Source organism: Mitsuaria chitosanitabida ATCC BAA-476 = NBRC 102408 (assembly GCF_001598255.1).
In the GTDB taxonomy this organism is placed as follows: domain Bacteria; phylum Pseudomonadota; class Gammaproteobacteria; order Burkholderiales; family Burkholderiaceae_C; genus Roseateles; species Roseateles chitosanitabidus.
Genome location: NZ_BCYP01000018.1, coordinates 224777 through 282447, shown reverse-complemented (window position 1 = coordinate 282447; position 57671 = coordinate 224777). Strand labels below are relative to the sequence as shown.

Sequence of the window (57671 nt, the reverse complement as noted above, 5' to 3'; positions counted from 1 at the left end):
CGCGGATCAGCCGGGCGGTGACGCCCAGCGAGATCGGGTCCAGGCCCGCGAAAGGCTCGTCGTAGAGCACCAGGTCGGGGTCCAGCGCGATCGCGCGGGCCAGCGCCACGCGGCGGGCCATGCCGCCCGACACCTCGTTGGGCATCAGGTCGCGGGCGCCGCGCAGGCCGACCGCGTTGAGCTTCATCAGGACGAGGTCGCGGATCATGGCTTCCGACAACTGGGTGTGCTCGCGCATCGGGAAGGCGACGTTCTCGAACACGCTCAGGTCGGTGAACAGCGCGCCGAACTGGAACAGCATGCCCATCCGGCGGCGCTGCGCGTACAGATCGGTCTGATTCATCGGGGCCAGATCCTGGCCGTCGAACAGCACCTGGCCCGATTGCGGGCGCAGCTGGCGAGTCAGCAGGCGCAGCAGCGTGGTCTTGCCGCCGCCGGACGAACCGATCAGCGCCATCACCTTGCCGCGCGGCAACGACACATTGACATCCTTGAGGATGACGCGATCGCCATAGCCGACGGTGACATCCCTGACTTCAATCAGCGGACGCGCCTTGTTTGATGAATTTGAGTCGGTGAATGCCATTTCCGATGGGTCAATCCGGGACGAACCGGGCGGCTGGCGTCCGGGACCCGGGATCATAGGGTAAAGCCCGAATTGATGCCGGAGGCCACCTGGGGCGGGATGGCGATTCGCGACAGTCGCGTGACCGGCCTTGACGGACGTGACGCAGTTCACGTTCCGACGCCCCTGGCGGGACGGGCGGATTCAGAGGCGCGACGAGCGGGCTCGCCTTCCAAGGGCGACTGCCGATAATTTGTTCATAAGGAGATCTCCATGTCTGGGAACCATTCGACGCCGGCACGCCGGACCCTCGCCCGCGGCTTCACGCTGATCGAACTGATGATCGTCGTGGCCATCATCGCGCTGCTGGCCGCGGTCGCCTTGCCGGCCTATCGGGACTATGCGATCCGTGGCTCCCTGACGGACGCGGCCAGCGGCCTGACGGCCGCCCGCGCGGACATGGAGGCCTACTACCAGAACTTCCGCACCTACGCGGCCAACGGCAACGCCTCGCCGCCCTGCCTGACGGCGCAGACCGTCGGCAAGTTCACCATCCAGTGCGCCGCGCCGGGCGCCGCCGCGTACACGATCCAGGCGACGTCGACCGACAACACCCTCAAGCTCTTCGTGTTCTCCATCGACCAGGGCGACAACCGCGTGACCGTGTCCTCGCCCACCGGCTGGGGCAGCGCCAACTGCCCGCGCTGGGTGATGCGCAAGGAACCATGCTGAAGCCCCCGCACCGCGCCGGGCGCGGATTCACCCTGATCGAGCTGCTGATCGTCGTGGCGATCATCGGCTTGACGACCGCGCTGGCCGCGCCGGCGCTGCGCACCTGGAGCGCCAATGCCCAGACGCGCAGCGCGGGCAGCAACATGGCGTCCGCGCTGCGGATGGCGCAGGCGGAGGCCGTCAAGAGCTACCAGCCGGTGGCGTTCTACCGGACCGCCCAGAACACCTGTACCGGCCTGGAGCAGCCGTCGGCCACAGGGGCCTACTGGGTGGTTCGCCTCGTCCCCAATGTCGCGCTCACGATTCCGAACGCCACGACCAAGCCGGCGATGTGCGGAAAGATCTCGGAGCAGAGCGACACGGTCACCGTCGCGGGACCGACGGCGGTGTGCTTCGGTCCGAACGGCCGACCAGTCGCGCTGACCAACGGCGCGGCGGGCACCGGCGGCACCGCCGCCTGCGGCGTGCCCAACAACGGCCAGATCATCTACACGGTCGATACCAGCATGAGCGTCGCCAGCAGCGGGCTGAAGCGACTGTCCGTCTGGGTCACCATGGGCGGCGGCGTGCGTCTGTGCGACCGCGAGCGCCTGCAATCGGACAGCGCGCCGGACGGCTGCCCCGCGAGCTGAGGTCATCATGCGCAAGCCTTCTTTCCCCCTCTCCCCCGCGAAGCGTCGTCGCGCGCGCGGCATGACGCTGATCGAACTGCTGGTGGCGATGCTGGTGATGACCATCGGCATGGTCGGCCTGATGACACTGATGGCGCGGGCCTCTCAGGCCACCGCCGGCACCGAGGACACGCAGCGGGCCGCCCTGCTGGCCGGCGACATGGCCAACGACATGTGGTCGTACAGCACGATCAACCCGCCGACCGTCGCCGCCTGGCAGGCCCGCGTGGCCAATGCCTCCCAGTCCGGACTGCCGCGCGCGGTCGGCGCCATCGTCTATACCGGCCAGGTGGCCCGCATCACGGTGTCCTGGACCACCCCGACCGGCGCCTCGCGCCAGTACTTCACCGACGTGCGCCTGAATTGATCATGACGACGCCCCGCTCCCTTTCGCTGTCCGGTCGCCAGCGCGGCTTCACGCTGATCGAGCTGCTGGTCTCGATGACCATCGGCCTGGTCCTGATCGCCGCGTTGGGCGTGATCATCAACCGCTTCGAGGTCTTCAAGCGCCGCAGCGCCGCGACGTCGGACCTGACGCTCAACACGGGCTACCTGGCCTACGATCTGGACCGCCAGCTCCGCAGCGCCGGCTCGGGCCTTTACCAGATCTCCGGCGCCTTCGGATGCCAGATCTTCGCGTCGGCCAATGGCGCCGCGATCCTGCCGTCCCCGACCGCCTTCCCCGCCCCGTTCGCGGCCGTGAACACGGCGGTGCGCGCGACCCCGCTGCTGGTCTATCCCGGCGCAGGCGCCAACGGCTCGGACGTCATCCAGATCATGACCGCCTCGGCGGGCATGAGCGAAGCGCCCATCCAGGTGAACGCCAACAGCGCCACCGCCAACACCATCCAGGTGATCAACTCGCTGGGCGTGCGCGGCGGCGACCTGATGCTGCTCACCGAGGCCGCGCCGCGACCGAACTGCATGGTGGTCCAGGCCGCCAACGGCTACGTCGGCGGCACTTCCCAGGTGATCAACCTGGCCGGGAACTACTACTCCTCCTCGATCGGATCGCTCAGCATCCTCTCCTTCGGCGTCGGCAGTACGACCACCTTCGTGTCCAACCTGGGCAACGAGCAGGGCAACACGCCGCGCTTCCAGTTGCTCGGCGTGAACGCCGCGCAGCAGCTGGTGGCCTACGACCTGCTGCGCCTGAACAACATGCCCAACTCGGCCACGACGCCGGTGCCGCTGGCCGATGGCGTGGTGGACCTGCGCGTGCGCTACGGCATCGACGGACTGCAGAACGGTTCGATCAGCAACTGGGTCGTGCCGGGCTCCAACGGCTTCACCGTGGCGGCGATGAGCGGTGCCAACAGCGGCGCGCAAACCTTGATCAAGCAGATCATCGCGTTGCGCGTGGCCGTGCTGCTGCGCAGCGACCGGATCGAGAAGGAAGTGTCCAACCCGGGCTCCTACACGCTGTTCCAGTCGCTCCCCGCGGCGGCGCAGGTGACGGTGCCGACGGCCGACACCAACCGCAGCTACAAGGTGGTGGAGTTCACCGTCCCGCTGCGCAACGCCATCCTGACCGCGACCAACCGTCCGGTCATCCCTTGACCCCCGAGGACGCCATGCGCCCCACCTCCGCTCCCTTCCGAACCGCGCGCCGTCAGCGCGGCGTGATCATGGTCATCGCGCTGATCACGCTCTCGGTGCTGCTGATCGGCGCCGCGATCGCGATGCGGTCGATGAACGCCTCGCTGACCAGCGTGGGCAACTTCGGCTTCAAGCGCGACATGGCCAACCGGGCCGAGCTCGGCATCCGCGCCGCCACCACCGCGCTGACCACGGGCGCGCTGGCGTCCACCGGCGCCCGGCAGGCGACGAACGCCGCGCTCAACTACAGCGCCGCGCTGCTGCCCAGCGACGCTTCCGGCATCCCGACGGCGATGCTGGACCTGACCAGTGCGTCCAACATCAACGGCAAGGGCGCCGCGGGCAACGAGATCACCGTGCCGGCCGAAGGCCTGCGCATCGTCTACATGATCGACCGCTTCTGCTCGAACGAGGGCGCCTTCTCGTCGGCCAACTGCCTGACCACCGGCGCGCTGACGCTGGGCGGCTCCGACATCGAGGCCATCAAGCAGCCGCCGCAGCCGACCTACCGGATCACGGTGCGCGTCACCGGTCCCCGCGACGCGTACTCGTTCTTCCAGTCCACGTACACGACCCAGAACTGATCGAGGTCCCCGATGTCCACTCCCTCCCTCAAGCCCCTGGGCACCCTGGCGGCGCTGCTGGCCGTCGCCGCCGGCGCGCAGGCGCAGACCGCGCTGGCCGACAAACCGGTGTTCGCCTCCGTGTCCGTGCCGGGCAACCTGGCGCTCGCCCTGTCGGTGGAGTACCCCACCGCCGTGGGCAACGCCCACATCGACGCCAACTACCTCCAGGCGTCGACCTATCTGGGTTACTTCGACCCCGACAAGTGCTACGACTACCGGCTGGCCACCACCGGCGGATCCACGCCCATCCCCTTCGACCACTTCGCGCCGACGGCCAAGGCGACCGCCCACGGCTGCGTCGGCAAGTGGAGCGGCAACTTCCTGAACTGGGCCACGATGCAGACCATCGACCCGTTCCGGTGGGCGCTGACCGGCGGCTACCGCGTGGGCGACTACACCTACGCGACCATCCTGGAGAAGGCCTATGCCAGTGGCCAGGGGAGCACCGGCAACTTCCCCGACCGCACCGCCAGCACGAACGCGACCGTGATCGCGGCCGCGACCCCGCTGAACTGGACCACGCTGAAGCTGCGCGTGCAGGGCCTGGGCGCGAAGCTGCGCTTCACCAACACCGGCAACAACAACGGCAGTTCCATCACGGCCTTCGACCCGAGTGCCGGCCCCTGGGCCAGCAACGGCACCTATGAACTGAGCGTGCGCGCTCGTGTCTGCGACAAGACCCTGGGCACGGACTACCTGGAAGCCAACTGCAAGGCCTACGGCTCGAACTACAAGCCCGAGGGCCTGATCCAGCAGTACGCCAACCAGATCCGCTTCAGCGCCTTCGGCTACCTGAACGACGGCTCGCTGACCCGCGATGGCGGCGTGCTGCGGGCGCGCCAGACCTTCGTCGGACCGACGCAGCCGGTCCCCGGCGGCACCGACACGGCCAACGTCCGCGCCGAGTGGGACGGCACGACCGGCATCATGGTCACCAACCCGTCGCCCACCGACGCGAGCGACTCCACCAGCTACTTCGGCACGAGCATCACCAACAGCGGGGTGATGAACTACCTGAACAAGTTCGGCTCCATCTCCGGCACCTACAAGACCTATGACCCGGTGGGCGAGCTCTACTACACGGTGCTGCGCTACTACCGCAACCTGGGCAACGTGTCCGCGTACACGACCCCCCCATCCACCTCGTCGGCCAAGGCCACGCAGGCGGACGGCTTCCCGGTGATCAGCACCTGGGACGACCCGATCCAGTACTCGTGCCAGAAGAACTTCATCCTGGGCATCGGTGACGTCAACACCCACGCCGACCGCGACCTGCCCGGCGCGACCGGCGCGTCCGAGCCGAGCAAGCCCACCGAGGTCACCAACGACACGACGCTGAACGCGACGACCTTCACCAACTACGTCGGCACCATGTCCGGCCTCAGCGGCCTGGCGGCGACCTCGCCCTACAACGGCTGCTGCTCCAACAACGGCGCGCTGATGGCGGGCATGGCCTACTGGGCCAACTCCACCGACATCCGCCCCGACATCGACACCAAGTCCTCCGGCATGCAGACCGTCCAGACCTACTGGGTGGACGTGATGGAACTGCAGACCTACAAGAACAACAACCAGTACTACCTGGCGACGAAGTACGGCGGCGCCCAGCTGCCCTCCGACTTCAACCCGCTGACCCGGACCGCCGACCTGTCGCAGAGCTGGTGGCATACCGGCGACTCGTCGGACACCGTCGGTGGCCAGCTGCGCCCCGACACCTACTTCACCGCCGGCAAGCCCGACCTGATGGTGAGCGGCCTGACCAAGGCCTTCACCAGCATCGCCTCGCGCATGAAGGCGTACTCGACGGCCTTCGCCACCGCCTCGCGCAACGTCAGCGGCACCGGCGTCGCCAACTACGCCGCGCAGTTCGACGCCGCGAGCTGGTCGGGCGACGTGGTCGCGCGGACCCTGTCCTTCGACACCGTCAGCGGCAGCACCACCAGCACCGACATCTGGCGCTTCTCCGACAAGCTGGCCACCCAGGCGTCCGGCACCGGCTGGAACACCGGCCGGTACATGGTGACCTACAACACCACGACCAACACGCCGGTGCCCTTCCGCCTGGCCAGCATCAGCTCCACGCAGTCCTCGGCGCTGGACACGTCCTATCGCAGCACGGCCGATGCATCGGATTACCTGAACTACCTGCGCGGCGACCGCAGCCAGGAGCAGAACTCGACGGTCTCCGGCAGCTCCAAGGCCTATCGCACGCGGACCTCGCTGGTCGGCGACATCGTGAACGCCAAGGTCGCGGTCGTGGGCCCGCCCGCGTTCGGCCTGTCCGACGCGAGCAACCCCGGCTACTCCACGTACAAGGCGGCCAAGGCCTCGCGCACCACGGTGGTCGTGGCCCCGACCAACGCCGGCGTGGTGCACGTCATCGACGGCTCGCTGACGGGCTCCACCGCGGGCAACGAGCTGTTCGCCTACGTCCCTGGCGGCGTCTACACCGGTCCGAACAACACGCCGTCGGTCGACGGCGCGCAGTGGGTCGGCAATCCGGCCTTCGACCATCATTACCTGGTGGACGGCCCGATCACGTCCATGGACGTGGACTTCGGCAAGACGGTCGGCGGCAGCGGCACCGACTGGCGCTCGATCGTCGTCGCCGGCATGGGCAAGGGCGGCAAGCGCATCTACGCGCTGGACCTGACCGACACGAGCGGCATCACCACCGAGGCCGTCGCCGCGACCAAGGTCCTCTGGGAGTTCACCGACGCGGACATGGGCTACCAGTACGGCGAGCCGCTCGTGGCCAGGACCGCGCAGTACGGCTGGGTCGTGATGGTGCCCAGCGGCTACAACAACGCCTCCGGCAAGAACCACCTGTACATCCTGAACGCCCGCACCGGCGCGCTGCTGCAGCGCATCGACACGCCCGTCGGCACCTCGCAGCAGTCCGACGACGGCACGCCGAGCGCGCCCAGCGGCATGAACTCGCTGTCGGCCTACTACCCGGACGTCACCTCCGCGCTGGCCGAATCGGTCTACGGCAGTGACCTGCGCGGCGGCGTGTGGCGCTTCGACCTGCGCGCGGGCAGCGGCGCCTATCCGACGCCGGTCAAGGTCGCGATGGCGATGGACGCCACCGGCGCGGTGGAGCCCATCACGACGCATGTCTCGGTCATCATCCAGCCGGGCACCAACCGCCGCTATCTGGCATTCGGCACCGGCAAGCTGCTGGCCGCCAGCGACCTGAACAATACGCAGATCCAGCGCATGTATGCCGTCATCGACGGTGGCTCCGGCGCCTTCAACAACCAGGCGGACCTGCCGTCCGGCGTCACCTTCCCCATCACGCCCAGCTATCTGCAGCAACTGGTCGACCCGACTCAACCGGTCACGCTGGACTTCTCGCAGCAGATGGGCTGGTACATGAACGTGTCCTCCGGCTACCGCATCATCAACGACCCGACCTACTACGGTGGAACGGTGGCGTTCGCGGCCACGCTGCCCAACAACAGCAACGCCTGCAACCCGACCGGCAGCAGCCTGGTGTACGCCCTGGACCTGGGCACCGGCGCGACCCAGTTCGCCAACAACGCCGCCTACCTGTCGCCCGGCTTCGCGGTCACCGACCTGAAGTTCGTCACCACCGACAAGAGCGTGGTGCTGAGCATCGGCGGGTCGTCCGACAGCACGAACACCGGCAACAACAACGGTGGCTCGGGTGGCTCCGGCGGCAGCGGCGGTTCGGGTGGCTCGGGTGGCTCCGGCGGCTCCGGCCTCCTGCAGGTCTGCTCCGGCTCCGGCTACTCCGTGTCGGGCGCCAACGCGACCGCCTGCCTGAAGGACGGCGCCAATCAAGGCAACCGCATCCTCAACTGGCGCGAGGTCCCGCTGCGCAACTCGACGGGCGGCACGCTCTGATCGCCCCTCGCAGAAGCGACGAAGCCCGGCTCCGGCCGGGCTTTTTCATTGCCGCGATCCGCGTCGGCAGGTGTCAACGCTCGGGGTGCCCAAGCGGCGGCCTTCGCCGGGACGCGCGTCGCCTCGGGGCAGATGCCAACGAGAAAGGCCCGCCGGCTTGCGCCGACGGGCCTTCTTCATTCAAGCGGCGCCGCGTCCGGCGTCGAATCGATCCGGACCGATCAGCGCGGCAGCGCGCTGTCGCCCATCAGGAACTCGTCGATCGAGCGGGCGGCCTGGCGGCCCTCGCGGATGGCCCAGACCACCAGCGACTGGCCGCGGCGCATGTCGCCGGCGGCGAACACCTTGGCGGCGTTGGTCTTGTAGCCGCCGGTGAACTCGGTCGACGCCTTGGCGTTGCCGCGCGCATCCTTGGTCACGCCGAAAGCGTCGACGATGGAGGCGACCGGGCTGGTGAAGCCCATGGCCAGCAGCACCAGGTCGGCCTTGAGCACCTGCTCGCTGCCCGGGACCTCGGTCATCTTGCCGCCCACCCACTCCAGGCGCACCGTCTTCACGCCGACGACCTTGCCCTTGTCCTTGCCCTCGCCGCCGATGAACTCCTTGGTGGCGATCGCGAACTCGCGCTCGCAGCCCTCTTCATGGCTGGACGAGGTGCGCAGCTTGATCGGCCAGTAGGGCCAGGTCAGCGGGCGGTCCTCGACTTCGGGGGGCTGCGGCAGCAACTCGAACTGGGTGACGCTCTTGGCGCCGTGGCGGTTGCTGGTGCCGACGCAGTCGCTGCCGGTGTCGCCGCCGCCGATCACGATGACGTGCTTGCCGTCGGCGCGGATCTGGCTCTTGAGCTTGTCGCCCGCGTTGAGCTTGTTCTGCTGCGGCAGGAACTCCATCGCGAAGTGCACGCCCGTCAGCTCGCGGCCGGGGACCGGCAGGTCGCGCGACTGCTCGGCGCCGCCGGCCAGCAGGACGGCGTCGAACTGCTGCGTCAGCTCATCGGCCGTGACCACGTCCTTGGCCCAGTTCGTGACCTTGGAGCCCTCGGGCAGGTGCGCGACCATCACGCCGGTGCGGAACACCACGCCTTCCGCTTCCATCTGCTGGACGCGGCGGTCGATGTGGCTCTTCTCCATCTTGAAGTCGGGGATGCCGTAGCGCAGCAGGCCGCCGACACGATCGTTCTTCTCGAAGACCGTCACGTCGTGACCGACGCGCGCCAGCTGTTGCGCCGCCGCCAGGCCGGCCGGGCCGGAGCCCACGACCGCGACCTTCTTGCCGGTCCTCGCCGCGGCCACGCGCGGCTGCACCCAGCCCTCGGCCCAGGCGCGGTCGATGATCGCGTGCTCGATGGACTTGATGCCGACGGCGTCGTCGTTGACGTTCAGGACGCAGGCCGCCTCACAAGGCGCGGGGCAGATGCGGCCGGTGAACTCGGGGAAGTTGTTGGTCGAGTGCAGGACGGCGATCGCGCTCTTCCAGTCCGTCTCGCCGCCCCGGTACACCAGGTCGTTGAAGTCCGGAATGATGTTGTTGACCGGGCAGCCGCTGTTGCAGAACGGCGTGCCGCAGTCCATGCAGCGCGCGCCCTGTTGCTTGGCCTGATCGGTGTTCAGGCCGATGACGAATTCCTTGTAGTTCTTCAGACGGGCCTCGACGGGCTCATAGCCCTCTTCCAGACGCTCGTACTCCATGAAGCCGGTGACTTTTCCCATGTCGGCTTGCTCCTAGATCGTGTTGATGCGGGGACGTGCGGGGACGGCGCGGATCAGGCCTTGGCCTTGGCGGCGGGCGCCTTGGCGTGGGCGATCGTGGCGGCGGTCTCCTTGGCGGCGTTGATCTCGCCCAGCGCGCGGCGGTATTCCGTGGGGAAGACCTTCACGAACTTGGCGCGCGACTCGGCCCAGTGGTCCAGGATGTCGCGGGCGCGCTGGCTGCCGGTCCAGCGATGGTGGTCCTCGATCAGCTTTCTGAGGATGGCCTCGTCGGTGCGGGACTCGGCGTCGCCGGCGACGCGGTGCCAGATGGCCTTGTCGACGGTGGCTTCCTGCTCGTGCGCGGGCAGCAGCTTGTCCAGCGTGACCATGCTGGTGTTGCAGCGCTTGGCGAACTGGCCGTCCTCGTCGTACACGTAGGCGATGCCGCCGCTCATGCCAGCGGCGAAGTTGCGGCCGGTCTTGCCCAGCACCGCGACCGTGCCGCCGGTCATGTACTCGCAGCCGTGGTCGCCGGTGCCCTCGACGACCGCCGTCGCGCCGGACAGGCGCACGGCGAAGCGCTCGCCGGCGACGCCGCGGAAGAAGGCCTCGCCCTGGGTCGCGCCGTACAGCACCGTGTTGCCGACGATGATGTTCTTGGTCGCGTCACCGCGGAAGTCGATGGACGGACGCACCACCACGCGGCCGCCGGACAGGCCCTTGCCGGTGTAGTCGTTGGCGTCGCCGATCAGGTAGAAGGTGATGCCCGAGGCCAGGAAGGCGCCGAAGCTCTGGCCGCCCGTGCCCTCCATCTGGATGAAGATGGTGTGGTCCGGCAGGCCGTCGGGGTTGCGGCGCACCAGCTCGCCCGACAGCATCGCGCCCACCGTGCGACGCACGTTGGTCACCTCCTGCATGAACTGCACCTTCTCGCCGCGTTCGAAGGCGGGCAGGCACTTCTCGATCAGCTTGACGTCCAGCGCGCGCTCCAGGCCGTGGTCCTGGTGGTCGTTGTGCAGGCGCGCGACCTCGGCCGGCAGCTCCGGACGGTGGAAGACGCGGCTGAAGTCCAGGCCCTTGGCCTTCCAGTGGCTGATGCCCTTCCGGGTGTCGAGCAGGTCGGCGCGGCCGATCAGTTCGTCGAACTTGCGGATGCCCAGCTGCGCCATGATCTGGCGCGCCTCTTCCGCGACGAAGAAGAAGTAGTTGACGACGTGCTCTGGCTTGCCGCTGAACTTCCTGCGCAGGGTCGGGTCCTGCGTGGCCACGCCCACCGGGCAGGTGTTGAGGTGGCACTTGCGCATCATGATGCAGCCCTCGACCACCAAAGGCGCGGTCGCGAAGCCGAACTCATCCGCGCCCAGCAGCGCGCCGATGACGACGTCGCGGCCGGTCTTCATCTGACCGTCGGCCTGCACGCGCACGCGGCCGCGCAGGCGGTTCAGCACCAGCGTCTGCTGGGCCTCGGCCAGGCCGAGCTCCCACGGGGTCCCCGCATGCTTGATCGACGACCAGGGCGAGGCGCCCGTGCCGCCGTCATGGCCGGCGACCACGATGTGGTCGGCCTTGGCCTTGGCCACGCCCGCGGCGATCGTGCCGACGCCGACTTCCGACACCAGCTTCACCGACACGTCGGCGCGCGGGTTGACGTTCTTCAGGTCGTGGATCAGCTGGGCCAGGTCCTCGATCGAATAGATGTCGTGGTGAGGGGGCGGCGAGATCAGGCCCACGCCCGGCACCGAGTGGCGCAGGAAGCCGATGTACTCGGTGACCTTGCCGCCGGGCAGCTGGCCGCCCTCGCCGGGCTTGGCGCCCTGGGCCATCTTGATCTGGATCTGGTCGGCGCTGACCAGGTACTCGGCCGTGACGCCGAAGCGGCCCGACGCGACCTGCTTGATGCGCGAGCGCATCGAGTCGCCCTCGTTGAGCTCGTAGTCGACCTCGATCACGTCCTTGCCGACGACGTCCGAGACCTTCGTCCCCTGGACGATCTTGATGCCCTTGAGCTCGTTGCGATAGCGGGCCGGATCCTCGCCGCCCTCGCCGGTGTTGCTCTTGCCGCCGATGCGGTTCATCGCCACGGCCAGCGTCGCGTGGGCCTCGGTCGAGATCGAGCCCAGCGACATGGCGCCGGTGGCGAAGCGCTTGACGATCTCGGCGGCCGGCTCGACTTCCTCGACCGGGATCGCCTTGCTCGGATCGAACTTGAACTCGAACAGCCCGCGCAGCGTCATGTGGCGCTTGCTCTGGTCGTTGATGAGCTGGGCGTATTCCTTGTACGTGTCGAACTTGCCCGAGCGCGTGCTGTGCTGCAGCTTGGCGATCGCGTCGGGGGTCCACATGTGTTCCTCGCCGCGGGCGCGCCAGGCGTACTCGCCGCCGGCGTCCAGCATGTGCTCCAGCACCGGGTCGTCGCCGAAGGCGGCGCGGTGCAGGCGCAGCGCCTCTTCCGCGACCTCGAACACGCCGATGCCGCCGACCTGCGTCGGCGTGCCGCGGAAGTACTGGGCGACGAAGTCCGACTTCAGGCCGATGGCCTCGAAGATCTGCGCGCCGCAGTAGGACATGTAGGTCGAGATGCCCATCTTGGACATGATCTTCGACAGACCCTTGCCCACCGCCTTGATGTAGTTGTAGATGGCCTTGTCGGCGGACAGCGCACCGGGCAGTTCCGCGCCCAGCGACTGGATGGTCTCCAGCGCCAGGTAGGGGTGGACCGCCTCGGCGCCGAAGCCGGCCAGCACGGCGAAGTGATGCACCTCGCGCGCGGTGCCGGTCTCGACCACCAGGCCGGCGGTCGTGCGCAGGCCCTCGCGCACCAGGTGGTGGTGCACGGCCGACAGCGCCAGCAGCGCCGGGATCGCCACGCGGTTCGCGCTCAGATGGCGGTCCGTGATGATGACGATGTTGTGGCCGCTCTTGATCGCGTCCACGGTCTCGGCGCACAGCGAGGCCAGCTGGGCCTCGACGCCCTCGCGGCCCCAGTCCAGCGGATAGGTGATGTCCAGCTCATAGGGCTTGAACTTGCCGTTGGTGTGGGGCTCGATCGCGCGCAGGCGGGCCATCGCGTCGAAGTCCAGCACCGGCTGCGTCACTTCCAGACGCATCGGCGGGTTGACCGCGTTGATGTCCAGCGGGTTCGGCTTCGGGCCGATGAAGCTGTTCAGCGACATCACGATCGCCTCGCGGATCGGGTCGATCGGCGGGTTGGTGACCTGCGCGAACAGCTGCTTGAAGTAGTTGTAGAGCGGCTTGTTCTTGTCGGACAGCACGGCCAGCGGGCTGTCGTTGCCCATGGAGCCGATGCCTTCCTCCCCGTTGGCCGCCATCGGCGCGAGCAGGAACTTGATGTCCTCCTGCGTGAAGCCGAAGGCCTGCTGACGGTCCAGCAGCGAGGCGGCGAACACCGGGGTCTTGGCCTCCGGCGCGGGGATCTCGTCCAGCTTGACGCGGACGTTCTCGATCCACTGGCGGTACGGACGCGCGTTGGCGTACTGGGTCTTCAGTTCCTCGTCATCGATGATGCGGCCCTGCTCCAGGTCGATCAGGAACATCTTGCCGGGCTGCAGGCGCCACTTCTTGACGACGCGCGACTCGGGGATGGGGAGCACGCCGGACTCGGAGGCCAGCACGACCAGGTCGTCGTCGGTGACCCAGTAGCGGGCGGGGCGCAGGCCGTTGCGGTCCAGCGCGGCGCAGACCTGGCGGCCATCGGTGAAGACCATCGCGGCCGGGCCGTCCCACGGCTCCATCATCGCGGCGTGGTACTCGTAGAAGGCGCGGCGGCGCTCGTCCATCAGCTCGTGCTGTTCCCAGGCCTCCGGGATCATCATCATCGCGGCGTGCGCGAGCGGGTAGCCCGACATCGTCAGCAGCTCGATGGCGTTGTCGAAGGTGGCCGTATCGGACTGGTGCTCGAAGCTGATCGGGTACAGCTTCTTCAGGTCGTCGCCCAGCACGGGCGACTTCATGACGCCCTCCCGGGCCCGCATCCAGTTGAAGTTGCCCTTGACCGTGTTGATCTCGCCGTTGTGGGCGACCATGCGGTACGGGTGGGCCAGCGGCCACTCGGGGAAGGTGTTGGTCGAGAAGCGCTGGTGCACCAGCGCGATCGCGCTGACGACGCGGGGGTCGGCCAGATCGCGGTAGTACTTGCCGACCTGGTCGGCCAGCAGCAGGCCCTTGTAGATGACGGTGCGGCAGCTCATCGAGGGCACGTAGTACTCGCGGCTGTGCGTCAGCTTGAGCGCCTGGATGGCGCTGGAGGCCGTCTTGCGGATCACGTACAGCTTCCGCTCGAGCGCGTCGGGGACGATGATGTCCGGGCCGCGGCCGATGAAGATCTGGCGGATGATCGGTTCCTTCTCGCGCACGGCGGGCGACATCGGCATGTCGCGGTCCACCGGCACGTCGCGCCAGCCCAGCAGGACCTGGCCCTCGGCCTTGATCGCGCGGGCGAGCTCCTGCTCGCAGGCCAGACGCGACGCGTGCTCCTTGGGCAGGAAGATCATGCCCACGCCGTACTCGCCGGGCGGGGGCAGCGTGATGCCCTGCCTGGACATCTCCTCACGATAGAACTCGTCCGGGATCTGGATCAGGATGCCGGCGCCGTCGCCCATCAACTTGTCCGCCCCCACCGCGCCGCGGTGATCCAGGTTCTCCAGGATCTTCAGACCCTGCTGGACGATGTGGTGCGCCTTCTGGCCCTTGATGTGGGCGACGAAGCCCAGGCCGCAGGCGTCCTTCTCGTTCTTGCCGTCGTACAGACCATGGGCGGCCAGCTCGCGGATCTCATTCGCGGACGGGGACTGCGCTTGCGCGGGGCGGGAATCTTGAGCTGCCGACATCGGTGGCCTCCTGAACTCACGGAAAACGAAACCCGCGCAGGTTAAGGCCCGTGCCGGACGGGCACAAGCAGAACTAAATAGGGTCAGTCTCGAATTAGAGGATGCGTGGCGATCCGGTATCGATTAATTGGGGACAGAGTAAATCACACCGGATCCACGGGCTTGGGCTTACGCGGACGGCCACGCGGACGCGGGCTCAGAGGGCGTTCACTGACCTCGCCCAGCAATTGCAGGAAGCGTGCCGAGCCGAGCGGCCAGCCCTTGAGCGCGGAGTCGATCAGGCGTTGGCGTTCCGACTCGGATTCCCCCTCCTCCAGCCAGCGACGCCAGGCCAGTTCCCGTTCGAAGGGGGTGTTGCCCAGCGCCCAGAATCCGGGCGGATCGCTGATCAGCGGGTCGCGCCGCCGCCCGAGATGGTGCGCGGCGGAGGACCAGAGGTAGTCGCCCGCCTCGACGCCCAGCCCAGCGCGGAGCGGATTGAGCTCGATGCTGCGCATCACCGTGAGCAGATGGGACTCGGCCTCCAGCGGCGCGGCGCGGAAGCGGCCTTCCCAGAGCGTCCCCACCCGACCGTGGCGCTGGTTGAAGGCGCCGACATAGCGCCGCCCCAGCGCCTGCATCATGCGGCTCAGGCCGTCGTCCGACGTCGGCGTCGCCAGCAGGTGCAGGTGGTTGGGCATCACCACGTAGGCGTGGATGGCCACCTTGTGGGTGGCCGCGCTCTCCTGCAACGCGGCCAGCAGCGCGCGACGGTCCTCGTCGTCCAGGACGATGGGCTGCAGGTTGTGCCCGCGGTGGATCAGGTGGTGCAGATGGCCGGCGAGCGCCAGCCGGGGGAGTCGTGCCATGTGGGGTCGCCCATGAGTCTGACCCCAATTATGCGATGAGCTTCTTCCCCGTCAGCCGCTCGTGTTCCTTGAGCGCGAACCGGTCGGTCATCCCGGCGATGTAGTCGGCGCAGGCACGCGCGTGGTCCTTGCCATCCGCGAAGTCCGGCGGCAGCTTGGCCGGATCGCCCAGGTAGAGCTGGAAGAGCTCCCGCAGCACCTGCTCGGCCCGGTCGCGTTGGGCCTGCACGACCGGATGCCGGTACAGGTTGGCGAACAGGAAGCGCTTGAGTTCGGTGCTGGCCTGGCGCATCTCGGGGCTGAAGCGCACCAGCGGACCGGCCTGGCGGGCCTCGTCCGCGTCTCGCGGTGAGGCGGCCTCGATCGCGACGCGGGTCGCGTCGATGATGTCGTAGACCTGCTGCGACAGCATGCGGCGGATGGTCTCGGCCAGCAGGCGCTTGCCGGTGAGTTGCGGATAGGCGGTCAGGCTGTCGCGCAGATAGCGGTGGACCAGCGGAACCTGCTCCAGTTGCTCCAGCGTCACCAGGCCGGAGCGCACGCCGTCGTCGACGTCATGGGCGTTGTAGGCGACCTCGTCCGCCAGGTTGCAGAGCTGCGCCTCGAGGCTGGGCTGGCCGCCGACCAGGAAGCGCGCGGCGACGCCGCCGGGTTCGCGCTCCTCGATGCGCTGGGCGTCGCGCTTGGTGCAGTGCTTGAGGATGCCCTCGCGGCTCTCGAAGCTCAGGTTCAGGCCATCGAAGGCCGGATAGCGCTGCTCCAGCTTGTCCACGACCCGCAGCGACTGCAGGTTGTGCTCGAAGCCGCCGTGCGCCTTCATGCAGTCGTCCAGCACGTCCTGACCGGCGTGACCGAAGGGCGTGTGACCCAGGTCGTGGGCGAGCGCGATGGTCTCGATGAGGTCCTCGTCCAGCCCCAGGCTGCGCCCGATCGAGCGCCCCAGCTGCGCGACCTCCAGCGAATGCGTCAGGCGCGTGCGGAACAGGTCGCCCTCGTGGTTGAGGAAGACCTGCGTCTTGTAGACCAGGCGCCGGAAGGCGGTGCTGTGGACGATGCGGTCGCGGTCGCGCTGGTACTCGCTGCGCGTGGGCGCGGGCGCCTCGAAGAAGCGGCGACCGCGGCTGCGCGCGGGATCGGAGGCATAGGGCGCGCGCAGCATCGTCATCGTCGGTTCAGGCCTTCAGGGTTGGCGCTCGGTGTGAGCGGCGATCACCTCGGCCACCATCGCATCGGGCGCTCCCCGCATGCCGGCCCGGCCGAGGCCCTCGATGACGACGAACCGGATCTCGCCGCCCTCGTTCTTCTTGTCGACCCGCATCAGCTCCAGCCAGCGCTCGATCGGCATCCGCGGCGCCTTCACGGGCAGCCGCGCACGTTCGAGCAGTCGCGTCATGCGGTCGACGAAACCGGCCGGCACCAGACCCAGCCGCGCGGAGAGCTCGGACGCGAGCACCATGCCGCAGCCCACGCCCTCGCCGTGCAACCAGGCGCCATAGCCCAGGCCGGTCTCGATCGCATGGCCGAAGGTGTGGCCGAAGTTGAGGATGGCGCGCAGGCCACTCTCGCGTTCGTCCTGGCCGACGACCCAGGCCTTGATCTCGCAGCTGCGCTTCACCGCGTAAGCCAGCGCTGACTTGTCTCGTGCCAACAGCGCGTCAAGGTGGGCCTCGATCCAGTCGAGGAAGGCGACGTCGGCGATCGGACCGTACTTGATGATCTCGGCCAGACCGGCGGAGAGCTCGCGATCGGGCAGCGTGTCCAGGGTGTCGAGGTCGGCGACGACCCGCATCGGCTGGTAGAACGCGCCGACCATGTTCTTGCCGCGCGGATGATTGATCGCGGTCTTGCCGCCGACCGACGAATCGACCTGCGCCAGCAGCGTCGTCGGCACCTGCACGAACGGGACGCCGCGCATGTAGATCGCGGCCGCGAAGCCGGTCAGGTCACCGATCACGCCGCCGCCCAGCGCGTAGAGCACGGTCTTGCGGTCGGCCGCGCCGGCCAGCAGATGGTCGATGACGCGGTCCAGCGATTCCCAGGACTTGTGCTGCTCGCCGTCGGGCAGCACGACCGATTCGACGTTCGCGTAGTGCGTGGACAGTTGGCGCGTCAGGCGCTCCAGGTACAGCGGCGCGACCAGGTCGTTGGTGACGATGAGCGCCGTCCTGGCGCGTGGCAGGCCGGCCCAGGTGCTCGATTGGTCGAGCAGGCCGGCGCCGATCAGGATGTCGTAGCTGCGGTCGCCCAGGTCGATGGGCACGACCGTGGGGGACGCACCGGTGGGCGTGGCGTCAGGAAGCGGAGCGGTCATGCCCCGGAGTGTACGGGGCCTCCGTCGCGCCGACGGTCGCCGCGACCCGTGCGGGGTCGATGAGGCCGGCCAGCTCGAGCTGCATCAGGATCATGTTCGCGAGGCCATGCACCGAGGGCCGGCTCGACTCGAGCACGAAGTGCGCGCAGCGTCGATACAGCGGATCACGCTGGGCATAGAGCTCGCGGAGCTTGGCCAGCGGATTGGCGACCTGCAGCAGCGGACGCTGCGTGTCGTGGCGCAGGCGCCGGAAGAGTTCGTCCGGCGAGGAGCGCAGGTACACGACCGTCGAATGCTCCTTGAGCCGATCGCGGTTGATGTCCCGCAGCACGGCGCCACCGCCGGTGGCCAGGATCATTTCCTCGCCCTGGCGGCCGCGGTCGAGCAGCTCCGAAATGACCTGCGATTCGAGGTCCCGAAACGACGCTTCGCCCTCACGGGCGAAGTAGTCCTTGATCGACTCGCCGCCGAGGCGGCGTTCGATCTCGGTGTCGGAGTCGATGAAAGGGGCGTTCAACTGCCTGGCCAGCAGTCTCCCGACGGTGGACTTGCCACCGCCGGGCATGCCGACCAGCGCGATCACCAGCGGGCGACGCGGCGCCCCTTCCATCGCCAACCTGACGTCGCTCAATCGGCGTTCTTGCAGAAGTTGCCGTCGGCGATCACGCGGCGGCGACCGTACGGGCTGGTGACGAACGCCGGCGAACCCAAGGCCGAGATCGCTGCCGCCGGAACAGGCAGCACGCCGCTGATGGTGGCAGGGGGGCTCACCACGCCACCCGCGGTGGCGCTGATCGTGAAGGCCACCCAGCTTGCGACGTTGCGCGGGTACTCGAGCGTGATGACGGCCTGGCCGTTCGCATCGGTACGGGTCGAGCCGCTCATCGTGATCGATGCGTCGGACTTGCGCGGGTCGAGCTGACCGTTGGTGTTCTGGTCCTCGGTGCCGTCGATCAGGCCGTTGCGGTTGATGTCTTCCGCGTAGCAGATCGGCTCGGACGAGATGGGCTGCGTGTTGCCCGTCGTATCCCGGTCATAGAACTGGATCCAGTTGGGGCTGACGAAGTTGTAGTAACCCTTGAAGTAGCCGGGCAGGTCGATCACCGGCGTGATCTGCACGTCCGCCTTGGGCTGGCCCGCCGCATCGACGACCAGCACGACGAACTGCTTGCGATAGGTCAGCGAGTTCGTGGTGGTGTCGATCAGCTCGTTCGTGCCGATCGTCACCGACACCGGGTCGGACACGACCGTCAGCGTCGTCAGGACCGAGTTCGGGCAAGCGCCGGCCGCGAAGTCGTTGTAGTCCCAGCAGGCACGGATGGTCACGCCGCTGGTCGGACTGGCGCGGTTGGCCGGCGTGTAGGTCGTCGACGCGATACCGGCGGTATCGGCGTAGACGATCTGCGTACCGGCGCTGAGCGTGCCACCGATGCTGTTCGCGTCACCGTTCAGGTCGAAGCGCACGCGCACGTTCTGCACCGGCGCGTTGCCCGTGGCCAGGAACATCGCACGGACCACGACCTGGTTGTTCGTGGAGCCGGTATTGACGCTCACCACCGACGGGGTGGCCTGCACCGAGGCCGACACCACGGCGGGGGTGGCCGTCGGGACCGTCGACGTGCTGCTGGGGACGGTCACCGTCGTCACGGCCGACACGCCGCCGGCGGTGGCGGTGATGTCGATCGGACCTGCCGTCGCGGGCGCGGTGTAGGTGTACGAGAACGCGCCGTTGGCATCCGTCTGACCGCTCGCCGGCGTCAGGCCCGAGGCCGTCACCGAGATCGGCACGAAGGTCATCGGGTTCTGGTTGACGTCCGTCAGGCGGTAGTCGATGCGGTTGCCGGCGGAACCGGCCGTCGGCTGCTGCGGCACCGCGGTGCCGGTCAGCTTGGCGCCCAGGACCTGGAAGGTCGCGGTGCGCGTCAGCGTGCCGCTGGTGGCCGTCACGGTGATCAGGCGGTTCGACTTGTCGGCGCCGCTGGTGACCGTGGCGATCGACTGGCCCGACGCGTTGGTCGTGCCGTTCAGAACGGCCACGGTCGCGCTGTTGTTCACCGAGAAGCTCACCGGGATGCCGGTGATCACGTTGCGCTGCGCGTCGACGGCGGTCACGGTGGCCGTGACCTTGTCACCGCCCGTGTTGCCGATGCTGAGCTTGTCCAGCACCAGCGTCATGTCGTTGGCCAGGGGCGTGGACGAGACCGGCGTGATCACGTTCAGCGTGATCGAGCGCGTGACGGTGCCGCTGGTCGCGGTGACCGTCAGCGTACGGTTCGTGTTGTTGCTGCCGATGGAGACCGTCGCGTTCAGTTGACCCGAGGTCGCGTCGGTGGAGCCACCGGCGGAGACGAAGGCCGTGCCGGCGGGGTCGGCGATCGCCAGGGTCACGGGCGAGCCGCCCACCGCGCTGCGGCTGGCGTCCAGCGAGGTGATGGTCACCGTCGCCGTGGCGCTGCCGTCGTTGGGCAGCGAACTGCGGTTGGTGGTCATCGACAGGTCGGCGACCTTGCCGCCGGTCACGCTGTCGACGACGTCGAAGGACGCCTTCTGCGTGATGGTCGACTTGCCGTCGGTCGCGGCGACCGTGACGGTGATGGTGCGGTTGGTGTGGTCGGAGCCCAGACCCACGGTGGCGTGCAGCACGCCGCTGGTGTCGGTCTGCGTGCCCCCGGGGGTGATGATCGCGTTCGAGTCGACGGCGAAGGCCACCGGGACGCTGCCCACGGTCGCGCCATTGGCGTCGGTGGAGGTCACCTTGACGTCGACCGTGGTCGCGCCGGTGTTGGTCACCGTCTTCTTGTCCAGTTCGACCACGAGCTTGGCCACCGCGGTCGGCGTGGTCGGCGTCGAGCCGCCACCACCCACGGCGGGCGTGCCCGCCGCGCCGCCGCCGCCGCCGCAGGCGGTCAGCGTCGCGGCCAGGAAGGCCCCCATCGACGCGGTGCTGATCCACCGCGCGTACTTCGCGAATATCGTCATGTCTTGCTACTCCAGCCACACCGCGCCTTCAGGCGCGGTCTCTCCCTATCGTTGCGGATTGTTCGCCGCGGCCGACGCCGCTCAGCGGGTCGTCACACGGTCGCTGACCACCTTCGGCGTGATGAAGATCAGCAGTTCCGTTTTAGCCGTGCTGCGTGTCCTGTTCTTGAACAGGTTGCCCAACAGCGGAATGTCGCCCAGGTACGGAACCTTGTTCTCGCTGTCCAGGTCTTCTTGTGTATAGATGCCGCCGATCACGACGGTGCCGCCGTTCTCGACCAGCACCAGCGTCTGCACATGCTTGTTGTTGATCGCGTAACCCTGCGGGGTCAGCGTGCCGCGGCTGTCCTTGTTGACGTCCACGGTCAGGATGACGTTGCCTTCAGGCGTGATCTGCGGGGTCACTTCCAGCTTCAGCACAGCCTTCTTGAAGCTGATGGACGTGGCACCGCTGGACGTGGCCTGCTGGTAGGGGATCTCCTCGCCCTGCTCGATCAGCGCCTTGGTCTGGTCGGCCGTCACGACGCGCGGGCTGGACACCACCTTGCCGCGGCCATCGGCCTCCAGCGCGGAGATCTCCAGGTTCAGGAAACGGTTGGCCGTGGCGCTGAACAGCGACAGCGCGAAGTTGGCCGCCGATTGCTGACCGAACACGTCGCTCGAGACGTTGGCCGGCAGGTTCACGAACTGCGAGTCGGCGTAGTTGTAGGTCGACTGCTGATTGGTCTGCGAGCCGACGGCCGAGTAGTTGCCACCCACGGTCACGTAGTTGCTGCCGCCCACGCTGTAGCCCGGGATGCCGCCTTGACGACCGCGCAGGTCGGAGGCGCCCAGCTTGACGCCCAGCGCCTTGCCGAACTTGTCGTCGGCCTCGACGATGCGGGCCTCGATCAGCACCTGGCGCACCGGCACGTCGATCTTGGCGATCAACGCCTGGATCTCCTCCAGCTTGGACGGGATGTCGGACACGAACAGCTGGTTCGTGCGGGTCTCCCAGATCACGCTACCGCGAGAGGACAGGATGCGCGAGGTCTGCGGGCTGGAGGCGCCGCCCGGGTTGTTCTGCCCGGTCAGGCCCTTCGCGACTTCCTCGGCCTTCGTGTAGTTCATCTGGAAGGACTGCGTGCGCAGCGGCTCCAGCTGGGTGATCTGCTGCTTGGCCTCGAGCTCCGCCTTCTCCTTGGCGGCCAGTTCTTCCTTCGGCGCGATCCACAGCACGTTGCCGGACTTGCGCATGCCCAGACCCTTGGCCTGCAGGATGATGTCCAGCGCCTGATCCCAGGGCACGTCCTTCAGACGCAGCGTCACGTTGCCGGACACCGTGTCGCTGGTGACGACGTTGAAGTTGGTGAAGTCGGCGATGACCTGCAGCAGCGCGCGGACATCGATGTTCTGGAAGTTCAGGCTGAGCTTGTCACCGTTGTAGCCGGGACCTTGCGTCAGCTTGTTCGGGTCGACCTTCTGCGGGCGCACTTCCAGCACGAACTGGTTGTCGCTCTGGTAGGCGCTGTGCTCCCAGTCGCCCTTGGGCACCACGACCAGGCGCACACGGTCGCCGTTCTGCGAGGCGGTCACCGTCTGCACGGGCGTGCCGAAGTCGGTCACGTCCAGCTTGCGACGCAGACGCTCGGGCAGCGTGCTGCGCAGGAACTCGACGACCAGCGTCTTGCCCTGCTGCTGGATGTCCACGCCGACCTGGCTGCTGGGCAGGTTCACGACCACGCGACCCGCGCCATCGCTGCCGCGGCGGAAGTCGATGTCCTGCAGCGACTGCGCGTCGGCGTTCTGGCTGGGCGCGAAGTGCAGCGGCTCGGTCGTGGCGACGCCGGCGGGCGTGGCGGCCGCGGTGTTCGTCGCGGCGGCCGGAGCCGGATCCAGGAAGACCAGCAGCGAGTTGTCCTGCAGCTGCGCGCGGTAGGTGCTGGCCTGGCGAAGGTTCAGCACGACGCGGGTGCGGTCGCCGGCCTGCGCGACGTTGGCCGAACGCATGTTGCCGGTGTTGATCTCGACCGCGCTGCGGCCCAGTCCGTTGCCGACGCCGGGCAGGTCCAGCGCGATGCGCGGAGGCACCTGCACCGCGAAGCCGCGCGGCACTTCCTTCAGCGGCTGCGCCAGCTCGATGCGGACGACGTCGCTGCCGGACTGCTGGGTCGAGGTGATCGACCGGATCGTGTTCTGTGCCCAGGCCTGCACGGGCATCAACGCGGCCAGCGCCATCGCGCAGGCCAGGGTGCGCCAGCGCTTCGCGCGGCTGCCGACTTCAGTCATAGCAGAGCTCATCGGGGCGTTCTTCACAAGGTTATTCATCGTCCCTGCTCCTGAAGCTGGAGAGTACTGGTGCGTTCAATCCATTCGCCCGCAGCGTCCTGGACGACTTCTCGCAACGAGATTTCGGTTTCGGTGATCTTGGTGATGCGGCCGAAGTTCTGGCCGAGGTATTCCCCGACCCGGGCCTGGTACAGCAGGTTGTCGACCCGCAGCAGCGCGTACGGACGTCCGTCGCGCGTGACGCTGCCGACCATCGCCATGCTGTCCAGCGGATAGGCCTCCAGCGGCTCGCGGCGGCGCTTCATCTCCGCCGCCAGCAGCGAACTGGGCTGGGCCGCCTCGCGCTTGAGCGCGACGGTCAGCTTCTGCGTGCTGAAGGGGTCGACCACCGCGGTCGCCTCGTACGGCGCCGGCTGGAACTTCTTGGGCGGCGTCAGCGGACGGACCGTGGGCCGCGTCTGCTGGCGCTGCTCCTCCATCCATTGCTGCAGCTCGTCGTTGCTGCCCGAGCACCCCGCCAAGGCGAGGCCGCACAGCGTCAGCGCCGCCAGGCGCCGTCCGCCGCGTCGAAGATCGCTGCTGCGCATCATTTCTTCTTCTCCGCGGCCGCGGCGGCCTTCTTCTGCTCCTCGACCTCGGTCGGGTCGAGATAGCGATAGGTCCGGGCGATCGCTTCCATCGTCAGCGTCGCGTTCGAATCCGTCCGGGGCGGCGTGTTCTGGTTGGGCGACACGTTCGGGTAGGCGATGTTCAGGTCGTGCAGCGTGACGATCCGCGACAGGTTGGACACGTCGGCGGTGAAGGAACCGATGTCGTGGTAGCGGCCCGTGACCTTGATCGAGATCGGCTGCTCGGCGTAGTAGTCGCGCATCGCGACCTGGCCGGGGCGGAAGAGCTCGAACTGCAGGCCACGACCCAGGCCGGCCTGGTTGATGTCCGACAGCAGCGCGTCCATCTCGGCCTTGCCCGGCAGCTGCTTCTCGAGCTGCAGCACGTATTCCTCGACCTGGCTCTTCTGCTTGCGCAGCTCGGGCAGGTTGACCGCCTGCGTGAGCTTGTTGCCGTAGTCTTCCTTGAGGTGGGGTTCCTTGTCGCGCTCGGCGTCCAGCGCCGACTGCTCGTCCGACAGCACGGCCAGCCAGCCCAGGCCGACGGTCGCCAGCGCCAGCGCGACGAAGGACAGGTACTTCGGGGCCGGCGGCCATTGGCCCGGCTCCTTCATGTTCAGGTCCTGGAACTGGCTGGAGAAGTCAGCGAACCAGGCGTTGAGGTCCAGGTTTTTCAGATTGGCCATGGGGTCCTCACGACTTCTTCGCGGGCTTGGCGCCCGAGGGCGCGCTGGCGGCGCCCGCCGCGGCGTCCGGCGTGGCGCTCTTGATGGCCACCTTGATCGCGAAGTCGAACAGTCGGCGCGGGTCCTTGGCGTTCACCGGCGCGACCTTGATCTCGACGAGCTCGGGGTTCTCGACCCATTCGGCGTGGCTGAGGTTGCGCAGCATCTCCGACACGCGCTCGTTCGAGGCCGCGATGCCGTTGATCACCACCGCCTTGGCGGTCTGGCGCACGGCCTGCAGGTACACGCCTTCCGGCGTGAAGCGGGCCAGCTCATTGAGCAGGTGCACGGGGGTGTTGCGGTCGCTCTGCAGGTCCTCGACGGCGCGTTGACGAGCGCGCAGCGCATCGATCTCGGATCGCAGCGTGGCGATGTCCTTGATCTGCGCGTCGAGCTTGCCGATCTCGGCCTTGAGGAAGTCGTTGCGCTCGACCTGCGCGGCCGTCATCTGCTGCAGCAGCAGGTAGATGACGCCCGAGATCAGCAGACCCACGACGAAGGACATTCCCAGGCCGACGAAGTACGCGGCCTTGCGGCGCTTGCGCTTCTCCTCGCGGTGCGGGAGCAGGTTGATCAGAATCACTGAAAGAACCTCCGCATGGCGAGGCCGCAGGCGGTGAGATAGGCGGGAGCTTCACGGCGCAGCTTGGATTCGCGCACCGCGGGACCCAGGGCCATGTTCTCGAACGGGTTGACCACCATGCAGGCGAAGCCGGTGAGCTCGGTCACCCGCTCCTTGAGGCCGGGCAGCGTGGCGGTGCCGCCGGCGAGCATCACGTAGTGCACCTTGTGGTGGGGCGTGCTGGTGAAGAAGTACTGCAGCGCGCGGCCGATCTCCTGCGACAGCGAATCCACGAAGGGGTTCAGCACCTGCGTGTCGTAGTCGTCGGGCAGCTCGCCGCCCAGCTTCTTCTGTTCGGCTTCCTCGAAGGAGAAACCGTACTGGCGCGAGATCAGCTGCGTGAGCTGCGAGCCGCCGAAGGCCTGGTCGCGGTCGTACAGCATCTCGTCGTCGCGCAGCACCTTCAGCGAGGTCGTGTCGGCGCCGATCTCGAACAGCGCGACCAGCGCATCCTTGCCCTCGTTCGGCAGGGTCTCGACCAGGCGGCCCACGGCCATGCGCGAGGCGTGCGACTCGATGTCCAGCACCACGGGCCGCAGGCCGGCGGCCTCGGCCAGCGCCTGACGGTCCTGCACGCGGTCCTTGCGGGACGCGGCGATCAGCACCTCGACGTCGCCCACGGACGTGGGGCTCGGGCCGATCACGCAGAAGTCCAGCGACACCTCGTCCAGCGAGAACGGGATGTATTGATTGGCCTCGGCCTCGACCTGCAGCTCGAGCTCTTCTTCACGAAGGCCCGCGGGCAGCATGATCTTCTTGGTGATCACCGCCGATTGCGGCATCGCCAGCGCGGCCTGCCGCGTGCGACTGCCGCTGCGGGTGACCACGCGCCGGACCGCGTCCGCGACCTCGTCGAATTTCTCGATCTGGCCGTCGGTAATCCAGCCTTTTTCAAATGGCTCGGTGGCGAAACGTTCCAGAACGTATTCGCCGCTCGAGTTTTGACTCAACTCCACAAGCTTGACGCTGGACGATGAGATGTCCAGGCCAATCATGGGTGGATGCGTGCGCCCACGCAGTACGTCCAACAGCCCCATGATGCGTTCCCCCAACGCGCCGCTCTGCGCCGGTTTGTTAATAAGTTACTTGAATGCTATCAGCAAAGCCTTTGTCGCCCCAAGGGAAACCGGTCACAGCACGTAACGCCGCGTTGCGTAACATACACGCCACCGACGGGTGGTAATGCGACGCCAAAAGCACCCGAAAGCAGGCAGTTTCCCCTTGGGTATCCCACTCGATTCGGTCGTTTATCGCCCGATTTCCAGCCGTTTTCCGCCTTTCCGGGGAGGGGCGCCATCCGGGTTTCCCCAGTATGTCGGCCACCTTTCGGCGGACTGAAGGGATCCTTTCCCGGCACGTGGCAAGCGTCCGTAACCGGGGACGGCAAGCGGCCGCTGTGGCGGCGTGCCGGCTTCCTATAATCGCCGCTCGCGGCCGGAATCGTCACCCGTACAGGCCCTGATAGGGGGCGGCCGGGCACGCAAGATTGCACACATCTGGCCCATGCCCTCGAAGAAACCACCCGCAGAGCCCTCCGAACCCTCCTTCGACGCCCCGTCCGACAGCGGCTCCGGCGGCTCGTCCGACGCCAAGCGCGGCAAGCCGGCCAAGGCCGGCAAGACCAAGGCGCCCCGGCCCCGCCGGCACTGGTTCGTCCGCGCGCTGGGCTGGCTCCTCGGCCTGGTGCTGGCGGGCGTTGGCGCGGTGGTTCTGCTGGTCGGCATGGCGCTGGCGATGGCCTATCCGCAGCTGCCCGACATCAGCGGACTGACCGACTACCGGCCCAAGCTGCCGCTGCGGGTGATGTCCAGCGAAGGCCAGCTGCTGGCCGAGTACGGCGAGGAACGCCGCAGCTACTCGGACATCCGCGAGATCCCCAAGGTGATGCAGGACGCCATCCTGGCCATCGAGGACGCCCGCTTCTATCAGCACGGCGGCGTGGACTACCTGGGCGTGATCCGCGCCGGCCTGGCCAACTTCGGCGAGGCCAAGAGCCAGGGCGCGTCGACGATCACCATGCAGGTGGCGCGCAACTTCTATCTCTCCACCGAGAAGACCTTCACCCGCAAGATCTACGAGATCCTGCTGGCGCTGAAGATCGAGCGGGCCCTGCCCAAGGAGAAGATCCTCGAGATCTACATGAACCAGATCTTCCTGGGCCATCGCGCCTACGGCTTCGCGGCCGCGAGCGAGGTCTACTTCGGCAAGCCGCTCAAGGACATCAGCGTCGCCGAGGCGGCGATGCTCGCCGGGTTGCCGAAAGCACCATCTGCTTACAACCCGATCAACAATCCGCGCCGCGCAACGTTGCGCCAGCAATACATCATCGACCGGATGCTGGAGATGGGCTTCATCACGCCCGAGCAGCATGCCGCCGCCAAGGCCGAGAAGTTGCGTGTGCGCCCGCCCCAGGAAGCGGCCAGTCATGCCGAGTTCGTCGCCGAGCTGGCGCGCCAGCTGATCTTCAGCCAGTACGGGGACGAGGCCTATACCCGCGGGCTGAATGTCTACCTGACGCTGCACGCCGACGAGCAGGAGCGCGCCTACCGCGCCCTGCGCCGCGGGATCATGGACTACGAGCGCCGCCAGGTGTACCGCGGCCCCGAGGCCTACGTGGACCTGCCCGCCGATCCGAAGGAGCTGGACACCCGCGTGGCCGAGGCGCTGTCCGACCATCCGGCCAACGACGAGCTGCTGGCCGCCGTGGTGCTGGAGGCGGATCCGAAGAAGGTGGTCGCGGCGCTGCAGAGCGGCGAATCGGTGACCATCGTCGGCGACGGCCTCAAGCCCGCGACCTCGGGGCTGTCCGACAAGGGCAATCCCAAGACGCGCATCCGCCGCGGCGCGGTGATCCGCGTGATCAAGCTGACGAAGAACAACAAGGACGAGTGGACCATCACCCAGTTGCCCGAGGTCGAGGGCGCGATGGTGGCGCTCAGCCCGAAGGACGGCAGTGTCCGGGCCCTGGTCGGTGGCTTCGACTACAACAAGAACAAGTTCAACCACGTGACCCAGGCCTGGCGTCAGCCGGGCTCGAGCTTCAAGCCCTTCATCTACTCCGCCGCGCTGGAGAAGGGCTTCAACGGCGCGACCGTGGTCAACGACGGTCCGCTGTTCTTCGACGCCACGACCACCGGCAGCCAGCCTTGGGAACCCAAGAACTACGACGGCAAGTTCGAGGGCCCGATGCCGCTGCGCAAGGCGCTGGCCAAGTCCAAGAACATGGTCTCGATCCGGGTGCTGCAGTCCATCGGCGTGCGCTACGGCCAGGAGTGGGTCACCCGCTTCGGCTTCGACGCCGACAAGCATCCCGCCTATCTGACGATGGCGCTGGGCGCGGGCTCGGTCACGCCGATGCAGATGGCGCAGGCCTACTCGGTCTTCGCCAACGGCGGTTACCGCGTCGCGCCGCAGCTGGTGCAGCGCATCACCGATCACTCGGGGCGCGTGCTCTATCAGCAGCAGCCCAAACCCTTTGAGGACTCGCAGCGCGCGATCGAGCCGCGCAACGCCTTCCTGATGGACAGCCTGCTGCAGGAAGTGGCGCGCAGCGGCACGGCGGCGCGCACGCAGGCGATGCTCAAGCGGCCCGACATCTACGGCAAGACCGGCACGACCAACGATTCGATGGACGCCTGGTTCGCGGGCTTCCAGCCGGAGCTGGTCTCCATCGTCTGGATCGGCTACGACCAGCCGCGCAAGCTGGGCGACCGCGAGACGGGCGGCGGCCTGGCGCTGCCGGTCTGGGTGGAGTTCATGCAGTACGCGTTGCGCAACACGCCGGTGCAGGAGATCCAGCCGCCCGAAGGCGTGGTGAACATCGGCGGCGAGTGGTTCTACGACGAGTACGCGGGCAACAACGGCGTCAAGGCGCTCAGCAACGACGAGAACATGCCCGCGACGGGCACCGAGGAAGAGAAGAAGAGCATCTTGGATCTCTTCAAGCGGTAGGGCAGTCCTGATCGGGGGGAGAGCCCGCATGGCCCCCTCGCCCGCTTGCGGGAGAGGGCTGGGGAGAGGGTCTTCAGCCCTCGCTGATCACCAGCGCCTTCGCCCCGTGATGCGAGACCTCCTCGGACAGCCGAGCGAAGAACTCCTTGCCGTCCTTGGTATCCACCCACCGCCCCTCGCTGAACTTGAAGTGGTAACCGCCCCGGCGCGACGCCAGCCACAGCTCATGCAGCGGCGGCTGCGTGTTCACGACGATCTTGCTGCGATCCGGAAACTCCAGCTCCAGCAGCCCACCGGTGCGGTGCTGATCGACGTCGATCACATCGCCATCGAGCCAGGCATCGATCTGGGTTTCGATGCTGGCCAGCACGGCGTCGGTGCGGGCGTCGTAGTCGGCGTCGGTCAGAGGCGTCGGGATCATGTGCAGGCGGGGACGGACTCGCTAGACTGCGAGCCCATGAAGAACGTGAAGACGCGAAGTGTAGGCGCTGCCCCCGCGATGACCAGCCGGCGCGGTGCCAAGGCCATGACGGGCCTGATGTTGTGCGCGGTGCTGGCGCTGAGCGCCTGCGGCCAGAAGCGACCGCTGCAACTGCCGCAGAAGACCCCGGCCGCGAAAACCACCCCGTCGGCGGCTCCGGCCGCGAGCGCGGCCAGCGCCGCCTCCTGACGGCCGATCGCCTGACCGGCGCGCGCGGTGCGCGACCGGCCGGGCGCGGTCAGATCCGGCCTTCCTCGACCGCGTGGCAGGCCACGCGGATACCCACGCCCGGGAGCTCGAGCAGCGCCGGGCGCTCCGCGCCGCAGCGCGCGTTCGCGTGCGGGCAACGGGGGTGGAAGCTGCAGCCGCTCGGCGGATTCAGCGGGTTGGGCACCTCGCCCTGCACCGGCGTGCGGGAACGCCCGGTCATCCGGATGTCCGGGATCGCGTCGAGCAGCATGCGCGTGTACGGATGCCGCGGCGTCGCGAACAGCGCGCGCTTGTCAGCCTGCTCGACCAGCCGCCCCAGGTACATCACGCCGACCTGGTCCGCGACATGCCGCACCACCGCCAGGTTGTGCGAGATGAAGAGATAGGTCAGCCCCCGATCGCGCTGCAGGTCCTTCATGATGTTGAGGACCTGCGCCTGCACCGACACGTCCAGCGCGGAGGTCGGCTCGTCGCAGACGAGGAACTCCGGCTGAGTCGCCAGCGCGCGCGCGATGGAGATGCGCTGGCGCTGGCCGCCGGAGAACTGGTGCGGGAACTTCTCCGCGTCCGCCGGCGAGAGCCCCACCGACTGCAGCAGCTCGCCGACACGGCGCTTGAGCTCACCCACGTCGCGCACCAGCGCGTGCTCGCGCAGCGGCTCGGCGACGATGTCCTGAACCTTCCAGCGCGGGTTCAGGCTCGCATACGGATCCTGGAAGATCATCTGCATGCGGCGGCGCAGGGTCAGCGCGTGCGGCCCCTTGAGCGTGGTCGCGATGTCCTCGCCGTCCACGCGCACCTCGCCGCGGGTCGGCTCGTAGAGGCCGACCAGCAGGCGCGCCACGGTGCTCTTGCCGCAACCGGACTCCCCCACCAGCGCCAGCGTGCGCCCGCGTTCGATCGTGAAGCTGACGCCGTCGACCGCATGGACGAACTGGCGCGGCTTGCGCTCCACCACGCGGTTCAGCCAGGGCGCCGACACATCGAAGGTCTTGGCCAGATCCCGCACCTCGACCAGCGGAGTGCCAGGTCTTGCCATCACGTGGTCGTCGCCGGTCACATCCGTCTTCTCGCTCAGCACCGTCATGCGACGTCTCCCTGCATGGCGGCTCGCGCGCCGTGATGATCACCGCCGCCCGCCGGCCCGACCATCGACGTACTCGCCTCGTTCACCTCGCTCGCATGCAGCCAACAGGCCGCGGTGGTCGCGGGCGCCGGCATCAGCTCGGGTCGCCGCACGTGGCACAGGTCGAAGGCCTTCGGGCACCGCGGATGGAAGGCGCATCCCGGCGGGATCGCATTGAGCCGCGGCATGGCGCCGTCGATCTGCACCAGTCGCTCGCGGTCCTCGTCCATCGACGGGATCGAACCCATCAGGCCCACCGTGTAGGGATGGCCCGGGCGATGGATCACTTCGTGGACCGGACCGATCTCCGCGACGCGCCCGGCATACATCACCGCCACGCGATCACAGGTCTCCGCGATCACGCCCATGTCGTGCGTGACCAGCATCACCGCCGCGCCCTGCTCCCGACAGACGCGCTTGAGCAGCGCGATGATCTGCGCCTGGATGGACACGTCCAGCGCCGTCGTCGGCTCGTCGGCCACGATCAGCTTGGGATCCGCCGCCAGCGCCAGCGCGATCACCACGCGCTGCCGCATGCCGCCGGAGAACTGGTGCGGGTACTGATCCACGCGCGCCTCGGGCGCGGGAATGCCCGTGGCGGCCAGCAGCTCGATGGCGCGGGCCCGGGCCTGCTTCGCGCTCAGGCCCAGGTGGGTGGTGATGGTCTCGACCAGTTGGCGGCCCACCGTGTAGAGCGGGTTCAACGAGGTCAGCGGGTCCTGGAAGATCGCGCCGATCTGCCGGCCGCGCACGCGGCGCATCTGGTCGGGCGGCAGGTTGTCGATGCGGCGACCCTCGAGCAGGATCTCGCCGCCGGCGATGCGGCCGGGCGGCTCGAGCAGGCCGATGATGGCCGCGCCGGTCAGCGACTTGCCGGCGCCGGATTCACCGACGACACCGAGCACCTCGCCGGGCGCGATGTCGAAGGAGATGTCGTCCAGCGCCAGCAGCGTGCCGTGGCGGGTCGGGAATTCCACGCGCAGGTGGCGGACTTCAAGCAGGGGGGCGGTCATGGGAGTCGTCCTCAACGCAGGCGCGGATTGAGCGCGTCGCGCAGCCAGTCGCCCAGCAGGTTCACCGAGAGCGCGATCATCACCAGCATCACACTGGGCCAGATGGTGATCCACCATTCGCCGGAGAACAGGAAGTCGTTGCCGATGCGGATCAGCGTCCCCAACGACGGGCTGGTCGGCGGCACGCCGACGCCGAGGAAGGACAGCGTGGCCTCGGTGAGGATGGCCGAGGCCACCTGCAGCGTCGCCAGCACCATCACCGGACCGGTCACGTTGGGCAGCACGTGGCGCCACATGATGGCCAGCGGCTTGACGCCGATGACGCGCGCGGCCTGCACGTACTCCTTGTGGCGCTCGACCAGTGTCGAGCCCCGCACCGTGCGCGCGTACTGCACCCAGCCGGTCAGCGAGATCGCCAGGATCAGCACCGCGAAGGCCAGCGTGTCATGGGCGTTCTTGAAGACCGCGCGGCCGATGCCGTCGATCAGCAGCGCGATCAGGATGGAGGGGAAGGACAGCATCACATCGCAGATGCGCATGATGAAGGCGTCCACCTTGCCGCCGACGAAGCCGGCCAGCAGACCCAGCCCCACGCCGATCACCATCGACAGGATCACCGAGGCCACGCCCACCAGCAGCGAGATGCGCGCGCCATACATGATCGCGGACAGCAGGTCGCGGCCCTGGTCGTCGGTACCCAGCAGGTACTTGGTCGATCCGCCGTCGATCCAGGCCGGCGGCAGGCGCGAATCCATCAGCTCGAGCGCCGAGAGGTCGAAGGGATCGTGCGGCGCGATCCAGGTCGCGAAGACCGCGCACACCAGACACACCAGGGCGACGAAGGCCGCGATCATCGCCAGCGGCGAACGGGTGAAGGAATGCCAGACGTCGCCGTCGAGGAAGCGCCGCAGCGCGCCCGGCGCCTTCTGGCCGGTCGAAGCGGTCGGTACGGTGGAACTCATGCGGCGGATTCTCCGGTCGGGATCATGCGGCTGTCTGAAAGGATGGCGGAAGCGAGGCCGGCGGGCCGGCGACACGGGGGAATGCGAGGAAACACGGGAGGCGACGACGGCGCGGCGATCGGGCGCCTCAATGCGGCGCGAGCGGCAGCCCCTGCTCGACCAGCGCCGCGAACAGCGCCGACCCGAGCGGCAGCACCTCGTCGTTGAAGTCGTAGCGCGGCTGGTGCAGACCGCAGGGACCGCCCTGCCCCAGGCGCAGATACGCGCCCGGGCGCGCCTGCAGCATGAAGGCGAAGTCCTCGGAGCCCATGCTGGGCGGCAGCTTGTCGTCGACGTTCTCCGCGCCGACCAGCCACTGCGACACGCACACCGCGAAATCGGCCTGGGCCGCGCTGTTGATGGTGGCCGGGTAGAGCCGCTGGTAATCGACCTTGGCACTCGCGCCGAAGCCCAGCGCGACGGACTCGACCAGGCGCGTCATCCGCTCCTCGAGCAGTTGCTGCACCTCGGGCTTGAAGCTGCGCACGGTGCCGGTGAGTTGCGCGAGCTCGGGAATGACGCTGAAGGCGCTCGGCTCGCCGGCCTGCATCGAGCACAGGCTCACCACCGCCTGATCGATCGGCGCGATGTTGCGCGAGACCAGGCTCTGAACGGCCGTGATCACATGCCCGGCGATCAGCACCGGGTCGACGCTCAGGTGCGGATGCGCGCCATGACCCCCTCGTCCCTGGATGCTGATCTGCACCCGGTCGGCCGCGGCCATCATCGCGCCTCGGTTCAGGCCGATCTTGCCCGGCGGCAGGTGCGGCCAGTTGTGCATCGCGTAGATGGACTCGACCGGGAAGCGATCGAACAGGCCGTCGGCGATCATCTCGCGCGCGCCGCCGTAGCCCTCTTCGCCGGGCTGGAAGACCAGCACCGCGGTGCCGGAGAAGCGCCGCGTCTGCGCCAGGTAGCGGGCGGCGCCCACCAGCATCGCGCAATGGCCGTCGTGGCCGCAGGCATGCATCAGTCCCGGGGTGGACGAGCGCCACGCGAAGTCGTTCTGCTCGCGCAGCGGCAGCGCATCCATGTCGGCGCGCAGGCCGATCAGGCGCGGTGGCGTGCCGGGCGTGGCCTGGCCATGGATGAGGGCGACGACACCGGTGCGGCCCAGGCCCTGGTGGAGCTCATCGACGCCGCAGGCCTTGAGCGCCTGCACGATGCGTGCGGCGGTGCGGTGCTCCTCGAAGCCGAGCTCGGGCATCGCGTGCAGCTCGCGGCGCAGCGCGACCAGTTCACCGCGAGCGTCGAAGAGGCGCTGATAGGTGCCGGTCGCGGCGCTGCTGACGACGGGGGTCGCGCTCATGTCAGTGCGCTCCGCCCCGCACGCGCAGGCGAGGATCGACGGCGAAGTACAGCAGGTCCACCACGAGGTTGATCACCACGAAGATCAGCGAGATCAGGCAGAGATAGGCCGCCATCACCGGGATGTCGGCGAACTGCACCGCCTGGATGAACAGCAGGCCCATGCCGGGCCATTGAAACACGGTCTCGGTGATGATCGCAAAGGCAATCAGCGATCCCAGCTGCAGGCCGGTGATGGTGATCACGGGCACCAGCGTGTTCTTGAGCGCATGACCGAAGTAGATGGTCCGGTCGGTGAGGCCACGGGCACGGGCGAACTTGATGTAATCGGCGCGCAGGACCTCGAGCATCTCCGAGCGCACGATGCGCATGATCAGCGTCAGCTGGTAGATGGCCAGCGTCGTCGCCGGCAAGAGCAGATGCCGCAGGCCGTCGCCGGTCAGGAGGCCGGAGCTCCACTCGCCGAACATCACGACCTCGCCGCGACCGTAGCTGGGCAGCCACGCGAGCTGCACCGCGAAGAACAGGATCAGAAGGATGCCGATCAGGAAAGTGGGCAAGGCCACGCCCAGCAGCGACAGCGTCATCAGGATCTGCGTGCCGATCGAGCCCCGCCGCAGCGCGGCATAGACGCCGAGCGGAATGCCGAAGACCAGCGCGATCAGCGCGGCCACGGCGGACAACTCCAAGGTGGCGGGGAAGCGCTCGGCGATCAGCGAGGACACCTTGCGCCCCTGCTTGAGGCTGACGCCGAACTCGCCCTGCGCGGCATTGCCGGCGAAGTGCGCGAACTGGACGATGAAGGATTGGTCCAGGCCCAGATCCTTGCGCAGCTGCTCGCGCTGCTCGGGCGTGGCGTCCTGGCCGAGCAGGTTGTTGACCGGATCACCGACGTACTGGAACAGCATGAAGGCGATGAAGGCCACCGTCAGCATGACGATGAGGGCCTGCGCCAGGCGGCGAAGAATGAAAACCAGCATGAGGGAAGGCCCTCCGGCGGCGGGCCGGGCTTGTGGCCCTGGCACGACCTGACCCCGGGGGCTGGACGCTTCGGAAGCGACCATCATCCGGGACGCGCTCCCGGCGGGCAAGTGGGGTAGCCCTTAACGGCACCTGAACCTCGCTTCGCCCCACCCTGCGGCGGACATCGACGAAATCGCAGCTCAGGTCGAGAATCGGCGGAGACTCGAAATGAAAAAGGCCGCCCGAAGGCGGCCTCTCGGCGTCGAGTCGCGGGCCACCCGAGGCCCGCGATCGCCGCGCGATCAGAAGCGGTGACGCAGACCGACCATCGTGCCGGTGCGGCTGGTCTCGCCGTTGGCAAAGGCGACGGCGCCCTTGTGCTTGGTGTAGTCCAGTTCGACGTAGGCGTCGGTACGCTTGGAGAAGGCGTAGTCGGCGACGACGGCGAAGTAGTGGCCCTTGCTCTTGGTGTTGGCCAGCGCCGCGCTGTAGTGGGTCTGTTGGGCGTACCAGTAATGCGCACCCAGGTTCCACTGCGGCGTGAACTGGTAGGTGAAGCCGGCGGACACCATGTCGCGCTTCTTCACGTCGTTCGCGGCGGTGTTCAGCACCGTGCCCAGCAGACCGGCCGTGTAGGCCGTGCCGAGCAGGCCGCCCGCGTCGAACTTGTTGGTCGCCCAGGACAGGTTCACGTACAGGGGACCGTCGGTGTAGGCGCCACCGGCGGTGAAGCCCTTGACCTTCTTGCCCAGGGTGTCCGTCACCTGCAGGGCGGCACCGCCCAGGGAGAACGCGCCTTCGGCGTAGCGCAGCAGGCCGCCGACCGACTTGTTCTGGGAGTTGCCCTCGCCAGCGGAGACCTGGATCTCACCGCGCACGGGGCCGGTCTCGAACAGGTACTTGACCATGTTGTCCTGGCGCGCGCCCATGGACAGGCCGATCTCGGGTTTGTAGGCCTCGATGTAGGGCGAGTACTTGAAGGAGGCGTAGGTCGACGTGTAGATGTCGAACAGGATGTTGTACTGGCGACCCAGCGTGATCCGACCGAAGTCGCTCGACTGGATACCGACCCAGGACTGGCGCCAGAAGTCGGCGGCCGCGACCGTGCCGGTGTCGGAGTTCAGGCGGTGTTCCAGGTTGGCGATCGCCTTCAGGCCACCACCGAGGTCCTCGGTCACGTTGATGCCCAGACGGCTCTGGGACATGCCACCGGGCACGACCTGGTACTTCGAAGAGCCAGCGTTGGCGTTGCTGGTCGCACGCAAACCCACGTCCATGATGCCGTAGAGCTGCACGCTCGACTGGGCCCAAGCGGCACTCGTGCTGGCTGCCAGGATGCCCAGAGCCAAGGCGGCTTTCTTCATGTGATGTCTCCTTTGTTTGATGTTTGGTCGCCGTGGTCGATTCTGAGCGAACGCTACAAAGGGAGACGCTTTGTGTTGCACATCGCCCACGCGAGCTAACCCTGTCAAGTTCGTGACGACACGTCAGAGGGAAAACCCGCAATCACTATCAACAAAATCAACAACAGTCCGTTGCGACGACAGTGGTGAATCAACGAGCGCAATACCTGACCCTGATCGGCGCGATGGCGTCGGGGGAAACACGCAGGACGGGGTCTCGGTTTGAAAATCCTCCGGAGAACGCAGAGCGCCCAGATGCGTATGACCGGGCGCCCATGCATTCCGGCAGATGCGGCGCGCTCTCGGATGGTGGAGTGAAGTGCTCGCCATCCGTCATCCAACGGCGGACCGCGCAAGAACGCAGGGACGAAAAAAAGCCGCCCCGAAGGGCGGCTTTCGATGCGCGATGCGCGTAGATCCGCAGGGGATCAGAAGCTGTGCTTGATACCGACGTCCAGGCCGCCCGACTTGCCGCCGGAGAAGGCTTGCACGGCGTTGTCAGCCACGCTGAACTTGGTACGGCCGTCGTTCTTGATGTACGAAGCGGTCGTGTACAGCGCGGTGCGCTTCGACAGGTTGTGCTGGTAGCCGATCGTGAAGACCTTGGCGTCGCCGGCAGTAGCGGCAGCCGCGTCAGCAGCGCTGTTCGTGCTGGCCTTGCTGAACTGAGCGGTCACCGAACCGGCGGCCGTCACGGGCACCACGGCGCCGATCGTGTAGATGTTCTGCTTGAACTGCGACAGCTTCAGCTGGCTCCACAGAGCCGAGACCTTGACGACCTTGAAGTCGTACGAACCGCCCAGCGACAGCTGCTTGAACTTGGTGTTCTGCGTGTCGGTGGTCTGGTAGCCGGCGGCGACGTTCAGGTCGTCCACCTTGTAGCCCAGGCGGCCGCCGTACATCTTCTTGCCTTGAGCGCCTTCGCCAGCGGCGACGTCGAACGAGCCGTAGACACCGCCCAGATCGCTCGGCAGGAAGTACTGAACCAGGTTGTCAGCACGGTTGTTGGTGTCGTACAGAGCCGACGTCAGACCGAAGGTCGAGTACGAACGGGTCACGTCGCCCAGACCGGTGGTGCTGTAGACGTCGAAGTCGTCAACGACCAGACGGGTCGAGGTCTTGCCACGGCCCAGACGGACTTCACCGAAGTCGCCCATCAGGCTCACGGAAGCGCGACGGCCCCAGAAGCGGCTGCTGTCGGCGGTGCCGGTGTCGGCAGACAGAGCGCCTTCCAGCCAGAAGCCGGCCTTCAGGCCGCCACCCAGGTCTTCAACGCCACGGACGCCGATGCGGCTCGAGCTGCTGCCGTCCTTGGCCAGTTGCTTGGTGTCTTGACCGTGGGCCTTGGTGTAACGGGCAGCCACGTCGATCACGCCGAACAGCGTCACGGACGATTGAGCGGAAGCGGCACCAGCGAAACCAGCCAGCACAGCCAGCGCGACGAGAGATTTCTTCATTAGAGACTCCTAGATCTTCAATGAGGTTGCGGATACGTCCGCAAACCAAGCTCCTGCAATGAAGCTGTGGCGTATTGCAACAGGTCCGATCCCGCCTGACCAGCAAGCACCCCGTAAAAGTCCTGATTTCGTTGGATCGAAGCAACGCGTATGAGGTTAAGAACTTGTGTCATCACGCATTCGCACAATGGACCGCTCGGCCGAGTCCGGCCGCTTGACGCGAGGCTCCTAAACTCCCGGTAATCGGCCTTCCCGGCCTCGTCATGCGCCCCAGATGAATGCCCAACCTCAGCGCCCGGCGCGCTCCCCGACCCGCGCGGACGCGTGGATTTCCACACTGGATCACAGCCTGCGCACGCTCGCGGGCGTCGCGCCGATGGCGCGGCCGGTGCCCGCGGCGCCCATCACCGACGACGCGTTGGACGAGCCGCAACGCAAGCTGTCCGCCGCGCTGATGCGCGTGAACCACGTCGGCGAGATCTGCGCCCAGGCACTCTATCGGGCCCAGGCGCTGACCACCCGCGACGACGAATTGCGCCAGCATCTGGAGCACGCCGCCCAGGAAGAGATCGACCACTTGGCTTGGACCGCGCAACGACTCCGCGACCTGAACGATCGTCCCAGCCTGCTGAATCCGCTGTGGTACGGCGGCGCTTTCGCGATCGGAACGATCGCCGGGCTGGTGGGCGACAAGGTCAGCCTCGGCTTCGTCGTCGAGACCGAGCGCCAAGTGGAAGCACACCTCGCCAGCCACCTCGAGCGACTGCCCGAAGGCGATCGCAGCTCAAGGGCGATCGTCGCCCAGATGAAGGACGAGGAGGCCCGTCATGCCGAGGACGCGCGGAACCGCGGCGCCGTCGAGCTGCCATCGCCCGTCAAGGGGCTGATGCGGCTCGCGGCCAAGGTCATGACCCGTACCGCTCACCATATATAGAAAGAGCGGTTGGAATCCGGGGCGGTGCGATGCCACCCCGAAGATCGGACCATCGGCCGATCAGGCCTCCACGATCTCCACCGAGGTGGTGATCTCGGCCGTCTTGGCCAGCATGATGCTGGCCGAGCAGTACTTCTCGTGCGACAGCGCGACCGCGCGCTCGACCGCGCCCTGCGGCAGCCCCTTGCCGGTGACGACGAAGTGCATGTGGATCTTGGTGAAGACCTTGGGATCCACCTCGGCGCGGTCCGCGCTCATCTTCACCTGGCAACCGCGCACATCGTGGCGCCCCCGCTTGAGGATCAGCACGACGTCATAGGCGGTGCAGCCGCCGGTGCCCGCGAGCACCGTCTCCATCGGGCGCGGTGCCAGGTTGCGGCCGCCGCCGTCAGGCGCGCCGTCCATGTTGATCATGTGGCCGCTGCCGGTCTCGGCGACGAAACCCATGCCGTCGGCGCCCATCCAGTTGATCGTGCATTCCATCGCTCGTTCCTTCCGGTCAGCCAGTCTGACCCCGTTTTTTCGCCACAAGACCGGCACGCCGGTCGACTCTGGCGGTGATTTTGCGCATTTAGAGGCCCGACTCCAGGGCCGGGCGCTCGAAAAATATTGCAGCGCAACATGCTCCGCCCTAGAATTCTAGGCATGCGATAGCGCTATCCCTCTCTGTAGGGTCTGCATCGCGCCGATTGTCTCCTCCACCGCCTCCATGGTGGATTCAGCCCGAGGCCACAAGCCTCGGGCCTTTTTTTGCCCGGATCGCGCCCAGCGCGCGAACGCAAGCGTCGCTCCTCCAATCACGAACGCGGGGCCGCACCCGGCCCACGCCACGGCGACCGCCGCCGGACACCCGCCCCGTATCATCGACCGCCCAGGTCCCGTCATCCAGGCGGGCCGGATTCGGAGGGAATTCCATGGCCGGCACCCGCCGCGCACCGCGCAAGACCACTTCGCAGCGCCCTTCGGCGCGCCCCGCAGCCGCTCACCCCGCGTTATTGCCCGCGGACCAGAGTTACCTGCAGCGAATTCTGAACGCCAAGGTCTACGAGGTCGCGCAGGAAACCTCCCTGGACGCCGCCCGCAATCTCTCCAAGCGCATCGGCAATAAGGTCTGGCTCAAACGCGAGGATCAACAACCGGTATTCAGCTTCAAACTGCGCGGCGCCTATAACAAGATGGCGAATCTGAGCGCGGAGCAACTCGCGCGCGGCGTGATTTGCGCGTCCGCCGGAAACCATGCCCAGGGCGTGGCGCTGTCGGCGAAGAAACTCGGATGCCGGGCCGTCATCGTGATGCCGGTGACCACGCCCAAGCTCAAGATCGACGCCGTCCAGGCCCTGGGCGGCGAGGTGGTGCTGGCCGGCGAGTCCTTCACCGACGCCTACGAACAGGCGCTGGTCCTCGAGCGCGACCAGGGCCTGAGCTTCGTCCATCCCTTCGACGATCCGGATGTGATCGCCGGCCAGGGCACGATCGCGATGGAGCTGCTGCGCCAGCATCCCGGCCCGATCGACGCCATCTTCGTCGCCATCGGCGGCGGCGGCCTGATCTCGGGGATCGCGGCCTACATCAAGGCGGTGCGGCCGGAGATCAAGATCATCGGCGTGCAGACCCGGGACTCGGACGCGATGGTGCGCTCGGTGCGCTCCGGCAAGCGCGTGGCGCTGAGCGACGTGGGGCTGTTCTCCGACGGCACCGCCGTCAAGCTGGTCGGCGAGGAGACCTTCCGCATCTGCCGCGAGCTGGTCGACGACTATGTGCTGGTCGACACCGACGCCGTCTGCGCGGCGATCAAGGACGTCTTCGTCGACACCCGGAGCATCCTGGAACCCGCGGGCGGCCTGGGCGTCGCGGCGGTCAAGCAGTACGCGGCCGAGCACGGCCTGAAGGGCCAGACCTTCATCGCCATCACCTGCGGCGCCAACATGAACTTCGACCGCCTGCGCTTCGTCGCGGAGCGGGCCGAGGTCGGCGAGCAGCGCGAGGCCCTGTTCGCCGTCACCATCCCCGAGGAGCGCGGCAGCTTCCGCCGCTTCTGCGAGCTGGTCGGCGGCCGCAGCGTGACCGAGTTCAACTACCGCATCTCCGACCGGGACGAGGCCCATGTCTTCGTCGGCGTCTCCATCGGCAAGCGCGACGAGGCGGAGAAACTTGCCCGCGGCTTCGAGAAGCACCGCTTCCCGACCGTCGACCTGACCGACGACGAACTGGCCAAGCAGCACGTGCGGCACATGGTCGGCGGCCGGACCGAACTGGCGGAGAACGAGCGCTTGTTCCGCTTCATCTTCCCGGAGCGACCCGGCGCGCTGATGCGCTTCCTGTCGAGCATGAGCCCCGACTGGAACATCAGCCTCTTCCATTACCGCAACCAGGGCGCGGACTACGGTCGCATCCTGGTCGGCATCCAGGTTCCGAAGGGCGACGGGAAAGCCTTCAAGAACTTCCTGGATCAGCTGAACTACCCGTACACTGAAGAGACAGACAACCCGGTCTACCGCCTCTTCCTGCGCTGAGACCCGGTCTGGGCGCGAGGCTCGCCGGGCGAGTCTCGCGCGACGTTACAGCTCGACACCAACATCTGCCCCAGGGACGAGGGGCAGACAGCGTGCGCCGGGGCAATTGCCGATGGCCGCCGCGCGGCGCGGACCGAGAATGGCGCTCCCCATGTCCATCCATCAGTCCCTCATCTCGCCGACCGCCAACCCGGAGCTGGAGCGCGCCCTGCGCCAGCGCCTGGAGCGGCGCTGCGCGATCGCGGGCCGGCTGGGCGAGCTGGAGCCGCTGGCGGTCCGCCTCGGTCTGATCCAGAGCACCCTGACGCCCAAGTTCCGCGATCCGACCCTGGTGCTGTTCGCCGCCGACCATGGTCTGGCCGTCGACGGCATCGCGCTGCCCAACGGCCGCACCACGCGGGAGCAGGCGCTGCTCGCGCTGCAGCACCGGCTGCCGGCCACCGTGTTCGCGCGCAGCCAGGGCATGCATGTCACCGTCGTCGATTGCGGGATCGCCGAACCGCTCAGCCCGCAGCAACGGCTGCTCGCGCGCAAGATCGCGCACGGCACCCGCAACTCGCGGGCCGGTCCGGCGATGACGCTGGAGCAGGCCCATGCGGGCGTGCGGGTCGGCATGGAGATTTCCGACAACCTCGCAGGCAACGTGATCGCCTGCGCCGGGCTGGGCCAGGGCTCGCTGGAGGCCGCGGCCCTGGTGCTGTCCCGGCTGATGGACATGCCGGTGCAGGACTTCATCGTGTCCGGTCCGGACATGCCGCACGAGGACCTCGCCCACCTGATGCTGGTCCTGCAGGGGGCCCAGGCGCGTCACCGCGAGGTGCAGGAGCCGATGGCCGTGCTCGCCGCCTTCGGCGGTTTCGAGCTGGCGGTGATGGTCGGCGCGATGCTGGTGGCGGCGTCCAAGCGGCAGCTGATCCTGGTCGACGGTCTGCCCGCCTGCGCAGCGCTGAAGGTCGCGTCGATGATCGCGCCCCCGGTCACCGACTACGCTGTCTTCTGCCGCAGCACCACGCATCGCGGCCTCGACGAGGCGCTGGCCTTGTTCCACGCGGCCGCGCTGCTGGAGCTGGGCATGGAATGTGGCGACGGCACCGGCGCGACGGTGGCTTGGCCCCTGATCCGCTGCGCGGCGGCGCTGCTGACGGAAGTCCAGGACATTCCCGACGGCCCCGTCCACAGCCGGCCCTCGGACCTGCGCGAGACCGGATCGGGCGGCACGCCCTCCACGCACCCCGGCGCGCTGACGACCGGAGCGGGCCGGTCGGGCTTCGGCTCCAAGTACTGAGCCGTCCCTCAACGACAAGGGGCGGTCAAACCGCCCCTGTTCTCTTCCCGTGATGTTCCCGATGTCGCGACGGCTCGCGGCAGGATCGCGTCACTTCAACGGATTCGCGCTGCCATCGCCCGGGGGCGGCGCCACCGGCAGGGAGCCGCCGACCTGGGTCGGCACCACCATGTTCTCGCTGCCCGGCGCCAGCTGCGGGGGACCCGACGGGCCGCCGAAGCCGGGGGGCTGGGACATGGGGCCGCCACTCATGCCGACCGCGGGTTGGCCCGGCGTCGGCGCGCCGGCGGCGCCCGGTGCCAGGCTGAGCCGCACGGACACCGCGCCATCGGCGCCCAGGCCCACGTCACGGCGGTTGATCTCCACGAGCTTCAGGTCGCCGTCGACGACCTGGCCGATGCGCACCGACTTCGGCAGCGCGCCAGCCACCGCGATCAGCGCGACGCCCTCGCCCGGATGCTGGCCGGCGGCCGTCGGCGCGACCACGCCCAGCAGTTGGTAGCGGGCCGAGGCGCTCTCCACCGGCGCCGTCTGGGCCTGCGCGCTGGCGAACAGGCGGGTCCAGTCGGCGGGCGCGGAATCGGTGGTCGCGGCGCGCGCGTTCGCGGGCGCCTGCGGGCCCTTGACGCTCAGCGTCAGCACCCAATACGCGAGGCTGGCCGCCAGCAGCGCCCAGACGACGAAGCTTAACCATCGTGCATGCATCCGCCGATTATGATGCAGCGCGATGGGCCGCCGAGGGCGGCTCCGCGAGGATTCCACACATGCGCCGGACTCATTCTTCTGGCCGCGCCCAGCGCGGTTTCACGCTGATCGAACTGATCGTCGCCATCACCATCGTCGCGGTCATGGGCGCGGTGGTCGTCCCGGCGGTGATGAACCACGTGTCCGAGGCGCGCCGCACGGCCGCTCGGTCCGACGTGAACACCTTGATGCAGGCCCTCAAGCTTTACAAGATGGACAACGGGCGCTACCCGACCGGCGAGCAAGGCCTGGCCGCGCTGGTCAACAAGCCCACCAGCGGGCCCGCCGCGGCCAACTGGAAGGTCTATGTCGAGAAGCTGCCCAAGGATCCCTGGGGCAACCCCTACCAGTACGACAACCCCGGCCTGAAGGGCGAGGTCGACGTCTACAGCCTGGGCGCCGACGGCAAGCCGGGCGGCGAAGGCAGCGACGCCGACATCGGCTCCTGGGAATAAGCCCCGGCATCCGGGCCTCCGCTCTTCCCGCCGATCCGACCGATCGAACCCGCCGTGCGCGCGCGCCTGACCGGCCGTCCACGCGAGCGCCGACGCGCTCGCGCCGCGCGTGGCTTCACGCTGATCGAGCTGATCGTGGCGATCACCATCGTCGCGATCGCGAGCGCCACCGTGGCGCTGGCGATCCGTGATCGCGCCGACACCGAACTCGAGCGCGAGGCCCTGCACCTGGCCACCGTGCTCGAGACCGCCCGGGCCGAGGCCCGCGCGGCCTCGCTGGACGTGCGCTGGATCCCCGACACGGGCGCCGAAGGCGGCCGCGCTCGCATGACCGGTCTCCCGCCCGCGCTCGTCAAGCGCCTCGGCCTGGAACAACCCTGGCTGGGCGAGACCCCCATCGTCGAGATCCAGGGACCGTCCGCCAACGGCCGCAGCATCAAGCTCGGCCCCGAGCCGCTGATCGGCGCGCAACGCGTCACCCTGATCCGCGGCGACCACCGCATCAGCCTGGCCACCGACGGCCTGCGGCCCTTCGCCGTGGTCAAGGGGGCGGCGTCATGACGCGGCTCGCGCGGCGCGAGGCCGGCTTCACGCTGATCGAAGTGCTGGTCGCGCTCACCATCGTGGCGCTGTGCCTGGCCGCCGGCCTGCGCGCGGCGGGCGCGATGACCTCGAACGCCGATCGCCTCGCCACCAACTCGCTGGCGCAGTGGTGCGCGGAGAACGAGCTCACCGAGATGCGCCTGACCAAGCTCTTCCCGGGCGTCGGCGAGAGCAGCTTCAGCTGCACGCAGCTGGGCCGCAACTTCAGCGGCCGCATGACCGTGCAGGGCACGCCCAACCCGAATTTCCGCCGCGTCGAGGCCCAGGTCTTCGACGAGGACCAGCGACCGCTGCTGACCATCGCCACCATCGTGGGGCGGTACTGATGCGCGCGCCCCGCCATGCCCGCCGCGCCGCGCGCGGCTTCACCCTGATCGAGGTCATCGTCGCCCTGGTGCTGATGGCGGTGATGACGGTGATGGCCTGGCGCGCCGTGTCCGCGCTGACGGGCAGCCGCGACCACAACGAGGCCGCGATGGACCGCGCCGAGACCCTGCAGACCCTGATGCGGCAGTGGGAGCTGGACCTGCGCGAGGTCCAGGACAGCACGCTGGTCCCGGCGCTGTCCTTCGACGGTGCGACGCTGCGCCTGACCCGACGCCGCGAGACCGGGCTGCAGCTCGTCAGCTGGCAGCTGCGCGACGGCCGGCTCAGCCGCTGGGAATCGGCGCCCGCCTCGGGCCGCGACGCCTTGCAGGACGCCTGGTTCCGCAGCCACCAGCTCAGCCCCGAGGAACTGCGCGCCCTGCCCGGCCTGGGCGGCGTCGCCGGCTGGCAGATCTACTTCTTCCGCGGCAATGGTTGGAGCAACGCCCAATCCAGCGACGACGTGGTCCAGGGACCGTCGAATGGCGCGTCCGACCCCACCGGACAGCAGGCCGCGCAACGTCGCCTGGTGCCCACCGGCGTGCGCCTGCGACTGCAGTTCGCCGACGACAGCGGCTATCGCGGCGAGCTCATCCGTGAGGTCCCGGTGGAGAGCACCGGCTCATGACGCACCGGCTTCGCCCCTCCCCTCGCCACGCGGTCGATGCCCGGCGCAGCCGCGGCGCGGCGCTGCTGACCGCGCTGCTCATCGTGGTGCTGGTGACGACGCTGGCCGCCGCGATGTTGTGGCGCCAGGCGCGCAGCATCCAGATCGAGTCCGCCGACCGTGGCCGCGCGCAGGCGGACTGGGTGCTGCAGGGCGCGCTGGACTACGCCCGGTTGATCCTGCGCGAGGACGCCCGCGCCAACCAGAAGGATGCGGTCGACCATCTGGGCGAAGTCTGGGCGGTGCCGCTGGCCGAGGCCCGGCTCTCCAGCTTCCTGGCCGCCGACGACAACCATTCGGCCGATGCCGGCCCTGACGCCTTCCTGTCCGGCCACATCGAGGACGCCCAGGCCCGCTACAACCTGCGCAACCTGGCCAACGGCACGCCGGTGGAGCTGCGCATCGGGCAGCGCATCTTCCAGGCAGCCGGTCTGCCGACCCACTTGGCCAGCCAGGTGCAGACCGCCTTGCGCGAGGCCGCCAACGCCGCCAGCGCCCCCCAGGGTGACCTCCCCCTGATGCCCGCCCGGCTGGAGCAGTTGCGCTGGCTGGGCCTGAGCGACGAGCAGATCGAGCGCCTGCGCCCGCTGGCGGTGCTGCTGCCGGTGCAGACGCCGATCAACGTCAACACCGCGCCGCGCGAGGTGCTGGCCGCCGTCTTCGAGGGCATGGACCTGGGCAGCGCCGACCGCATCGTGCGGGCCCGTCAGAGCAAACCCTTCCGCACGATCGACGAGCTCAAGGCCTACACCCCGCAAGGTCTGGAACTCACGGCCGAGCGCAGCGCCTTCACCAGCGCCTTCTTCTTCGTCGAGGGCCAGTTGCGCCTGGACGACCGCGTGCTGCGGCAACGCTCGCTGGTCCAGCGGCGCGGCCTGGACATGATGATCCTGGACCGCCAGCGGCTGCAGCAGCAGGCGGACAGATGACCAAGGTCAGATCCGACGCCATGTCTACGGGCTTGTTCGGAGACGTTAAGCCCCGTTCCGTCATGGAAGCCCTCCTAGAATCCGCGTTCTCATGAGTACCCTGCTCATCCTGCTGCCCGCGTCCGCACCCTCGAGCGCCGGCGCGCAAGACTACGAATACTGGTTCAGCCACGACGCGCAAGCGCCGGCCCATGCCCCGGGCCACGGCGAGCGCGCGCCGCTGTCCGCGATGCCTCGCGCCGACCGCGTGATGGCGCTGCTCGGGGACGACCAGCTCAGTTGGCTCCCGGCGCAGTTGCCCAAGGTCAAGGGCGCGAAGCTGCGCGGCGCGGTCGTCGGCGTGATGGAGGACCAGTTGCTCGACGATGCCGAGCGCCTGCACTTCGCGCTGCTGGAGCGGACCGACGACGCCGGCGCGACCCATTGGGTCGCCGTCACCGCGCGCGAACCCTTGCGGGCCCACCTGCAGGCCATCGAGGCCGCGGGCCTGCTGGTCGAGGCCCTGCTGCCGCTGTCCTGGCCCCAGGCCACGCCCGGCGGACACGTGCACGCCGGCAGCGACGACCACCCCCGCCTGCGCGCCTGGCGCGCCGACGGCGTCGCCACGCTGCCGCTGGACAGCGGCGGCCTGCGCGCCTGGCTGGGCGAGGACTGGCTGTCCCGCGCCGCCGTCACCGCCACGCCGGCGGCGGCGGCTTCCGCCGAACAATGGCTCGGCCGCCCGGTGCAGGTCCTGAACGACACCGAGCGCGCCTGGGCCGCCCGCCGCGCGCCGATCAACCTGCTGCAGTTCGACCTGACCCCGCGCCAACGCGGCTGGCAGCGCGTGCATCTCGCCTGGCAGGCGCTGCAGGCACCAGCCTGGCGACCGTTCCGCTGGGGCGTGATCGGCCTGCTGCTGGTGCAGGTCGTCGGCCTGAACGCGATGGCCTGGCAGCAGGGTCGCGCCGTCGACGCCCGCAAGGCGGAGCAGGAAGCCCTGCTGCGCCAGAGCTTCCCGCAGGTGCGCGTGATCCGCGACGCCCGCGCCCAGATGGTCCGCGAGACCGAGGCGCTGCGCGGCGGCGCCGGCCAGGTCGGCCCGGGCGATCTCGAGGACCTGCTGACCGCGGTGGCCCGCGGCTGGCCGCCCGGCGAGGCGCCCCTGCCCGGCCTGCGCTTCGAGCCGGGCCGCCTGCAACTCACCGGCCTGACCCCGCCCCAGCGCGCGCAGTTGCGCGACCGGCTGGCGCAGGACGCCTCCCTGCGCGTGACCGAGGACGGTGACGCGCTCCAACTCAGCCTGCGACCCGACGCCCGATGAACAGCTTCACGACGATGCGCGGCGACCTCCGGGCCCGCTGGCAGGCGGCCGCGCCGCGCGAGCGCCTGATCGCCCGCGTGACCGCGGTGCTGGTCGGGCTGCTGCTGCTGTGGGCGATCGCGCTGGCCCCGGCCTGGGCCACCCTGCGGCGCGTGCCGGGAGAGATCGATCGGCTCGACCGCGAGCTCCAGCAGATGCGCGCCATGGCGCAGCAGACGCAGGCGCTGAAGCAGGCCGTCCCGGTCTCGGCCGAGCAATCGATCACCGCCTTGCGCGCCGCCACCGCCCGCCTCGGCCCCGCCGCCGAACTGACCGTCGCCGGCACCCAGGCGCAGGTGCGCCTGCGCGGCGTGCCCGGCGCGGCCCTGACCGCCTTCCTCGGCGAAGCCCGCCAGGGCGCCCGCGCCCGCGTGCAGGACGCCGAGCTGCAGACCGGCGCGAACGGCTATACCGGCAAGCTGACGCTGCTGGTCCCGGCAGCGTCGAACTGAGCATCGGACGATGGCGCTCACGCTTGCGAACACCGACACCCCCGCGGCGATCCGCGCGCGACGCTGGGCCCTGGGCGGCGCCGTGCTCGGCGTGGCCGTCGCCGTGGTCACCTGGGCACCGGCCGCCTGGCTGGGCTCGGCGCTCGCGGCCATGTCCAACCAGCGCCTGCTGCTGGCCGACGCGCGGGGCAGCCTCTGGAACGGCAGCGCGCGGGTGATCCTCAGCCCCGGCGCCGGCAGCAACGACGCGAGCGAGCTGCCCGAGCGCCTCGGCTGGCGGCTCCGGCCGGCGTGGCTGGACGGCGGACTGGGCATCCGGCTGACGCTGGACCAGTCCTGCTGCGTCGCGCCGGACCGTCCGCTGACCTTGCGCCTGGGCATGAACCGCATGACGCTGCGCCTGCCCGACGCCACGCCCGACCGCCCGTGGATCCGCTGGCCGGCCAGCTGGCTGACGGGCCTGGGCACGCCCTGGAACACCGTCGCGCCGGACGGCCTGCTGGCCTTCAGCGCGCAGGGCTTCGTCGTCGACGCGCAGGACAAGACGGTGAAGGTGCAGGGCATCGCGCAGGTCGAACTGCGGGACTTCTCCTCGCGCCTGTCGCAGCTGTCCCCGCTGGGCAGCTATCGCATGAATCTGATCGGCGGCGGCGCGGAGCCGCAGCTGATGCTCAGGACCGACCAGGGTCCGTTGCAGTTGAGCGGCCAGGGACACCTGGGCGCGCGGCCGCAGTTCCGGGGCGAGGCATCGCCCGCTCCCGGCAGCGAGGCCGCCTTGGCCAATTTGTTGAACATCATCGGGCGCCGCGAGGGCGCGCGCTCGATCATCTCGGTGGGATGAGCATGAACAAGCACTCGATGCGTCCGACGGCGCTGGCCCTGGCGATCAGCATGATCGCCTCCAGCCTGCCGCTGCAGGCCGGCGCGCAGACCGGCCAGGCCAACCGCCGCGCCCCCGCCGTGAGACCCAGCACGCCGGTGACGCTGAACTTCGTCAACACCGACATCGAGGCCGTCACCCGCGCCATGTCCGCCGCGATGGGCAAGGCCATCCTGGTCGACCCGCGCGTCAAGGGCACGATGACCCTGACCGCCGAGCAGCCCGTCCCCGTGCAGGAGGCCTACCTGAGCTATCTGGCCACGCTGCGCGGCATGGGCTTCGCGATGGTGGAGGCCAATGGCCTGCTCAAGCTGGTGCCCGAGGCCGAGGCCAAGCTGCAGACCGGCAACGTCACCGTCGCCGGCGAGGGCCGCGCCCGCGGCGACCAGGTGGTGACGCAGATCTTCAAGCTCAACCACGAGAACGCCAACAACCTGGTGGCCGTGCTGCGTCCGCTGATCACGCCGAACAACACGATCAACGCCAACCCCGGCAACAACAGCCTGGTGATCACCGATTACGCCGACAACCTGCAGCGCCTGGCGCGCATCGTCTCGGCGCTGGACCAGCCGTCCAACACCGACATCGAGGTGATCCCGCTGCGCAACGCGGTGGCCTCCGACATCGTCCAGCTGGTGCAACGCCTGTCCGAGGGCGGCGGCGCCACGCCCGGCGTCGCGGTGGCGCAGGGCTCCGGCGGCAGCAGCAACGTGATGGCCGACCCGCGCAGCAACGCGCTGATCGTGCGCGCCTCCAACCCGGCCAAGCTGATGCAGCTGCGCGCCATGATCGCCAAGCTGGACCAGCCCGGCGTCGACGCGGCCAACGGCAACATCCGGGTCATCTACCTGAAGAACGCCGACGCGGTGCGCCTGGCCACCGTGCTGCGCGCCGCCTTCACCAATGCCAGCGCCAGCGGCTCGGGCGGCGGTCAGGGCAGCGGCGGCGGTGGCAGTACCGGCAGCTTCGCCAGCGCGCAGACCGGCGGCGGCGCCAATACCGGCGGCGGCAGCTTCGCGGGCAACAGCAGCTCCTTCGGAGGCGGCAGCAGCGGCGGCACCTCGGGCAGCAGCGGCTCCAGCGGCAGCGCGTCCACCCAGGTGGCCCAGACCGCGCAGGTCAACACCGGTGGCTTCGCGCAGGCCGACCCGGCGACCAACTCGCTGATCATCACGGCGCCCGAGCCCATGTACCGCCAGATCCGCGCCGTGGTCGAGCAGCTCGACACGCGCCGCGCGCAGATCTACGTCGAGGCCCTGATCGTCAAGGTTGACGCCAGCAAGCTCGGTGAGTTCGGCGTGCAGTTCACGCAGTTGTTCGGCAACAAGGGGGATTCGACGATCTCTGGATTCGGCACCAATTTCGGCACCGGCTTCAGCAACATCCTGAACCTCTCGGGCGCCGCGGCGCAGGGCGTCTCCAGCACGACATCGACGGGGATCGGCGCCGCGTTGACTTCCGGCCAGATCCCTTCCGGCCTGAACCTGGGCTTCCTGAAGAAGGTTGGCAGCTACTACACCCTGGGCGCCGTGGCCAACGCGCTGGGCTCCGTCAGCGGCACGAATGTCCTGTCCACGCCATCGCTAGTCGTTCAGGACAACGAGGAGGCTGACCTGCTTATCGGCAGCAACGTGCCCGTGCTGACCGGCAACACGACCACGACCTCGGGCAGTACCACGAGCCCCTTCCAGACCTTCGAGCGCCGAGACGTCGGTCTGCGCCTGAAGGTCCGCACGCAGGTCGGCGAGAACGGCACCGTGCGCATGAAGGTCTACCAGGAGAACTCCAGCGTGGTGGCCACGGTCAACTCGGGGACGCAGGGACCGACCTTCGACAAGAGCGCGGTGGAGACCTCGGTCACTCTGGAGGACGGCCAGGTGCTGGTGCTGGGCGGCATGCTGAAAGACGAGTACACCGACGGCGAGGACAAGGTCCCCGGCCTGGGCGACATTCCGCTGCTGGGCAACCTGTTCAAGAACCAGAGCCGCAAGCGGGTGAAGTCCAACCTGATGATCTTCCTGCGTCCGGTGGTGCTGCGCACGCCGGAGAACGCCACCGCGCTGACCATGGACCGCTACGACGCGATCCGCGCCTACCAGCAGGACGCGCAACCCAAGTCCAACCTGGTGCTGCCCGACACCGGCGCCCCGCTGCTGCCGGAGAAGCCGGCCTCGGCGCCGGGCAACTTCAGCCCCAGCCAGTTGCCGCTGCCGATCAATCCGGCCTCGTCGCCGGCCGGCTCGGCGCCGGGTTCGGTGCCGGCGCGCTGAGCGCCGCAGGACGGGAGACACCATGGCCACCCGCCATCCCCTGCCTTACGCGGTCGCCAAGGGCCAGCAGGTCCTGATCGAGGACGACGGCCAGCAGCGCACGCTGTGGGCCACGCCGGCGCTGTCGCTGCCGACGCTGTCGGAGCTGCAGCGCGTCTACGCGCCGCGCCGCATCGAGAGCCTGTCCGCGGCCGAGCTGTCGCAGCGCATCCAGACCGCCTACGCCGGCGGCGACGACAGCGCCGCGCTGGTGGTCGGCGAGGTCGAGAGCGCCGTCGACCTGTCGCGCCTGATGCAGGACCTGCCCGCCGTGGCCGACCTGCTGGAGGCGGCCGACGACGCGCCCATCATCCGCATGCTCAACGCGCTGCTGACGCAGGCCGCCAACAACGGCGCGAGCGACATCCACATCGAGCCCTACGAGCGCGAGAGCTCGGTGCGCTTCCGCGTCGACGGCACGCTGCGCGAGGTGGTGCGCCCGAATCGCGCGCTGCACGCGGCGCTGATCTCGCGCCTGAAGATCATGGCCGAGCTGGACATCGCCGAGAAGCGTCTGCCGCAGGACGGCCGCATCTCGCTGCGCATCGGCGGCCGCGCGATCGACGTGCGGGTCTCCACGCTCCCGTCGGCGCACGGCGAGCGCGCGGTACTGCGTCTGCTCGACAAGTCCGAATCGCGCTTCACCCTGTCCGCGCTGGGCATGGACGGTGAGCGCCTGGAGCGCTTCCAGCGCCTGGTGCAGCAGCCCCACGGCATCGTGCTGGTGACCGGCCCGACCGGCTCCGGCAAGACGACCACGCTGTACGCGGCGCTGCAGACCGTCGACACGGCCACGACCAACGTGCTGACCGTCGAGGATCCGATCGAGTACGAGCTGCCCGGCATCGGCCAGACGCAGGTCAACTCGCGCATCGACCTGAGCTTCGCCAAGGCCCTGCGCGCGATCCTGCGCCAGGACCCGGACGTGATCATGATCGGCGAGATCCGCGACTACGAGACCGCGCAGATCGCGATCCAGGCCTCGCTCACGGGTCACCTGGTGCTGGCCACGCTGCACACCAACGACGCGGTCAGCGCGGTCACGCGTCTGACCGACATGGGCGTCGAGCCCTTCCTGCTGAGCTCCTCGCTGCTGGGCGTGCTGGCGCAGCGGCTGGTGCGCAAGCTCTGCCCGGTGTGCAAGTCGGCCGAGCCGCTGGCGGACGGCGGCTCGCGCTACCACCCGGTGGGCTGCCCGGCCTGCTCGTCCAGCGGCTACAAGGGCCGCACCGGCGTGTACGAGCTGATGGTCTGCGACGACACCATCCGCGGCCTGATCCACAACCAGGCGGCCGAGTCCGAGCTGCTGGCCGCGGCGCGCGCCAACGGCCTGCGCTCGATGCGCGAGGACGGTGACCGGCTGGTGGCCTCGGGCGTCACGTCCGAAGAGGAAGTGCTGCGCGTCACGCGCGAATGAGCGCGCGCACGCCGCCGCACACGCAGTCAACGACGAGGTTCCGAGCGATGCCCGCCTTCAAGTACGACGCCCTCGACGCCGCCGGCAAAGCCCATCAGGGCTTGCTGGAGGCCGACACGGTCAAGGCCGCCCGCACGCAACTGCGCGCGCAGGGCCTGGTGCCGATGGAGGTGCAGCCCGTGGCGGCGGAGAAGACGCGCTCGCGCTGGTCGCGCCGCGCCTTCAAGGCGGCGACGCTGACGGTGTGGACCCGGCAGCTGGCCGGCCTGGTCTCGGCCGGGCTACCCCTGGAGCGCTCGCTGGCCGCGTTGGCGGACGAGGCCGAGGAGCCGCGTCAGCGCGAGCTGATGTCGCAGCTCAAGTCCGAGGTCAATGCCGGCTCGTCCTTCGCTCGGGCCCTGGCGATCGCGCCCCGGGAGTTCGACGACGTCTATCGCGCCGTGGTCGCCGCCGGCGAGCAGAGCGGCGCGCTGGGGCCGGTCCTGGAGAGCCTGGCCGACGACCTCGAGGAGCAGCAGCGGCTGCGCTCGGAGCTGTTCGGCGCGCTGGCCTATCCGGTGATCGTCTGCATCATCTCCATCCTGGCGGTGAGCTTCCTGCTGACCTACGTGGTGCCGCAGGTCGCGGCCGTGTTCACGCAGACGCGGCAGACGCTGCCGCTGCTGACGCGCGTGATGATGGGCATGTCCGACGTGCTGCGGCACTGGGGCCTGGCCATCGTGGTCGTGCTGGTGGGCGCGGGCTTCGGCATCCGCCAGGTGCTCAAGCGCGAGGGACCTCGCCAGCGTTTCGACGCGGCCTTCCTGAACCTGCCGCTGCTGGGCCGGCTCTCGCGGGGCTACAACGCGGCGCGCTTCTCCGGCACGCTGGCCATGCTGGCCGGTGCCGGCGTCCCCATCCTGAAGGCGCTGCAGGCGGCGGCGGAGACCCTGTCGAATCACGCGATGCGCGCCGACGCGATGGACGCGCTGGCCATGGTGCGCGAGGGCGCGCCGCTGGGCGCGGCGCTCGCGGGCAAGAAGCGCTTCCCGGGCCTGCTGTCGATGTTCGCCCGTCTGGGCGAGCAGACCGGTCAGCTGCCCGACATGCTGCAGCGCGCCGCGAAACAGCTGGGCAACGAGGTCAAGCGCCGCGCGATGACGCTGGCCACGCTGCTGGAGCCGCTGCTCATCGTGGCCATGGGCGGCGTGGTCATGCTGATCGTGCTGTCGGTGCTGCTGCCGATCATCGACATGAACAAGCTGGCGACGCAGTAAGACCCTCACCCCCGCCCTCTCCCGCAAGCGGGCGAGGGGGTGGCTCGCTGTGTGCGCCGGCCCTCACCCCAACCCCTCTCCCGCAAGCGGGCGAGGGGCCATACGCACCGGGCGCCGAGGGAGCCCCTCTCCCATGAAGTGGGAGAGGGGTTGGGGTGAGGGCCGTCGCAGACCAGAGCCTCAACAGCCCCTCGCCTCGCCAGCTCAATGCACCCGCAGCATCTGCAGCGCCGGCAGCTGCCATCCGAAGTACAGCGCCGCCAGGCGCAGCCCGGCCACGCCGAGCATGCCCAGCACGAAGGCCCAGCGCAGCGACATGCCCAGGTGCTTGAGCAGGAAGTACAGCGCGATGCCGCCGATCGCGGCCGTCGCATAGATGTCCTTGCGCAGCAACAGCGGCGCCTGACCGCTGAGCACGTCGCGCAGCACGCCGCCGCCGCAGGCCGTCAGCGTGCCCATCAGCAGCGCGGGCAAGGGCCGCACGCCCTGCTCCTCCGCGATCTCCGTCCCGCACAGCGCGAACAGCGCCAGGCCCAGCGCGTCGGCGATCTTGAGGACCATGATCGCGTGGTCCGGGAACGGCCCGACCGCCAACGCCAGGAGCGCGCTCCCGATGATCACCAGCAGATAGCGCGGATCCTTCATCCAGAACACCGGATGCCGATTCAGCAGCACGTCGCGCAGCGTCCCGCCGCCCACGGCCGTCATCGCCGCCAGCACCAGCAGGCCGAACAGGTCCAGCCCCGCCGCCATCGCGGCCAGCGCTCCGCTGATGGCGAACACCGCCACGCCCAACAAGTCGAACCAGTAGATCATCGGCATAGGGCGCGGAGTGTAGGCGCGGCGATCGCCGCGCAGCAGCCCTCTTGAAATCGCCGCCAGCGCGTCCATCTGGGCCCGCGATAATCCCGGCCCCGCCACCTCGCCGCCCGGCGAGACGCGTCGCCATTTCTTCCGCCCCCACCCTTCTCACGAACGATGGACAAGCAAACCCACTCCTTCCAGGCCGAGGTCAAGCAGATCCTGCATCTGGTGACCCATTCGCTGTACTCGAACAAGGAGATCTTCCTGCGCGAGCTGGTCAGCAACGCCTCCGACGCCTGCGACAAGCTGCGCTTCGAGGCGCTCGACCACCCGCAGCTCTTCGAGGACCAGCCCGACCTGCGGATCCGCGTCAGCTTCGACGAGCAGGCCCGCACCGTCACCATCAGCGACAACGGCATCGGCCTGTCGGCGGAAGAGGCCATCGCGCATCTGGGCACCATCGCCAAGAGCGGCACGCGCGAGTTCATGGCCAAGCTGGAAGGCGACCAGAAGAAGGACGCCAACCTGATCGGCCAGTTCGGCGTGGGCTTCTACTCGGGCTTCATCGTCGCCGACCGCATCACCGTCGAGTCGCGCCGCGCCGGCCTGCCGGCGGACCAGGGCGTGCGCTGGAGCTCCGAAGGCACCGGCGACTTCGAGGTCGAGGCCATCACCAAGCCCAGCCGCGGCACGGACGTCGTGCTGCACCTGCGCGAGGGCGAGGACGAGTTCCTCAAGACCTGGCGCCTGAAGTCGGTCATCAGCAAGTACTCCGACCACATCTCGCTGCCCATCCTGATGCGCGCGGAGGAGTGGGACGCCGACAACGCCAAGCAGGTCCTGAAGGACGAGTGGGAGCCCGTCAACAAGGCCTCCGCGCTCTGGACCCGCTCCAAGAGCGAGGTGACACAGGCCGAGTACGACGCCTTCTACCAGCAGATCAGCTACGACACCGAAGCCCCGCTGGCCTTCACCCACAACCGCGTCGAAGGCCGCAGCGAGTACACGCAGCTGCTGTACATCCCGGCCAAGGCCCCCTTCGACCTGTGGAACCGCGACAAGCGCGGCGGCGTGAAGCTCTACGTCAAGCGCGTCTTCATCATGGACGACGCCGAGGCGCTGATGCCGGTCTACCTGCGCTTCGTCAAGGGCGTGATCGACTCGGCCGACCTCCCTCTGAACGTCAGCCGCGAGCTGCTGCAGGAAAGCCGCGACGTGAAGGCGATCCGCGAGGGCTCGACCAAGCGCGTGCTCTCGATGCTGGAATCGCTGGCCAACAGCGAGGATGCCGGCGAGCGCGACAAGTACGCGCGCTTCTGGACGGACTTCGGCCAGGTGCTGAAGGAAGGCGTCGGCGAGGACCACGCGAACCAGGAGCGTCTGGTCAAGCTGCTGCGCTTCTCGTCCACGCACGCCGACACCGGCGTGTCCCTGGCCGACTACGTGTCGCGCCTGAAGGACGGCCAGGACGTCATCTACTACATCACCGCCGACAGCCTGTCCGCCGCGAAGAACAGCCCGCAGCTGGAGATCTTCCGCAAGAAGGGCATCGAGGTGCTGCTGCTGACCGAGCGCGTCGACGAGTGGATGCTGTCGCATCTCTTCGAGTTCGAAGGCAAGCCGCTGCAATCCGTCGCCAAGGGCGCGGTGGACCTGGGCGACCTGCAGGACGAGGAAGAGAAGAAGAAGGCCGAGGAGGCCGCCGAGCAGTTCAAGCCGGTGCTCGATCGACTGAAGGCCGCGCTGGAAGGCCGCGCCAAGGAGGTGCGGGTGACCACGCGTCTGGTGGACTCGCCCGCCTGCGTGGTCGTCGATGAAGGCGACATCAGCGGCCACCTGGCCCGCATGCTGAAGCAGGCCGGCCAAGCGGCGCCCACCTCGCAGCCCACGCTGGAGATCAACCCCGATCACGCGCTGGTCAAGAAACTGGGCGGACTCGACGCCGCGGACACGCGCTTCGGCGATCTGGCGCAGGTGCTGTTCGACCAGGCGCTGCTGGCCGAAGGCGGCGTCCTGGAAGATCCGGCCGCCTACGTGAAGCGCGTCAACGCGCTGCTGCTGGGCTGATCGGGGACTCGCCCCCGATCCGGGCCGCCGCGCCGGCGGCCTGAACCCCCACCGCCCAGGGCCTCGTCATCGAGGCCCTTCTTCATGGCCGCCCGGACAGCCCCGGCCCGTCATTCCTCGCGCGTCTGCATCGCGTCGAGCTGGTCCCGCAGCTTCACGACCTGGTCGCTCCAGTAGTTCGGCGTGCCGAACCACGGGAACGCGGCCGGGAAGGCCGGATCGTCCCATCGGCGCGCCAGCCAGGCGCTGTGATGGATCATGCGCTGCGTGCGCAGGGCCTCGATCAGACGCAGCTCGCGCCAGTCGAACTCGCGCACGCTCTCGTAGCCGTCGAGCAGCGCGTGCAGCTGACGCCGCGCGGCTTCGGGGTCGCCCGACAGCAGCATCCACAGGTCCTGCACGGCCGGGCCCTGCACCGCGTCGTCCAGGTCGACGAAGTGCGGGCCGCGGTCCGGCGTCCAGAGGATGTTGCCGGGGTGGCAGTCCCCGTGCAGGCGCAGTGCCCGGCGATCGGGCAGGCGCTCGAAGGCGGCGTCGATGGCCTCGATGCAGCGGGCCGCCGCGTCGTGCCAGTTGGCGGCCAGCTCGGGCGGCAGCGTGTCGTGCTCGCGCAGCCAGTCGCGCGCGTCGCGCGCCGGCGCCGCGCTGTTCCAGGACAGGCGCTCGCGGAAGGGCTCGCGCTGGCCGACGTCATGCATCCGCGCCAGGAAACGGCCGATCCAGGCCAGCACCTCGGGATCCTCGAGCTCCGGCGCGCGACCGCCCTGCCGCGG

At 68.7% G+C, this 57671-nt stretch carries 48 protein-coding genes (2 of these 48 running past the window's edge); 23 read left to right on the top strand and 25 right to left on the bottom strand.

The annotated features are described in order from the left end of the window. Window positions 1-586, bottom strand: the 5' portion of a protein-coding gene (locus tag MCHT01_RS12095; protein WP_067065575.1) for an ABC transporter ATP-binding protein. It extends 257 nt beyond the left edge of the window; only the first 586 of its 843 coding nucleotides appear in the window; it begins with the start codon at window positions 584-586; the stop codon falls past the left edge of the window. A gap of 252 nt (window positions 587-838) precedes the next feature. Here MCHT01_RS12095 and MCHT01_RS12090 point away from each other — a divergent pair, with 252 nt between their 5' ends. From MCHT01_RS12090 to MCHT01_RS12065, 6 genes are read left to right on the top strand one after another with little or no spacing between them, the layout of a single operon-like run. Beyond that, window positions 839-1297 carry a type IV pilin protein gene (locus tag MCHT01_RS12090; protein ID WP_067065574.1) on the top strand — a complete coding sequence of 153 codons (459 nt, stop codon included), beginning with the start codon at window positions 839-841 and terminating at the stop codon, window positions 1295-1297. Then, window positions 1291-1929 carry a GspH/FimT family pseudopilin gene (locus tag MCHT01_RS12085; RefSeq protein WP_067065573.1) on the top strand — a complete coding sequence of 213 codons (639 nt, stop codon included), beginning with the start codon at window positions 1291-1293 and terminating at the stop codon, window positions 1927-1929. The genes MCHT01_RS12090 and MCHT01_RS12085 overlap by 7 nt, the downstream gene beginning before the upstream one ends. A 7-nt stretch (window positions 1930-1936) precedes the next feature. Further along, a complete protein-coding gene (locus MCHT01_RS12080) occupies window positions 1937-2335 on the top strand; it encodes a type IV pilus modification PilV family protein (protein ID WP_084452449.1) in 399 nt (132 codons plus the stop codon). A 2-nt stretch (window positions 2336-2337) separates the two neighbouring features. Continuing rightward, complete coding sequence (locus MCHT01_RS12075) at window positions 2338-3528, top strand: PilW family protein (RefSeq protein ID WP_067065571.1); 1191 nt, start codon at window positions 2338-2340, stop codon at window positions 3526-3528. 14 nt (window positions 3529-3542) lie between these two features. Beyond that, entirely contained in the window at window positions 3543-4151 is a 609-nt protein-coding gene (locus MCHT01_RS12070; protein ID WP_067065570.1) for a hypothetical protein, read from the top strand. Window positions 4152-4163: 12 nt separating this feature from the next. Then, window positions 4164-8063 carry a pilus assembly protein gene (locus MCHT01_RS12065; RefSeq protein WP_067065569.1) on the top strand — a complete coding sequence of 1300 codons (3900 nt, stop codon included), beginning with the start codon at window positions 4164-4166 and terminating at the stop codon, window positions 8061-8063. 221 nt (window positions 8064-8284) lie between these two features. Here the strand turns inward: MCHT01_RS12065 and MCHT01_RS12060 are convergent, their stop codons facing one another. The 12 genes from MCHT01_RS12060 to MCHT01_RS12005 all read right to left on the bottom strand — a co-directional run bounded on the left by MCHT01_RS12060 (window position 8285) and on the right by MCHT01_RS12005 (window position 25999). After that, window positions 8285-9772, bottom strand: coding sequence for a glutamate synthase subunit beta (locus MCHT01_RS12060; protein ID WP_067065568.1), 1488 nt, complete (start codon window positions 9770-9772; stop codon window positions 8285-8287). Between the two features lie 53 nt (window positions 9773-9825). Next, entirely contained in the window at window positions 9826-14601 is a 4776-nt protein-coding gene (locus MCHT01_RS12055; RefSeq protein WP_067065567.1) for a glutamate synthase-related protein, read from the bottom strand. 143 nt (window positions 14602-14744) lie between these two features. After that, entirely contained in the window at window positions 14745-15449 is a 705-nt protein-coding gene (locus tag MCHT01_RS12050; RefSeq protein WP_067065566.1) for a transposase, read from the bottom strand. Window positions 15450-15477: 28 nt separating this feature from the next. After that, entirely contained in the window at window positions 15478-16608 is a 1131-nt protein-coding gene (locus tag MCHT01_RS12045) for a deoxyguanosinetriphosphate triphosphohydrolase (RefSeq protein ID WP_067065808.1), read from the bottom strand. Window positions 16609-16629: 21 nt separating this feature from the next. Beyond that, entirely contained in the window at window positions 16630-17760 is a 1131-nt protein-coding gene (gene aroB / locus MCHT01_RS12040) for a 3-dehydroquinate synthase (protein WP_067065565.1), read from the bottom strand. Then, the gene (locus MCHT01_RS12035) at window positions 17741-18346 is read right to left on the bottom strand and encodes a shikimate kinase (protein WP_067065807.1); all 606 of its coding nucleotides are present in this window, start codon (window positions 18344-18346) and stop codon (window positions 17741-17743) included. Before MCHT01_RS12035 ends, aroB begins: the two co-directional genes overlap by 20 nt. A 41-nt stretch (window positions 18347-18387) precedes the next feature. Next, the gene (locus tag MCHT01_RS12030) at window positions 18388-20739 is read right to left on the bottom strand and encodes a beta strand repeat-containing protein (RefSeq protein WP_067065564.1); all 2352 of its coding nucleotides are present in this window, start codon (window positions 20737-20739) and stop codon (window positions 18388-18390) included. An 81-nt stretch (window positions 20740-20820) separates the two neighbouring features. Then, entirely contained in the window at window positions 20821-23007 is a 2187-nt protein-coding gene (locus tag MCHT01_RS12025) for a type IV pilus secretin PilQ (RefSeq protein ID WP_067065563.1), read from the bottom strand. 35 nt (window positions 23008-23042) lie between these two features. Continuing rightward, complete coding sequence (locus tag MCHT01_RS12020; protein WP_067065806.1) at window positions 23043-23594, bottom strand: pilus assembly protein PilP; 552 nt, start codon at window positions 23592-23594, stop codon at window positions 23043-23045. Continuing rightward, window positions 23594-24301, bottom strand: coding sequence for a type IV pilus inner membrane component PilO (locus MCHT01_RS12015; protein ID WP_067065562.1), 708 nt, complete (start codon window positions 24299-24301; stop codon window positions 23594-23596). Before MCHT01_RS12015 ends, MCHT01_RS12020 begins: the two co-directional genes overlap by 1 nt. A gap of 7 nt (window positions 24302-24308) precedes the next feature. After that, window positions 24309-24923, bottom strand: coding sequence for a PilN domain-containing protein (locus MCHT01_RS12010; protein WP_067065561.1), 615 nt, complete (start codon window positions 24921-24923; stop codon window positions 24309-24311). Further along, on the bottom strand, window positions 24920-25999 hold the full coding sequence (locus MCHT01_RS12005) for a pilus assembly protein PilM (protein ID WP_067065560.1): 1080 nt from the start codon (window positions 25997-25999) through the stop codon (window positions 24920-24922). The genes MCHT01_RS12010 and MCHT01_RS12005 overlap by 4 nt, the downstream gene beginning before the upstream one ends. Window positions 26000-26465: 466 nt before the next feature. Between MCHT01_RS12005 and MCHT01_RS12000 the strand changes: the two genes are divergently transcribed. Further along, window positions 26466-28913, top strand: a complete 2448-nt coding sequence (locus MCHT01_RS12000; protein ID WP_084452446.1) for a penicillin-binding protein 1A — start codon at window positions 26466-26468, stop codon at window positions 28911-28913. Between the two features lie 73 nt (window positions 28914-28986). Here MCHT01_RS12000 and cyaY read toward each other — a convergent pair whose 3' ends face one another. Continuing rightward, window positions 28987-29334, bottom strand: a complete 348-nt coding sequence (cyaY, locus tag MCHT01_RS11995; protein WP_067065559.1) for an iron donor protein CyaY — start codon at window positions 29332-29334, stop codon at window positions 28987-28989. A gap of 36 nt (window positions 29335-29370) precedes the next feature. On the opposite strand from cyaY, the gene lptM reads away from it, so the two are divergent. Next, window positions 29371-29583: an LPS translocon maturation chaperone LptM gene (lptM, locus tag MCHT01_RS26230; protein ID WP_148661507.1), complete on the top strand. Its 213-nt coding sequence runs from the start codon at window positions 29371-29373 to the stop codon at window positions 29581-29583. Between the two features lie 49 nt (window positions 29584-29632). Here the strand turns inward: lptM and MCHT01_RS11990 are convergent, their stop codons facing one another. The 7 genes from MCHT01_RS11990 to MCHT01_RS11960 form a co-directional block, all read right to left on the bottom strand. Then, a complete protein-coding gene (locus tag MCHT01_RS11990) occupies window positions 29633-30643 on the bottom strand; it encodes an ABC transporter ATP-binding protein (RefSeq protein WP_067065804.1) in 1011 nt (336 codons plus the stop codon). 44 nt (window positions 30644-30687) lie between these two features. Next, window positions 30688-31743 (bottom strand): ABC transporter ATP-binding protein, encoded by a 1056-nt coding sequence (locus MCHT01_RS11985; protein ID WP_084452444.1) that lies wholly within the window; start codon window positions 31741-31743, stop codon window positions 30688-30690. Window positions 31744-31754: 11 nt separating this feature from the next. After that, entirely contained in the window at window positions 31755-32705 is a 951-nt protein-coding gene (locus MCHT01_RS11980; RefSeq protein ID WP_067065558.1) for an ABC transporter permease, read from the bottom strand. A gap of 127 nt (window positions 32706-32832) precedes the next feature. Beyond that, the gene (locus tag MCHT01_RS11975) at window positions 32833-34053 is read right to left on the bottom strand and encodes a M20 aminoacylase family protein (RefSeq protein ID WP_067065557.1); all 1221 of its coding nucleotides are present in this window, start codon (window positions 34051-34053) and stop codon (window positions 32833-32835) included. A 1-nt stretch (window position 34054) separates the two neighbouring features. Beyond that, on the bottom strand, window positions 34055-35032 hold the full coding sequence (locus MCHT01_RS11970; protein ID WP_067065556.1) for an ABC transporter permease: 978 nt from the start codon (window positions 35030-35032) through the stop codon (window positions 34055-34057). A 285-nt stretch (window positions 35033-35317) separates the two neighbouring features. Continuing rightward, window positions 35318-36379, bottom strand: coding sequence for a porin (locus MCHT01_RS11965; RefSeq protein ID WP_067065555.1), 1062 nt, complete (start codon window positions 36377-36379; stop codon window positions 35318-35320). A 467-nt stretch (window positions 36380-36846) separates the two neighbouring features. Beyond that, the gene (locus tag MCHT01_RS11960) at window positions 36847-37875 is read right to left on the bottom strand and encodes a porin (protein WP_067065554.1); all 1029 of its coding nucleotides are present in this window, start codon (window positions 37873-37875) and stop codon (window positions 36847-36849) included. 274 nt (window positions 37876-38149) lie between these two features. Here MCHT01_RS11960 and coq7 point away from each other — a divergent pair, with 274 nt between their 5' ends. Further along, complete coding sequence (gene coq7 / locus MCHT01_RS11955; protein WP_067065553.1) at window positions 38150-38809, top strand: 2-polyprenyl-3-methyl-6-methoxy-1,4-benzoquinone monooxygenase; 660 nt, start codon at window positions 38150-38152, stop codon at window positions 38807-38809. A 60-nt stretch (window positions 38810-38869) separates the two neighbouring features. Here the strand turns inward: coq7 and MCHT01_RS11950 are convergent, their stop codons facing one another. Beyond that, a complete protein-coding gene (locus MCHT01_RS11950) occupies window positions 38870-39292 on the bottom strand; it encodes an OsmC family protein (RefSeq protein WP_067065552.1) in 423 nt (140 codons plus the stop codon). A gap of 431 nt (window positions 39293-39723) precedes the next feature. Between MCHT01_RS11950 and ilvA the strand changes: the two genes are divergently transcribed. Beyond that, a complete protein-coding gene (gene ilvA, locus MCHT01_RS11945; RefSeq protein ID WP_067065551.1) occupies window positions 39724-41322 on the top strand; it encodes a threonine ammonia-lyase, biosynthetic in 1599 nt (532 codons plus the stop codon). A gap of 151 nt (window positions 41323-41473) precedes the next feature. Further along, complete coding sequence (locus tag MCHT01_RS11940) at window positions 41474-42607, top strand: nicotinate-nucleotide--dimethylbenzimidazole phosphoribosyltransferase (RefSeq protein WP_067065550.1); 1134 nt, start codon at window positions 41474-41476, stop codon at window positions 42605-42607. A gap of 90 nt (window positions 42608-42697) precedes the next feature. Here MCHT01_RS11940 and MCHT01_RS11935 read toward each other — a convergent pair whose 3' ends face one another. After that, window positions 42698-43312 (bottom strand): type II secretion system protein N, encoded by a 615-nt coding sequence (locus MCHT01_RS11935; RefSeq protein WP_067065549.1) that lies wholly within the window; start codon window positions 43310-43312, stop codon window positions 42698-42700. A 59-nt stretch (window positions 43313-43371) separates the two neighbouring features. On the opposite strand from MCHT01_RS11935, the gene gspG reads away from it, so the two are divergent. The 11 genes from gspG to gspF all read left to right on the top strand — a co-directional run bounded on the left by gspG (window position 43372) and on the right by gspF (window position 54027). Then, window positions 43372-43806, top strand: coding sequence for a type II secretion system major pseudopilin GspG (gene gspG / locus MCHT01_RS11930; RefSeq protein ID WP_067065548.1), 435 nt, complete (start codon window positions 43372-43374; stop codon window positions 43804-43806). Window positions 43807-43860: 54 nt separating this feature from the next. Continuing rightward, on the top strand, window positions 43861-44367 hold the full coding sequence (locus tag MCHT01_RS11925) for a type II secretion system protein (RefSeq protein ID WP_067065547.1): 507 nt from the start codon (window positions 43861-43863) through the stop codon (window positions 44365-44367). Beyond that, window positions 44364-44735: a type II secretion system minor pseudopilin GspI gene (gene gspI, locus MCHT01_RS11920; RefSeq protein ID WP_067065546.1), complete on the top strand. Its 372-nt coding sequence runs from the start codon at window positions 44364-44366 to the stop codon at window positions 44733-44735. The genes MCHT01_RS11925 and gspI overlap by 4 nt, the downstream gene beginning before the upstream one ends. After that, the gene (locus tag MCHT01_RS11915) at window positions 44735-45403 is read left to right on the top strand and encodes a PulJ/GspJ family protein (protein WP_067065545.1); all 669 of its coding nucleotides are present in this window, start codon (window positions 44735-44737) and stop codon (window positions 45401-45403) included. Before gspI ends, MCHT01_RS11915 begins: the two co-directional genes overlap by 1 nt. Next, window positions 45400-46371 carry a type II secretion system minor pseudopilin GspK gene (gspK, locus tag MCHT01_RS11910; RefSeq protein WP_067065544.1) on the top strand — a complete coding sequence of 324 codons (972 nt, stop codon included), beginning with the start codon at window positions 45400-45402 and terminating at the stop codon, window positions 46369-46371. The genes MCHT01_RS11915 and gspK overlap by 4 nt, the downstream gene beginning before the upstream one ends. A gap of 91 nt (window positions 46372-46462) precedes the next feature. Beyond that, window positions 46463-47674: a type II secretion system protein GspL gene (gspL, locus tag MCHT01_RS11905; RefSeq protein WP_067065543.1), complete on the top strand. Its 1212-nt coding sequence runs from the start codon at window positions 46463-46465 to the stop codon at window positions 47672-47674. After that, a complete protein-coding gene (locus tag MCHT01_RS11900; protein ID WP_067065542.1) occupies window positions 47671-48165 on the top strand; it encodes a type II secretion system protein M in 495 nt (164 codons plus the stop codon). Before gspL ends, MCHT01_RS11900 begins: the two co-directional genes overlap by 4 nt. Window positions 48166-48175: 10 nt before the next feature. After that, a complete protein-coding gene (gspN, locus tag MCHT01_RS11895) occupies window positions 48176-49006 on the top strand; it encodes a type II secretion system protein N (protein ID WP_067065541.1) in 831 nt (276 codons plus the stop codon). Then, complete coding sequence (gspD, locus tag MCHT01_RS11890) at window positions 49003-51315, top strand: type II secretion system secretin GspD (protein WP_067065540.1); 2313 nt, start codon at window positions 49003-49005, stop codon at window positions 51313-51315. The genes gspN and gspD overlap by 4 nt, the downstream gene beginning before the upstream one ends. 22 nt (window positions 51316-51337) lie before the next feature. Next, on the top strand, window positions 51338-52771 hold the full coding sequence (gene gspE / locus MCHT01_RS11885; protein ID WP_067065539.1) for a type II secretion system ATPase GspE: 1434 nt from the start codon (window positions 51338-51340) through the stop codon (window positions 52769-52771). Between the two features lie 47 nt (window positions 52772-52818). Continuing rightward, window positions 52819-54027, top strand: coding sequence for a type II secretion system inner membrane protein GspF (gspF, locus tag MCHT01_RS11880; protein ID WP_067065538.1), 1209 nt, complete (start codon window positions 52819-52821; stop codon window positions 54025-54027). Window positions 54028-54231: 204 nt separating this feature from the next. Here the strand turns inward: gspF and MCHT01_RS11875 are convergent, their stop codons facing one another. After that, window positions 54232-54849, bottom strand: coding sequence for a trimeric intracellular cation channel family protein (locus MCHT01_RS11875; RefSeq protein WP_245643242.1), 618 nt, complete (start codon window positions 54847-54849; stop codon window positions 54232-54234). Window positions 54850-55005: 156 nt separating this feature from the next. Here MCHT01_RS11875 and htpG point away from each other — a divergent pair, with 156 nt between their 5' ends. Next, entirely contained in the window at window positions 55006-56898 is a 1893-nt protein-coding gene (gene htpG / locus MCHT01_RS11870; RefSeq protein WP_067065537.1) for a molecular chaperone HtpG, read from the top strand. A 110-nt stretch (window positions 56899-57008) separates the two neighbouring features. Here htpG and MCHT01_RS11865 read toward each other — a convergent pair whose 3' ends face one another. Continuing rightward, a protein-coding gene (locus MCHT01_RS11865) for a serine/threonine protein kinase (RefSeq protein WP_067065536.1) crosses the window boundary here: on the bottom strand, window positions 57009-57671 show its 3' portion. Its footprint extends 324 nt past the window's final position; the window shows 663 of its 987 coding nt (coding positions 325-987); its start codon lies beyond the right edge, outside the window — the gene reads right to left on this strand; it ends in the stop codon at window positions 57009-57011.

Coding starts and splice junctions, on each gene's coding strand:
- MCHT01_RS12090 (WP_067065574.1), top strand. CDS start 839: ATGTCTGGGAACCATTCGACGCCGGCACGCCGGACCCTCGCCCGCGGC.
- MCHT01_RS12085 (WP_067065573.1), top strand. CDS start 1,291: ATGCTGAAGCCCCCGCACCGCGCCGGGCGCGGATTCACCCTGATCGAG.
- MCHT01_RS12080 (WP_084452449.1), top strand. CDS start 1,937: ATGCGCAAGCCTTCTTTCCCCCTCTCCCCCGCGAAGCGTCGTCGCGCG.
- MCHT01_RS12075 (WP_067065571.1), top strand. CDS start 2,338: ATGACGACGCCCCGCTCCCTTTCGCTGTCCGGTCGCCAGCGCGGCTTC.
- MCHT01_RS12070 (WP_067065570.1), top strand. CDS start 3,543: ATGCGCCCCACCTCCGCTCCCTTCCGAACCGCGCGCCGTCAGCGCGGC.
- MCHT01_RS12065 (WP_067065569.1), top strand. CDS start 4,164: ATGTCCACTCCCTCCCTCAAGCCCCTGGGCACCCTGGCGGCGCTGCTG.
- MCHT01_RS12060 (WP_067065568.1), bottom strand. CDS start 9,772: ATGGGAAAAGTCACCGGCTTCATGGAGTACGAGCGTCTGGAAGAGGGC.
- MCHT01_RS12055 (WP_067065567.1), bottom strand. CDS start 14,601: ATGTCGGCAGCTCAAGATTCCCGCCCCGCGCAAGCGCAGTCCCCGTCC.
- MCHT01_RS12050 (WP_067065566.1), bottom strand. CDS start 15,449: ATGGCACGACTCCCCCGGCTGGCGCTCGCCGGCCATCTGCACCACCTG.
- MCHT01_RS12045 (WP_067065808.1), bottom strand. CDS start 16,608: ATGCTGCGCGCGCCCTATGCCTCCGATCCCGCGCGCAGCCGCGGTCGC.
- aroB (WP_067065565.1), bottom strand. CDS start 17,760: ATGACCGCTCCGCTTCCTGACGCCACGCCCACCGGTGCGTCCCCCACG.
- MCHT01_RS12030 (WP_067065564.1), bottom strand. CDS start 20,739: ATGACGATATTCGCGAAGTACGCGCGGTGGATCAGCACCGCGTCGATG.
- MCHT01_RS12025 (WP_067065563.1), bottom strand. CDS start 23,007: ATGACTGAAGTCGGCAGCCGCGCGAAGCGCTGGCGCACCCTGGCCTGC.
- MCHT01_RS12020 (WP_067065806.1), bottom strand. CDS start 23,594: ATGCGCAGCAGCGATCTTCGACGCGGCGGACGGCGCCTGGCGGCGCTG.
- MCHT01_RS12015 (WP_067065562.1), bottom strand. CDS start 24,301: ATGGCCAATCTGAAAAACCTGGACCTCAACGCCTGGTTCGCTGACTTC.
- MCHT01_RS12005 (WP_067065560.1), bottom strand. CDS start 25,999: ATGGGGCTGTTGGACGTACTGCGTGGGCGCACGCATCCACCCATGATT.
- MCHT01_RS12000 (WP_084452446.1), top strand. CDS start 26,466: ATGCCCTCGAAGAAACCACCCGCAGAGCCCTCCGAACCCTCCTTCGAC.
- cyaY (WP_067065559.1), bottom strand. CDS start 29,334: ATGATCCCGACGCCTCTGACCGACGCCGACTACGACGCCCGCACCGAC.
- lptM (WP_148661507.1), top strand. CDS start 29,371: ATGAAGAACGTGAAGACGCGAAGTGTAGGCGCTGCCCCCGCGATGACC.
- MCHT01_RS11990 (WP_067065804.1), bottom strand. CDS start 30,643: ATGGCAAGACCTGGCACTCCGCTGGTCGAGGTGCGGGATCTGGCCAAG.
- MCHT01_RS11985 (WP_084452444.1), bottom strand. CDS start 31,743: ATGACCGCCCCCCTGCTTGAAGTCCGCCACCTGCGCGTGGAATTCCCG.
- MCHT01_RS11980 (WP_067065558.1), bottom strand. CDS start 32,705: ATGAGTTCCACCGTACCGACCGCTTCGACCGGCCAGAAGGCGCCGGGC.
- MCHT01_RS11975 (WP_067065557.1), bottom strand. CDS start 34,053: ATGAGCGCGACCCCCGTCGTCAGCAGCGCCGCGACCGGCACCTATCAG.
- MCHT01_RS11970 (WP_067065556.1), bottom strand. CDS start 35,032: ATGCTGGTTTTCATTCTTCGCCGCCTGGCGCAGGCCCTCATCGTCATG.
- MCHT01_RS11965 (WP_067065555.1), bottom strand. CDS start 36,379: ATGAAGAAAGCCGCCTTGGCTCTGGGCATCCTGGCAGCCAGCACGAGT.
- MCHT01_RS11960 (WP_067065554.1), bottom strand. CDS start 37,875: ATGAAGAAATCTCTCGTCGCGCTGGCTGTGCTGGCTGGTTTCGCTGGT.
- coq7 (WP_067065553.1), top strand. CDS start 38,150: ATGAATGCCCAACCTCAGCGCCCGGCGCGCTCCCCGACCCGCGCGGAC.
- MCHT01_RS11950 (WP_067065552.1), bottom strand. CDS start 39,292: ATGGAATGCACGATCAACTGGATGGGCGCCGACGGCATGGGTTTCGTC.
- ilvA (WP_067065551.1), top strand. CDS start 39,724: ATGGCCGGCACCCGCCGCGCACCGCGCAAGACCACTTCGCAGCGCCCT.
- MCHT01_RS11940 (WP_067065550.1), top strand. CDS start 41,474: ATGTCCATCCATCAGTCCCTCATCTCGCCGACCGCCAACCCGGAGCTG.
- MCHT01_RS11935 (WP_067065549.1), bottom strand. CDS start 43,312: ATGCATGCACGATGGTTAAGCTTCGTCGTCTGGGCGCTGCTGGCGGCC.
- gspG (WP_067065548.1), top strand. CDS start 43,372: ATGCGCCGGACTCATTCTTCTGGCCGCGCCCAGCGCGGTTTCACGCTG.
- gspI (WP_067065546.1), top strand. CDS start 44,364: ATGACGCGGCTCGCGCGGCGCGAGGCCGGCTTCACGCTGATCGAAGTG.
- MCHT01_RS11915 (WP_067065545.1), top strand. CDS start 44,735: ATGCGCGCGCCCCGCCATGCCCGCCGCGCCGCGCGCGGCTTCACCCTG.
- gspK (WP_067065544.1), top strand. CDS start 45,400: ATGACGCACCGGCTTCGCCCCTCCCCTCGCCACGCGGTCGATGCCCGG.
- gspL (WP_067065543.1), top strand. CDS start 46,463: ATGAGTACCCTGCTCATCCTGCTGCCCGCGTCCGCACCCTCGAGCGCC.
- MCHT01_RS11900 (WP_067065542.1), top strand. CDS start 47,671: ATGAACAGCTTCACGACGATGCGCGGCGACCTCCGGGCCCGCTGGCAG.
- gspN (WP_067065541.1), top strand. CDS start 48,176: ATGGCGCTCACGCTTGCGAACACCGACACCCCCGCGGCGATCCGCGCG.
- gspD (WP_067065540.1), top strand. CDS start 49,003: ATGAGCATGAACAAGCACTCGATGCGTCCGACGGCGCTGGCCCTGGCG.
- gspE (WP_067065539.1), top strand. CDS start 51,338: ATGGCCACCCGCCATCCCCTGCCTTACGCGGTCGCCAAGGGCCAGCAG.
- gspF (WP_067065538.1), top strand. CDS start 52,819: ATGCCCGCCTTCAAGTACGACGCCCTCGACGCCGCCGGCAAAGCCCAT.
- MCHT01_RS11875 (WP_245643242.1), bottom strand. CDS start 54,849: ATGCCGATGATCTACTGGTTCGACTTGTTGGGCGTGGCGGTGTTCGCC.
- htpG (WP_067065537.1), top strand. CDS start 55,006: ATGGACAAGCAAACCCACTCCTTCCAGGCCGAGGTCAAGCAGATCCTG.